57 protein-coding genes and 1 pseudogene (1 of these 58 cut by a window edge) are annotated in these 55,150 nt (G+C 65.0%); 24 read left to right on the top strand and 34 right to left on the bottom strand.

Annotated features, from left to right (window positions below; all coding sequences use genetic code 11):
* From exbD to P0R31_RS34830, 5 genes are all read right to left on the bottom strand, one after another.
* On the bottom strand, positions 1–38 hold the 5' end (the start) of the coding sequence (gene exbD, locus P0R31_RS34850) for a TonB system transport protein ExbD (protein ID WP_275519227.1). Its footprint begins 403 nt before the window's first position; only the first 38 of its 441 coding nucleotides appear in the window; it begins with the start codon at positions 36–38; its stop codon lies off the left edge, out of view.
* A 3-nt stretch (positions 39–41) separates the two neighbouring features.
* Positions 42–818, bottom strand: coding sequence for a tonB-system energizer ExbB (gene exbB / locus P0R31_RS34845; RefSeq protein WP_275519226.1), 777 nt, complete (start codon positions 816–818; stop codon positions 42–44).
* Between the two features lie 23 nt (positions 819–841).
* Complete coding sequence (hutX, locus tag P0R31_RS34840) at positions 842–1,357, bottom strand: heme utilization cystosolic carrier protein HutX (protein ID WP_275519225.1); 516 nt, start codon at positions 1,355–1,357, stop codon at positions 842–844.
* 29 nt (positions 1,358–1,386) lie between these two features.
* Positions 1,387–1,722 (bottom strand): antibiotic biosynthesis monooxygenase family protein, encoded by a 336-nt coding sequence (locus P0R31_RS34835; RefSeq protein WP_275519224.1) that lies wholly within the window; start codon positions 1,720–1,722, stop codon positions 1,387–1,389.
* Positions 1,723–1,848: 126 nt separating this feature from the next.
* Entirely contained in the window at positions 1,849–4,260 is a 2,412-nt protein-coding gene (locus tag P0R31_RS34830) for a TonB-dependent hemoglobin/transferrin/lactoferrin family receptor (RefSeq protein ID WP_275519223.1), read from the bottom strand.
* Between the two features lie 261 nt (positions 4,261–4,521).
* Here P0R31_RS34830 and P0R31_RS34825 point away from each other — a divergent pair, with 261 nt between their 5' ends.
* Genes P0R31_RS34825 through P0R31_RS34810 form a run of 4 tightly spaced genes read left to right on the top strand, consistent with a single transcriptional unit; the run spans position 4,522 to position 7,563 of the window.
* Positions 4,522–4,728, top strand: coding sequence for a hemin uptake protein HemP (locus P0R31_RS34825; RefSeq protein WP_036022033.1), 207 nt, complete (start codon positions 4,522–4,524; stop codon positions 4,726–4,728).
* 5 nt (positions 4,729–4,733) lie between these two features.
* Positions 4,734–5,684: a heme/hemin ABC transporter substrate-binding protein gene (locus P0R31_RS34820; RefSeq protein WP_275519222.1), complete on the top strand. Its 951-nt coding sequence runs from the start codon at positions 4,734–4,736 to the stop codon at positions 5,682–5,684.
* Positions 5,681–6,766: a FecCD family ABC transporter permease gene (locus tag P0R31_RS34815; protein ID WP_275519221.1), complete on the top strand. Its 1,086-nt coding sequence runs from the start codon at positions 5,681–5,683 to the stop codon at positions 6,764–6,766. Before P0R31_RS34820 ends, P0R31_RS34815 begins: the two co-directional genes overlap by 4 nt.
* Positions 6,763–7,563, top strand: coding sequence for a heme ABC transporter ATP-binding protein (locus P0R31_RS34810; protein ID WP_275519220.1), 801 nt, complete (start codon positions 6,763–6,765; stop codon positions 7,561–7,563). Before P0R31_RS34815 ends, P0R31_RS34810 begins: the two co-directional genes overlap by 4 nt.
* A 143-nt stretch (positions 7,564–7,706) precedes the next feature.
* Here the strand turns inward: P0R31_RS34810 and P0R31_RS34805 are convergent, their stop codons facing one another.
* Together P0R31_RS34805 and P0R31_RS34800 are read right to left on the bottom strand one after the other, a co-directional pair.
* On the bottom strand, positions 7,707–9,386 hold the full coding sequence (locus P0R31_RS34805; RefSeq protein ID WP_275519219.1) for a mucoidy inhibitor MuiA family protein: 1,680 nt from the start codon (positions 9,384–9,386) through the stop codon (positions 7,707–7,709).
* Positions 9,387–9,553: 167 nt separating this feature from the next.
* The gene (locus P0R31_RS34800; RefSeq protein ID WP_275519218.1) at positions 9,554–10,174 is read right to left on the bottom strand and encodes a response regulator transcription factor; all 621 of its coding nucleotides are present in this window, start codon (positions 10,172–10,174) and stop codon (positions 9,554–9,556) included.
* A gap of 199 nt (positions 10,175–10,373) precedes the next feature.
* On the opposite strand from P0R31_RS34800, the gene P0R31_RS34795 reads away from it, so the two are divergent.
* Positions 10,374–11,402, top strand: coding sequence for an AraC family transcriptional regulator (locus P0R31_RS34795; RefSeq protein WP_275519217.1), 1,029 nt, complete (start codon positions 10,374–10,376; stop codon positions 11,400–11,402).
* 2 nt (positions 11,403–11,404) lie between these two features.
* Here the strand turns inward: P0R31_RS34795 and P0R31_RS34790 are convergent, their stop codons facing one another.
* Entirely contained in the window at positions 11,405–12,616 is a 1,212-nt protein-coding gene (locus P0R31_RS34790; RefSeq protein WP_275519216.1) for an NnrS family protein, read from the bottom strand.
* Positions 12,617–12,757: 141 nt separating this feature from the next.
* On the opposite strand from P0R31_RS34790, the gene P0R31_RS34785 reads away from it, so the two are divergent.
* Positions 12,758–13,468, top strand: coding sequence for a Crp/Fnr family transcriptional regulator (locus P0R31_RS34785; protein WP_275519215.1), 711 nt, complete (start codon positions 12,758–12,760; stop codon positions 13,466–13,468).
* Positions 13,469–13,576: 108 nt separating this feature from the next.
* Here P0R31_RS34785 and P0R31_RS34780 read toward each other — a convergent pair whose 3' ends face one another.
* Entirely contained in the window at positions 13,577–13,774 is a 198-nt protein-coding gene (locus tag P0R31_RS34780) for a DUF1858 domain-containing protein (protein ID WP_275519214.1), read from the bottom strand.
* Between the two features lie 132 nt (positions 13,775–13,906).
* Complete coding sequence (hemN, locus tag P0R31_RS34775; RefSeq protein ID WP_275519213.1) at positions 13,907–15,259, bottom strand: oxygen-independent coproporphyrinogen III oxidase; 1,353 nt, start codon at positions 15,257–15,259, stop codon at positions 13,907–13,909.
* A gap of 164 nt (positions 15,260–15,423) precedes the next feature.
* On the opposite strand from hemN, the gene P0R31_RS34770 reads away from it, so the two are divergent.
* The 5 genes from P0R31_RS34770 to P0R31_RS34750 all read left to right on the top strand — a co-directional run bounded on the left by P0R31_RS34770 (position 15,424) and on the right by P0R31_RS34750 (position 20,849).
* Positions 15,424–15,624 carry a hypothetical protein gene (locus P0R31_RS34770; RefSeq protein WP_275519212.1) on the top strand — a complete coding sequence of 67 codons (201 nt, stop codon included), beginning with the start codon at positions 15,424–15,426 and terminating at the stop codon, positions 15,622–15,624.
* A gap of 299 nt (positions 15,625–15,923) precedes the next feature.
* Positions 15,924–17,021, top strand: a complete 1,098-nt coding sequence (gene nirK / locus P0R31_RS34765) for a copper-containing nitrite reductase (protein WP_275519211.1) — start codon at positions 15,924–15,926, stop codon at positions 17,019–17,021.
* Positions 17,022–17,078: 57 nt separating this feature from the next.
* Positions 17,079–17,957: an SUMF1/EgtB/PvdO family nonheme iron enzyme gene (locus P0R31_RS34760; protein WP_275519210.1), complete on the top strand. Its 879-nt coding sequence runs from the start codon at positions 17,079–17,081 to the stop codon at positions 17,955–17,957.
* A 164-nt stretch (positions 17,958–18,121) separates the two neighbouring features.
* A complete protein-coding gene (locus tag P0R31_RS34755; protein ID WP_035998784.1) occupies positions 18,122–19,147 on the top strand; it encodes a Fe(3+) ABC transporter substrate-binding protein in 1,026 nt (341 codons plus the stop codon).
* Between the two features lie 67 nt (positions 19,148–19,214).
* Positions 19,215–20,849, top strand: a complete 1,635-nt coding sequence (locus tag P0R31_RS34750; protein ID WP_036041149.1) for an ABC transporter permease — start codon at positions 19,215–19,217, stop codon at positions 20,847–20,849.
* Between the two features lie 81 nt (positions 20,850–20,930).
* Here the strand turns inward: P0R31_RS34750 and P0R31_RS34745 are convergent, their stop codons facing one another.
* From P0R31_RS34745 to P0R31_RS34735, 3 genes are all read right to left on the bottom strand, one after another.
* Positions 20,931–21,470 carry a GNAT family N-acetyltransferase gene (locus P0R31_RS34745; protein ID WP_275519209.1) on the bottom strand — a complete coding sequence of 180 codons (540 nt, stop codon included), beginning with the start codon at positions 21,468–21,470 and terminating at the stop codon, positions 20,931–20,933.
* Positions 21,471–21,587: 117 nt separating this feature from the next.
* Entirely contained in the window at positions 21,588–22,238 is a 651-nt protein-coding gene (locus P0R31_RS34740) for a CoA transferase subunit B (protein ID WP_035998776.1), read from the bottom strand.
* Between the two features lie 18 nt (positions 22,239–22,256).
* The gene (locus tag P0R31_RS34735) at positions 22,257–22,964 is read right to left on the bottom strand and encodes a CoA transferase subunit A (protein WP_035998773.1); all 708 of its coding nucleotides are present in this window, start codon (positions 22,962–22,964) and stop codon (positions 22,257–22,259) included.
* A 286-nt stretch (positions 22,965–23,250) separates the two neighbouring features.
* On the opposite strand from P0R31_RS34735, the gene P0R31_RS34730 reads away from it, so the two are divergent.
* From P0R31_RS34730 to P0R31_RS34715, 4 genes are all read left to right on the top strand, one after another.
* Positions 23,251–25,143, top strand: coding sequence for an AsmA family protein (locus tag P0R31_RS34730; RefSeq protein ID WP_275519208.1), 1,893 nt, complete (start codon positions 23,251–23,253; stop codon positions 25,141–25,143).
* Positions 25,144–25,346: 203 nt separating this feature from the next.
* Complete coding sequence (locus tag P0R31_RS34725; protein ID WP_275519207.1) at positions 25,347–26,732, top strand: ABC transporter substrate-binding protein; 1,386 nt, start codon at positions 25,347–25,349, stop codon at positions 26,730–26,732.
* Between the two features lie 93 nt (positions 26,733–26,825).
* Positions 26,826–27,698 (top strand): carbohydrate ABC transporter permease, encoded by an 873-nt coding sequence (locus tag P0R31_RS34720; RefSeq protein WP_035998764.1) that lies wholly within the window; start codon positions 26,826–26,828, stop codon positions 27,696–27,698.
* Entirely contained in the window at positions 27,695–28,546 is an 852-nt protein-coding gene (locus P0R31_RS34715) for a carbohydrate ABC transporter permease (RefSeq protein WP_275519206.1), read from the top strand. The genes P0R31_RS34720 and P0R31_RS34715 overlap by 4 nt, the downstream gene beginning before the upstream one ends.
* Before the next feature lie 20 nt (positions 28,547–28,566).
* Here the strand turns inward: P0R31_RS34715 and P0R31_RS34710 are convergent, their stop codons facing one another.
* From P0R31_RS34710 to P0R31_RS34690, 5 genes are all read right to left on the bottom strand, one after another.
* A complete protein-coding gene (locus tag P0R31_RS34710; RefSeq protein ID WP_275519205.1) occupies positions 28,567–29,379 on the bottom strand; it encodes an ABC transporter permease in 813 nt (270 codons plus the stop codon).
* A 4-nt stretch (positions 29,380–29,383) separates the two neighbouring features.
* A complete protein-coding gene (locus tag P0R31_RS34705; protein WP_275519204.1) occupies positions 29,384–30,298 on the bottom strand; it encodes an ABC transporter permease in 915 nt (304 codons plus the stop codon).
* Entirely contained in the window at positions 30,295–31,467 is a 1,173-nt protein-coding gene (locus P0R31_RS34700) for an ABC transporter ATP-binding protein (protein WP_275519240.1), read from the bottom strand. Before P0R31_RS34700 ends, P0R31_RS34705 begins: the two co-directional genes overlap by 4 nt.
* A gap of 52 nt (positions 31,468–31,519) precedes the next feature.
* Positions 31,520–32,998 carry a glycerol-3-phosphate dehydrogenase gene (locus P0R31_RS34695; RefSeq protein WP_275519203.1) on the bottom strand — a complete coding sequence of 493 codons (1,479 nt, stop codon included), beginning with the start codon at positions 32,996–32,998 and terminating at the stop codon, positions 31,520–31,522.
* A gap of 138 nt (positions 32,999–33,136) precedes the next feature.
* Positions 33,137–35,821 carry an EAL domain-containing protein gene (locus P0R31_RS34690; RefSeq protein WP_275519202.1) on the bottom strand — a complete coding sequence of 895 codons (2,685 nt, stop codon included), beginning with the start codon at positions 35,819–35,821 and terminating at the stop codon, positions 33,137–33,139.
* Between the two features lie 202 nt (positions 35,822–36,023).
* Here P0R31_RS34690 and P0R31_RS34685 point away from each other — a divergent pair, with 202 nt between their 5' ends.
* Complete coding sequence (locus P0R31_RS34685) at positions 36,024–37,148, top strand: NAD(P)/FAD-dependent oxidoreductase (protein ID WP_275519201.1); 1,125 nt, start codon at positions 36,024–36,026, stop codon at positions 37,146–37,148.
* A gap of 146 nt (positions 37,149–37,294) precedes the next feature.
* Here the strand turns inward: P0R31_RS34685 and P0R31_RS34680 are convergent, their stop codons facing one another.
* Complete coding sequence (locus P0R31_RS34680; protein ID WP_008546178.1) at positions 37,295–37,477, bottom strand: YdcH family protein; 183 nt, start codon at positions 37,475–37,477, stop codon at positions 37,295–37,297.
* Positions 37,478–37,806: 329 nt separating this feature from the next.
* On the opposite strand from P0R31_RS34680, the gene P0R31_RS34675 reads away from it, so the two are divergent.
* The 3 genes from P0R31_RS34675 (at position 37,807) to P0R31_RS34665 (ending at position 38,635) form a co-directional block, all read left to right on the top strand.
* Positions 37,807–38,013: a YdcH family protein gene (locus P0R31_RS34675; RefSeq protein ID WP_008546179.1), complete on the top strand. Its 207-nt coding sequence runs from the start codon at positions 37,807–37,809 to the stop codon at positions 38,011–38,013.
* 129 nt (positions 38,014–38,142) lie between these two features.
* Complete coding sequence (locus tag P0R31_RS34670; RefSeq protein WP_275519200.1) at positions 38,143–38,361, top strand: hypothetical protein; 219 nt, start codon at positions 38,143–38,145, stop codon at positions 38,359–38,361.
* Between the two features lie 22 nt (positions 38,362–38,383).
* Positions 38,384–38,635 carry a hypothetical protein gene (locus tag P0R31_RS34665; protein WP_036021965.1) on the top strand — a complete coding sequence of 84 codons (252 nt, stop codon included), beginning with the start codon at positions 38,384–38,386 and terminating at the stop codon, positions 38,633–38,635.
* A gap of 1 nt (position 38,636) precedes the next feature.
* Here the strand turns inward: P0R31_RS34665 and P0R31_RS34660 are convergent.
* Positions 38,637–39,345 (bottom strand): annotated as a pseudogene (locus P0R31_RS34660) (GGDEF domain-containing protein).
* Between the two features lie 142 nt (positions 39,346–39,487).
* On the opposite strand from P0R31_RS34660, the gene purE reads away from it, so the two are divergent.
* Positions 39,488–39,976, top strand: coding sequence for a 5-(carboxyamino)imidazole ribonucleotide mutase (gene purE / locus P0R31_RS34655; protein ID WP_275519198.1), 489 nt, complete (start codon positions 39,488–39,490; stop codon positions 39,974–39,976).
* Positions 39,973–41,079 (top strand): 5-(carboxyamino)imidazole ribonucleotide synthase, encoded by a 1,107-nt coding sequence (locus P0R31_RS34650; RefSeq protein ID WP_275519197.1) that lies wholly within the window; start codon positions 39,973–39,975, stop codon positions 41,077–41,079. The genes purE and P0R31_RS34650 overlap by 4 nt, the downstream gene beginning before the upstream one ends.
* A gap of 46 nt (positions 41,080–41,125) precedes the next feature.
* Here the strand turns inward: P0R31_RS34650 and aqpZ are convergent, their stop codons facing one another.
* On the bottom strand, positions 41,126–41,848 hold the full coding sequence (gene aqpZ, locus P0R31_RS34645; protein WP_275519196.1) for an aquaporin Z: 723 nt from the start codon (positions 41,846–41,848) through the stop codon (positions 41,126–41,128).
* 261 nt (positions 41,849–42,109) lie between these two features.
* Between aqpZ and rpsU the strand changes: the two genes are divergently transcribed.
* Positions 42,110–42,406, top strand: coding sequence for a 30S ribosomal protein S21 (gene rpsU / locus P0R31_RS34640; protein WP_008546194.1), 297 nt, complete (start codon positions 42,110–42,112; stop codon positions 42,404–42,406).
* Positions 42,407–42,507: 101 nt separating this feature from the next.
* Positions 42,508–43,158 carry a tetratricopeptide repeat protein gene (locus P0R31_RS34635; RefSeq protein WP_275519195.1) on the top strand — a complete coding sequence of 217 codons (651 nt, stop codon included), beginning with the start codon at positions 42,508–42,510 and terminating at the stop codon, positions 43,156–43,158.
* Positions 43,159–43,184: 26 nt separating this feature from the next.
* Here the strand turns inward: P0R31_RS34635 and P0R31_RS34630 are convergent, their stop codons facing one another.
* From P0R31_RS34630 to P0R31_RS34570, 13 genes are all read right to left on the bottom strand, one after another.
* Positions 43,185–44,090: a hypothetical protein gene (locus P0R31_RS34630; protein ID WP_275519194.1), complete on the bottom strand. Its 906-nt coding sequence runs from the start codon at positions 44,088–44,090 to the stop codon at positions 43,185–43,187.
* A gap of 93 nt (positions 44,091–44,183) precedes the next feature.
* Positions 44,184–44,468 (bottom strand): cupin domain-containing protein, encoded by a 285-nt coding sequence (locus P0R31_RS34625; RefSeq protein ID WP_275519193.1) that lies wholly within the window; start codon positions 44,466–44,468, stop codon positions 44,184–44,186.
* Positions 44,469–44,480: 12 nt separating this feature from the next.
* Complete coding sequence (locus P0R31_RS34620) at positions 44,481–45,578, bottom strand: calcium:proton antiporter (protein ID WP_275519192.1); 1,098 nt, start codon at positions 45,576–45,578, stop codon at positions 44,481–44,483.
* A 49-nt stretch (positions 45,579–45,627) separates the two neighbouring features.
* Positions 45,628–45,996, bottom strand: a complete 369-nt coding sequence (locus P0R31_RS34615) for a sodium:proton antiporter (RefSeq protein ID WP_275519191.1) — start codon at positions 45,994–45,996, stop codon at positions 45,628–45,630.
* Positions 45,956–46,753 carry an alpha/beta hydrolase gene (locus P0R31_RS34610; protein WP_275519239.1) on the bottom strand — a complete coding sequence of 266 codons (798 nt, stop codon included), beginning with the start codon at positions 46,751–46,753 and terminating at the stop codon, positions 45,956–45,958. The genes P0R31_RS34615 and P0R31_RS34610 overlap by 41 nt, the downstream gene beginning before the upstream one ends.
* Before the next feature lie 128 nt (positions 46,754–46,881).
* Positions 46,882–47,052 carry a hypothetical protein gene (locus P0R31_RS34605; protein WP_275519190.1) on the bottom strand — a complete coding sequence of 57 codons (171 nt, stop codon included), beginning with the start codon at positions 47,050–47,052 and terminating at the stop codon, positions 46,882–46,884.
* A 13-nt stretch (positions 47,053–47,065) separates the two neighbouring features.
* Positions 47,066–48,463, bottom strand: a complete 1,398-nt coding sequence (locus P0R31_RS34600) for an NAD(P)(+) transhydrogenase (Re/Si-specific) subunit beta (RefSeq protein ID WP_275519189.1) — start codon at positions 48,461–48,463, stop codon at positions 47,066–47,068.
* 39 nt (positions 48,464–48,502) lie between these two features.
* Positions 48,503–48,820 carry a proton-translocating transhydrogenase family protein gene (locus P0R31_RS34595; protein ID WP_035998681.1) on the bottom strand — a complete coding sequence of 106 codons (318 nt, stop codon included), beginning with the start codon at positions 48,818–48,820 and terminating at the stop codon, positions 48,503–48,505.
* A gap of 12 nt (positions 48,821–48,832) precedes the next feature.
* Positions 48,833–49,960, bottom strand: a complete 1,128-nt coding sequence (locus P0R31_RS34590) for a Re/Si-specific NAD(P)(+) transhydrogenase subunit alpha (RefSeq protein WP_275519188.1) — start codon at positions 49,958–49,960, stop codon at positions 48,833–48,835.
* A gap of 140 nt (positions 49,961–50,100) precedes the next feature.
* On the bottom strand, positions 50,101–50,253 hold the full coding sequence (locus tag P0R31_RS34585) for an aa3-type cytochrome c oxidase subunit IV (RefSeq protein WP_035998674.1): 153 nt from the start codon (positions 50,251–50,253) through the stop codon (positions 50,101–50,103).
* A 97-nt stretch (positions 50,254–50,350) separates the two neighbouring features.
* Positions 50,351–50,737 (bottom strand): type II toxin-antitoxin system death-on-curing family toxin, encoded by a 387-nt coding sequence (locus tag P0R31_RS34580; RefSeq protein WP_275519187.1) that lies wholly within the window; start codon positions 50,735–50,737, stop codon positions 50,351–50,353.
* Positions 50,734–51,000: an AbrB/MazE/SpoVT family DNA-binding domain-containing protein gene (locus P0R31_RS34575; protein WP_275519186.1), complete on the bottom strand. Its 267-nt coding sequence runs from the start codon at positions 50,998–51,000 to the stop codon at positions 50,734–50,736. The genes P0R31_RS34580 and P0R31_RS34575 overlap by 4 nt, the downstream gene beginning before the upstream one ends.
* A gap of 78 nt (positions 51,001–51,078) precedes the next feature.
* The gene (locus tag P0R31_RS34570) at positions 51,079–53,016 is read right to left on the bottom strand and encodes a M3 family oligoendopeptidase (protein WP_275519185.1); all 1,938 of its coding nucleotides are present in this window, start codon (positions 53,014–53,016) and stop codon (positions 51,079–51,081) included.
* A 127-nt stretch (positions 53,017–53,143) separates the two neighbouring features.
* Between P0R31_RS34570 and P0R31_RS34565 the strand changes: the two genes are divergently transcribed.
* A complete protein-coding gene (locus P0R31_RS34565; protein WP_275519184.1) occupies positions 53,144–54,640 on the top strand; it encodes a sigma-54-dependent transcriptional regulator in 1,497 nt (498 codons plus the stop codon).
* Positions 54,641–55,150: the final 510 nt, after the last annotated feature.

The following is a 55,150-nucleotide window of genomic DNA, read 5'->3' as shown; positions in this document are numbered from 1 at the left end:
CGGGAGCGGAGCTTCGATGTCCCGAGCCCGGCGGCCATGGCCTACTCCGCTGCCCGCGCCAGACGGAAATGGCCGTGGTCGCGCTGGCGGCTCACCAGCAGCATGAGCTGCGCCGAGGCGTCGCCGAGCAAAGCGCGGTAATTGGCGATGCCGCGGACGAGATGATTGTAGATCACGACCGCCGGAATCGCGGCGACGAGACCGAGCGCGGTGGCGAGCAGCGCCTCCGCAATGCCGGGCGCGACGACGGCAAGGCTGGTGGTGTGGCTCTCGGAGATGCCGATGAAGGAGTTCATGATGCCCCAGACGGTGCCGAACAGGCCGACGAACGGCGCGACGGCGCCGATGGTCGCGAGCACGCCTGTGCCGCGCGCGATCTGCCTGGACATCGCCGCCTCGACCCGCTCCAGCCGTAACGCGACGCGCTCCTGCAGGCCGTCGTCGACAATGCCGCCGGAGAGCTCGGCCTCCCTGGCGCAGGACTGGATCAGCTGCGCGACCGCATCGCGGGCGTCGCCGGTCCGCGCGGATGCATCGGCCAGCGTCATGTTGCCCTCGAGCGCGCGCGTCCGCTGCAACGCTAGCGAACTCTTGCGGCGGAGCTCGATGGTCTTGGCGAGCCACACCGTCCATGTCACCAGCGAGGCGATGGCGAGCCCGACCATCACGATCTTCACGACGATGTCGGCGCCGAGGAACATGCCCCAGGGCGACAGATTGCGCGGCAACAGCACCGCGTCGATCGCAAAGGCCGGCGCCGGCGCGAAGGCCAGCGCGATTGTGAGGATCACATGGCGAAGCGTGGAATTGCTCTGCATCCTGATCTCCCGGCAAATGGAAGTTACGCCGAAGGCTTCGGCGCGATCCGGTCCGCAAGCTGCCGGAACCGGGCCAGCTGATCCGCCCGCAGCGCCCTCGTCTCGTCGCGGCCGACGAAAACCTTGAACATGATGCCGCCGTCGGCGTTCACGAAGGCGACGAAGGCCGAGGACTTGCCCATGAAGGGCCGCTCGACGAAGGCAACTCCCGCGCAGCGCTCGTGGCGGAGATGGCCGTGCAGGCCCTTTGGCTGCATCAGGTTGAAATAGCCGCGGCCGATCTCGCCCGCGGGAACGGTCCCGGTGAACTCGAAGATCGCATCATCGGTGTGGACGATCAGCGTCACCTCGCCCCATTCCGCGATGTCCTGCATGGCGGCGGCAAAATGTTCGCCGCTCCCGATGCGCACCATTGACGGCGGCAACGCCTCGATCACCGCGCGCGGCGTGACGCTGCGCTCGCGCGCGACGTCCTCGATCACGGCACCCGGATTGTCGGCCATGTACGCCTTGAGATCGGCGAGATCGGTGCTCAGCATGTCCGGCTTCCTCTCATGATCGGCCGCGATCAGGCCGCCGCGCTCGCCTTGCGCTCGGTCATGATGACCTCGAAGCCTTCGAACTTGGGGTGACCGAGATAGAGGCTCTCGCCGGTCTTGTTGTCGGCGCGCGCATGAGCGCGGCGGAATTCCTCCGAGCGCGTCCAGGCCTCGAAAGCTGCCTTGTCGACCCACACGGTATGCGAGGAATACAGCGTGTGGTCCTCGGCGACCGGCCCCTTGAGCAGATGGAATTCGACGAAGCCCGCCATGCTGCTGAGATAGGACTCACGGGTCCGCCAGACGGTTTCGAACGCGGCTTCCGAGCCGGGCTTTACCTGGAAACGATTCATGGCGATGAACATTCGACTTTTCTCCTGTGACTTGTAAATCGGCAGTTGCCGATCGGATATTTCAGAACGGACCGAAAGCCACGCTGACGCATCAGCGTGACTTTCGAGATCAGCAAGGCAGAACCTCCGGTGTCTCCCTCAAGTGCCGCCAAAATGGTACTTGAGACCACCCTTGATCACGAGCCCGGCACCGGCGCTCGCCCACTTCACGTCGTTTTGCGTGTCGCCCGTGCTACCGACCGGAATGGCATACGGACGATAGTAGCGGTTGAAGAGGTTCTCGACGGAGAAGTTGAGCGTGAGATCGGGCGTCGGGTGGTACTGCGCGTAAAGATTGACGAGATCGTACGACGTCGCCGGCGTGTAGGTCCTGGGGATGTCGTAGTTGGCGATTGCCGACGTCCACATCATCGAAAGGATGAGGGTGCGGTCGAGCAGACGCACGCCGGCCGTCGTCGTGATCTTCTGCGGCGGAATGCTGTAGAGGCCGAAGCCGGTCTGGAGATTCTTTCCGCTCTGATAGGTCCCGGAGAGGCCGAAGAACCACAGGTTCGCGTCATACATCGCCTCGGCCTCGACGCCTTGAATGAGCGCGGACGCCACGTTCTGATACTGCAGGAATGGGAGCACCGTGATCGACGGTGCCGGAGGTGGCCCGGTCGGGACCACGAGCGGATTTCCGTAAGCGACCTGGTCGATGAAGTTGCTGATGTCGTTGCGGAACACGTTGATCTTGCCGCGCAGCGTGTCGCCTGCCGTGAACAGATCGTTCTTCTTGATGTTGAAGCCGATCTCCTTGTTCTTGCCGACCTCGGGGCGCAGGTTTGGATTGGGCACGAAGCAGAAGGTCGAATCCGCGCCCGGTCCCGGCGTGCCCGACGGACAGCGGAAGAACGAGTCGTTGACCGTCGCGCCGGCATGTGGCCCGCTCACCAGCGTCTCCGTGATCGAGGGCGCCCGATAGCCTTCCGCGTAGCTGGCATAGGGGGTCACGACCGCGGTCGGAACGAGAGCAATGGTGATCTTCGGCGAGAGGCGATCGCCGCCCGACGACGAGGACACCGAGGAAAGCTGATAATTATCGTAACGGAGAGCACCGATCACCTCGAGCATCGAGGTGTAGTTCGCCCTCCACTGCACGAAGCCGCCAGACACCGTGCGCTGGCCGCCGGGCGTTGTCACTTCGGCCGTACCTGTCCTATCCCGCGTAGATACCTTGTCCTGGAAGGCGTCCAGGCCGTACGTCACCGCGTGACGCCAGCTTCCAGTCTCGAACCGCGTCGTATTGTGCACGTCGATACCGATTGTATCCAGCAGATATCCGCGGTTGCTCCCGATGCACCCCGAAACGGCGTTGCCCGGCACGCCGCCACAATAAACGGACGGCGTCGTGGTGGTGTGCCTCGTCTTGATCTGGTCGTTCTCGGTGCGGTTCCAGTAGATCTTCGCATCCCAGTCGAACCACTGATCATCCGGCTGCGAGTATTTCCAGCCGAGCGTCGTGGTGTAATTCTTCACGTTGGAGGCGTAGATCGACGTGCCGTTCAGATTGTTCGTGCCGTTCGCATTGGTCGAATTGGGATCGCCCGCGCGTCGCGGCGGCTGGCCCAGGCTGTAGATGTCTTCCTGGAAAATGGCGCCGAGCTTGACCTCGTGGCCGTCCGCCGGCCGCACCGTCAGCTTGGCGATGCCGCTGCTGAGCCGATTGCCGGTATTGGCGACCTCGAAGCCGGTGCCGTCCTTGTAGCTCTCCTGCGTCGAATAGGTGCCGCCTGCGAACACGTCGACATTCGGATTGACGTGCACGCCGCCGAAGGCCGAGCCGAGCGCGCGACCATAATTGCTGCCAAGAATCGTCTTGACATCGACGCCCCAGCGCTCGCCCACACGGACGACATCCTCGATGTCCTTGGTGCGGAACGAGGCCACGCCGCCGATCGCACCGGAGCCGTAGATGTTCGCGGTCGGGCCGCGCACGATGTCGATGCCGCTGATCAGCTCGGGGTTGAGGAAAAAGGAGCCGTTGGCGAAGTGGCCGGTGCGCTGATAGTTCTGCCGCGCGCCATCGACGACGACGGCGACGCGGCCGAAATCCTGCAGGCCGCGAATGTTGATCGAGGTCGACGGCTCATCGCCGCGGTTCTGAACCCACACGCCGGGCACATTGTAGATGAGATCGCCGACGGTGCTGGCCTGCCGTGCTTCGATCTGCTGCGATGTCACGACGCTGACCGGAGCCAATGCATCGACGGCACGTTCCTCGGTCTTCGTCGCCGCGACCGTGATGGTGTCGAGCGTTTGCACGGGCGCGGCGCCGCCCGCTTGAGCGCGGGCGTTCATCAGCTCGGGCGTTGCCTGCTGCGCAACTTGCGGCGGCGCTTGCTTGCGCTTGGTCTGCTTGGCTCTTTCCGACGACGCCCTTTCCGACGACGCGTTTTCACTCTGCGGCGATGCGGTCTGCGCGAGACTGCCCTCCGCCGTCATTGCCGCAATTGAAACCACCGACGCGCCCAAAATCAGGGCGCGCGAATACCTAGCCCCGTCAGCCATATCAGCCCCAGCCTGCACTTCACTTTATTTTTGATGTCGTCTGGCTGGCGCGCGCCCGCAACGCGAGCGACTGGCTGGCTGATTGTATCAAGAGGCGGGCGAGTTCCCCGCTGTCAGAAATGGTTACGTGGCAACACTCTGACGGTCAATGACATCGGGTTACAGTTTATATCGATTGTAAACTGCGACGGTTGGAATGCGCTTGGCGCCGCCTGTACAAACGGGCGGTACTCCAGCTTTCGAAAGCGCATCACACCGACAATGTCAGCCACATCAGGAGACAGCAGCGGCAGCGCGGCAGGACCGGCGCAAAGCCCTTCTGCGGCAACGCGAACTCTCACCATGCGCGGCAGCCGGATCGACAGCCGCGAGCTGTTTGCCGCCGAGCGCGAGATCATCATTGCGCATGGCGAGGACAGCTATCGTCTCCGCCTGACCTCGCAGAACAAGCTGATCCTGACGAAGTAACTGCAATGACATGTTGCCGCACCCTCGCCCGTCTCCTGCTCTCCGGCGGACTCGCGTTCGCGTCTGCTGCGCACGCCGCGGGCATCATTGTGCATGACGCGCGCAATCGCGACGTCACTGTTACCGATTTTGCCCGCACGGTGTCGATCGGCGGCGCCATCACCGAGATCCTCTATGCACTGGGATTGGAAAGCCGGCTGGTCGGCGTCGACACAACGAGCCTCTATCCGGCGGCCGCACTGCAGGACAAGCCGAATGTCGGCTATGTGCGCCAGATCTCGGCCGAAGGCGTGCTCGGTCTCAACCCGACGCTGATCCTGGCGATCCAGGGCTCGGGGCCGCGCGAGACCATGGACATCCTGGAGACGGCGAAGGTGCCGCTGGTGCTGGTGCCCGAGACCTTTTCCGAGGAAGGCTTGATCGAGAAGATCAAGCTGGTCGGCCACGCCATGGGCGTCGATGCGCGTGCCGAATGTCTCAGCGCCGCGGTCGGCGCCGATCTTGCACAGCTCCGTGCCCTGCGCGCCAAGGTGACCAAGCCGGTGCGGGTGATGTTCGTGATGTCGCTCCAGAACGGGCGGGCGATGGTGGCGGGCCACAAGACCGCGGCGGATGAGATCATCCAGCTGGCGGGCGCGGCCAACGCGGTTGACGATTACGACGGCTACAAGGTCATCAGCGACGAGGCGATCGTGGCCGCAAAGCCCGATGTCGTGCTGTCGATCGAGCGCGGCAAGGATTCGCTGCAGGCCGATGCAGTCTACACGCATCCCGGCTTTGCGCTGACGCCGGTCGCGGCCAACAAAAGTTTCATTGCCATGGATGGGCTTTATCTGCTCGGTTTCGGGCCGCGCACCGCGGCGGCGGCGCGCGATCTCTCGGTCAAGCTCTATCCGGCCTTGGCCGAGGGCGGCGCGTTCGCATCGGCGCTGTCGACGGCGAATTGCCGGCAATGAGCGTGGCCGCCGGGATCGAAACACGGAGCCCGCGACACAGCGCGGGACGGCGGGCAGCATCGTTCGCGATTCCCCTCCTGCTCGTGGTGCTCCTGGTCAGCGCGATCGCCGCTCTGACGGTCGGCGCCGCCGGCATCCCGCTCTCCCGGCTGCCAGCCGCGCTGGGCTTGGCCGGCGAAAGCACGGCCATGACGGCCCGCGACCAGCTCGTGCTGTGGTCGATCCGCATTCCCCGGATCGCGGCGGCGGCGATGATCGGCGGCCTGCTTGCCGCGGCCGGTGCGATCATGCAGGGGCTGTTTCGCAACCCGCTCGCCGATCCCGCCCTGGTCGGCGTCTCCAGCGGCGGCGCGCTCGCAGCCGCGAGCGCGATCGTCTTCACCGATTCCCGCTTCGGCGAGGCGCTGCGCTTTCTCCAGACCGAGCTGTTGCCGCTCGCAGCCTTCGCGGGTTCGCTGGCGACCACCACAATCCTCTACGGCATCTCCAGCCGCTCGGGACGCACCTCGATCGCGATCTTCCTGCTCGCCGGCGTCGCCATCACCGCGATCGCCAATGCGGGCATCGGCCTCCTGGTATTCATCGCCGACGACCGCCAGCTGCGCGACATCACGTTCTGGATGCTAGGCTCGATGAGCGGCGCGACCTGGACCAAGGCCGCCGTGCTCGCGCCGGTGCTCATTGCCGGACTCGCAGGCTGCGCCTTCATCGCACGCGGCCTCGACCTGCTGGTGCTCGGCGAGGCCGACGCCTTTCACGGCGGCGTCGACGTCGAGCGCCTGAAGCGGATCTCGATCGTGATGGTCTCGGCCATGACCGGCGTCGCGGTGTCGATCAGCGGCGTGATCGGCTTCGTCGGCATCGTCGTGCCGCATCTGCTCCGTCTCGTGATCGGCCCGGCGCATCGCCTGCTGCTGCCGGCCTCGGTGCTATCAGGCGCGATCCTGATGGTCGGGGCCGACACGCTGGCGCGCACCATCGTGGCGCCCGCGGAGATGCCGATCGGCATCCTGACGGCGGCCGTCGGCGCACCCGTCTTTCTCTTCATCCTGCTGCGGCAGCGCGGGCTCGCCGCGCTATGACCGCAGTGCTCGAAGCACGACACTTAGGCAAGAGCGCCGGCCGCGCGACATTGCTTGACGGCGTCGGCCTGACGGTTGCGGCCGGCGAGATGATCGCCATCATCGGCCCGAACGGCGCCGGCAAGTCGACGCTGTTGCGGCTGCTCTCCGGCGATCTCCGCCCGAGCGCCGGCGAGGTACGACTCAAGCAGCGCGACATCGGCAGCTTCGCGCCGCGCGAGCTCGCCGCGCGCCGTGCGATGCTGTCTCAGCACATCAACGTCACCTTCCCCTTCACGGTCGAGGAGATCGTGCTGATGGGCGCGGGCGAGCGCAGCTTGCGCGAGGCCGGCCCACTCGTCGACGCCGCGCTGGACGAGGTCGGCCTGTCGCATTTCCGCGAGCGGCAGTTGCCGACGCTGTCGGGCGGCGAGCAGCAGCGCGCTCATTTCGCCCGCGTGCTGGTGCAGCTCGCCTGCGGCGAGGCCAAGCACGGCCCCGGGCTCTTGCTGCTGGACGAGCCGACATCGAGTCTCGATCTGCGCCACCAGATCGACCTCGTCGAAGCGGCCCGCCGCCGCGCGGCAGCCGGCACCGCCGTGATCGCGATCCTGCACGATCTCAACCTCGCGATCCGCTTTGCCGACCGGCTGGTCGTGCTGGCCGGCGGCAGGCTCGCCGCGGACGGTCCGCGCGCCGATGTCGTCACGCGCGAGAGGATCCGGGATATTTTCGAGATCGACGCGGACGTGCATCAGGTTGACGGCGTGCCGTACGTGCTGCCGCAGTCGATGCGGGCGGCTGTGCCGCCACGGTGAAGGTGGGCTCCCTCCCCCGCTTGCGGCGGAGGGTTGGGGAGAGGGTGTCTCCACAACGGGACAATCCCCCAGAGGTGAGAGCCCTCACCCCAGCCCTCTCCCGCAAGCGGGAGAGGGAGTGCACTTCCTTCGTGGCTAACAATCTACCCCGCCGGGACGATCACCATGCTCTTGTCCTTCGGCCAGCGGATGCGCCAGGCGAAGTTGATGTCGCGGGCCTCGCCGGGCTTGGCGTCGAACGACCATTCCAGCACGCCGCGCTTGTCGCGGATGTTGATGACGGTCGGCTGGGTGCTCGAGGGCAGCATCTCGACGACGATGTCCTCGTTCTCGCTGACCGGCAGCTGATCCTCGATCGCGACGCGAATCGGGAAATCATGCCCATTGCGGATCGTGGTCTTGAACGAACGCTCGTCCGTCTTCGACGTCGTGACCAAGAGGCCTGCCGAGCCTTCGTTGCGCTTGAGCACGGCGCGTTCGATCTTGACCTTGTCGTCGGCGCCGAACCCGAGCCGCACGATGTCGTCCTTGGCGGACGCCGTGATCTTGCCGCGGCCGACGAAGGTGCCGTCGCGGTAGATCGCGACCTTGCCCGGCAGCAGGGTCGTGTCGTCGGTCTGCTTGAAGCTGGCTTCCAGGAATGCGGTCGGATCCAGCACCGGCGCGGCGCGCACCGCGAGATCGGCGGGCACGTTCACCGAAGCGATACGGAGGCTCTTGGCGCCGTCGGCGGCGCCGAGGCTGACGCGGCCTGGAATCCTGAAGGTGGCCTGGAAGTCGCCGATCTCGGCGACGGCCTGTTGCTCGTCGGCGCGCTCGCGCAACTCGGTCGCTTCGGCAGCCTTGGACATGGGCTCGTACGAGCGCTGGCGAACAGTTGGCGCAGGCCGCGCTAGATCCGAGGCCGTGCCAAGGGCCATGGGCTTCGGCACTTGTGGATATTGCGCGATCAGCGAATGCAGCTCCGGAGCACTGCCGCTGCGGCTGATGCGCACGGTCGAGACGCCGAGCGTCACGTTCGACCAATCCTCGCCGGTCGACTGCGTCACCTCGGCGCGACGAACCAGTTCGAGCTGCGGCTTGCGATCCTTGGCGCCGGTGTCGAGCCGGGCGTCATAGAGCGGCACCCAGCGCGCGTTGCGCACGGCATAGGTCACGCGCAGCGTCGCCTTGGTCGCGGCGGCCGAGGCGACGTCGATCCGCACTTCCAGCTTGCTCGGCGGCTTGGCCGAGCGCTCGGCTTCCAACTCCGCGATCTGGCGGTCGAGCTCGCGCTGTTTTCGCGTGGCATCGCGAATTGCGCTGTCGGCGGTCGCGATCTCCTCGGCGACCGCGGCAAAGGCCGCGCGCCATTCGGCAATCGGGCGCGCCTCGCCCTTCTCGCCGAGGCCGGCCGGCGACGCCTCGGCAAAATGCTGCGCGAACTTGCGCCGGGCATTGGCGGAATCGATCGCGCCCTGCAGGTCGGCCCGTTGATCCCTCAAGGCTTCGATGCGTTTGTCGAGCTCGGGCAGGTTGACCGGCGGCGCGGCCTTCGGTGGGCGTGCATCGATCGTGCCGATGGTGAGCTTGGCGCCCGCCTCGCCTTCGACGCGGAGGGAAGACGGATCGAGCGAGAGCGGAAAATCCTTGGCCACCAACGTCGAATCGCCAGCGGCGAGATCCAGCGAAATGATGCGGGTGACGGTGGCACCGTCGGGATAGACGGTGACCGTGTCGATGGTCGAATTGGCGTCCACATTGGCCGCCCATGACGGCGATGCGAGCGCCGTGGTCACCAGGATCAGGCCCGTGGTTGCCAAATATCTTGCGGTGATGCGCATGAAGTCCCTCCTGCCGGTATCGCCGCGCCGCCAGCCGGACGCGCGCGATGAGATGCCTCGCCATCGTGGTTGGACGCGGCAGGGAAGGAACCGGTTCGATTGAGACTTCCGTGGGGCGCCGCCGCGGCGGCACCATGTCTGCGGAACGCGCGGTGGTCCGGGCGGCTTCAGGCCTGGGTCGGGGAGCCCTGGCCGAAAATGCGCCGGAGCAGATCGGTCACGTTCTTGGCGCCGGCCTTCTTCAGGACGCCGGCGCGGTAACCTTCGACGGTGCGCGCGCTCAGATGCATCCGCCGGGCGATCTCCTTGTTGGTAAGGCCGGCGGCAAGATGCTCGAGCACGTCGGCTTCGCGCGCCGTCAGAGGTTCGCAGCCCGGCAGCCAGCGTTGCCGGATCGCCCCGGGTTGCGCGAATTCATCGATGGCGGCATCGATCCGGCCGACGATGTCGTGGGTGCGGAACGGCTTTTCGATGAAGTCGGTCGCGCCGCTCTTGATGGCGTCGACCGCCATGGCGATGCTGCCGTTCGCCGACGTCACCAGCACCGGCGCCATGCAATTCTCCTCGCGCAGCTGCCTGAGTACCTCGAGAGCGGAGCGATCCGGCGGCATCTCCAGCAGCACACAGGCCGGCATCCGCGTCTTCGCCTCCGAGAGCAGGGACGCCCCGTCTGCGAAGCAGATCACGTCATAGGCGCTCTGTTCGAGCGCGGCGGAAAGTTGTTCGCGGGAGGCGGCATCAGTGTCGATGACGAATACCTCGCCCTTGGAAAGCATGTTCCCCGGCATAGTCCCGATCCAGCAATGTCTTGGTCAATGGCCCGAGACGGCCGGGGCCGCGTCGCGCCCGCCGTCATGCGCACGGCATTCACGCCAGTGCTTCGGTTTCCCTTTATGTATGTTCCATCCGGTTCCTGGATTTGACGGATCGGGACAGAAACTTTACATTTCGGGACATCTGCGGGAATGGCTGACAGGAACGGTTTGCATGACCGACCTCATTCGCAGCGCAGGCTTGAGCTGTTACCCCGAGGTCGCCCGGTCGCTCGGGCTCGACCCCAGCCAAATGATGCGCAGGGTCAGGCTGCCGCTGGCCTGCCTCGACCAGCCCGACATCCCCATCGCCGTCACCGGCCTGCGCCGCCTGCTCGAACTATCGGCAAAGGCCTCCGGCGCCGAGGATTTCGGCCTGCGTCTCGCCGAGCGCGGCGGCCTCACCAATTTCGGCGCGGTCGGCCTGATCGTGCGCGAGCAGGCGACCGTCGGCGAAGCGATCGAGGCGTTTTCGCGTTTCATCCATATCCATCATGACGGCATGCGGCTCGAGGTCACGCGTGACGAGCGGACCGTGACCATCACGCTGCACCTGCGCGGCCGGCGACCGCGCGCGCCGCGGCAGTCGATCGACATGGCCCTCGGCAGCGTCCACCGCATCATCCAGTCGCTGTTCGGCGGCAATTGGCGGCCGCTGGAAGTGCATCTGCATTATCCACCGCCGCTCGACCGCAAGCGCTACCGCGACTTCTTCGGCTGCCGGGTGACCTTCAATGCGGATGACGATGCGATCCTGTTGTCGGCGCGCGACATGGAGCGCCGGATCCCAAGCGCGCATCCCTTGATCGCGAATTACTTGCGCAAGCGGATCGAGGCGATCGAGAGCAGGCCGGCAAGCTGGGAGGCCAAGGTCGACGAGGTGGTGCGGACCCTGCTCGCCAGCGGCGATTGCACGGTCGAGCGCGTCGCCGAGCATCTGGCCTGCACCCGCCGCACCATCCACCGCCGCCTCGCCGCATCGGGCACCAGCTTCTCGGCCATCCTGGACGCGCAACGCGCCGATCTCGCGGTCCAGCTGATCGAGGATCCCGCCCGGCCGCTGGCCGACATCGCGGTGCAGCTCGGCTTCTCCGCACAGAGCGCCATGGCGCGCTGGTTTCGCGGCCGCTTCGGCTGCACCATCACCGAGTGGCGCAAGGGCGTGCGGCCTCCCTCAGCGACGCCCTCGGCGACTGCCGCCTGATTTCAGCGTGCCGGAGCGGGCACGCCCATCGTGGCGAGCGCCCGCCGCCCGCTGCCGGCGAGCAGCGGACCAAACGCGACGGCAAATCCCAGGAAGGCGAGAATCCAGCCGCAGGCGGCGATGTGCAGCAGCACGTCGCCATACGCGGGCAACACGACGGCACCGACCCGGGCCAGGGCCGCCATGATGATTGCAGCATAGATTCCCTGGATCGCCGGCGAAGCCGTCAGCGCCTGTCCGGTATGGCCGAGACTGGCGCGGGTCATCACCGCGAGCGTCATCGTTCCCGCAGCACCCGCCATCCAGGCATGGATGCCGGCGCTCGGCGGCAGCTCGCCGAAGGCGGCCACAGCGTTCAGGATGAAGCCGAGCGGCACGAAGACATAACCGACGTGCAGGATCAGCAGCAGCCGCTCGCGCCTGGTGCGGTCGCCGGCCCAGCGTGCAAGCCGAACCAGATGCAGCACGCCCACTGCCGCCATCGCGAGGCCGGTGATCATGTTCAGCGGTGCCGCGATCCACGCGATCAGCGCCAGCGCGCTCAAGCCGATCACCGCGCCGTCGAATCGTCCGAACGGTACCGGCAGGCGGCCCGGATTGAACTTGACCAGCCAGTTGCGGGTGAAGCTTGGAATGATGCGGCCGCCGATCAAGCCGATCAGCAGGATGACGACGCCGATGCCGATGCGGATGCTGACGTCGGCCGCGCCTTCGTAATGCGTCTCGACATGGAAGGCGACGTTGCCGGCGAGCAGAACCAGCACCAGCCCCACCACCGGCAGGTTGCGCCAATTGCCACCTGCGATGATCTCGCGCGTCGCGGCAGCGACGACCAATGCCAGGAACGCGGCATCAACGACCAGTGCAAACGCCCAGCCGGTATTCGCCGACACCGTCACGACGACGCGCCCGGCAAGCCAGACCGTCACCAAGGCCGCGAGCGGCGCGCCCTGGATCGGCAGGCGCCCCGTCCAGTTCGGGATGGCGGTGAACAGGAAGCCGGTGATGACGGCCGGCAGGAAACCATAGAGCATCTCATGGATGTGCCAGTCGCGCGGCGCGAACGCGGAGCTCACCGACAATTCGCCGTAGAACATCGGCAGCCAGACCAGGATCGACAGCGCCGCCTGGATTGCGGCGAGCAGGAAAAAGGGGCGAAAGCTGTTCGCAAACAGCGGCCAGCCCGCAAAATTGCGGGATCGGGCGCCAGCCATGGGGTCAACTCCAATCAATACAGATCGTTACACAGGTCGTTGTTTGGAAAAATACTGCCACTGGACCGCCTCGTTTTGCGCTAACGCAAACTACTCGGCGATTGCAGGTGCCATCACACGCCCCGATGCCACGGAGGCAGAATGGCCAAGGTCGACACATCGCTGGTTGCGCATTTGCCGCTGTTTGCGGGGATGACGCCGGACGCTCTCGACGAGATCCTGCGTGAGGCCCGCTCGGCGCGCTATCCCAGGAACAGTGCGATCTTCGAGCAGGGGGCGGACGCGCAGTGCTTCTTCCTGCTGCTGCACGGCCATGTCCGCGCGGCCAAGACCACGCCGGCCGGCGAGCAGATCGTGGTGCGCTATGTCGCGCCCGGCGAGACGTTCGGGCTCGCGATGGCGATCGGAGCTGCGCGTTATCCGGCGACGGCGATGGCGGTCGACGACAGCGTCGTGCTGATCTGGCCGAATTCGGCCTGGCCGCGGCTGGTCGAGCGGTTTCCGGCGCTCGCCGCCAACACGCTCCAGACCGTCGGAACGCGGCTGCAGGAAAGCCACACCCGCATCCTGGAAATGTCGACCCAGCAGGTCGAGCAACGCATCGCGCACGCGCTGCTGCGCCTCGCCAAGCAGTCCGGCAAGAAGCTCGACCACGGCATCGAGATCGACTTCCCGATCAGCCGCCAGGACATCGCGCAGATGACCGGTACCACGCTGCACACCGTCAGCCGCATCCTGAGCGGCTGGGAGAGCCAGGGCCTGGTCGAGAGCGGCCGCCAGCGCATCATCCTGCGCGAGCCGCACAAGATCGTGGTGCTGGCGGAGCGCAGCGCCGACAGCGGCGCGGCGTGAGAACTGACGCCTTCTCCCTGAAGATAGGGATGAGGCGCGCTTCCGCTTACGGCGAAAGCGCGCTCATCATCCGGGAATCCACGCACACCTGCGCGATTCCTGACCGCTTCACGCCGGCACGCATTCGCTCAATGCGGCGAGAAACTTGTCGCGGTCGATGCCATGCTCGCGGCAGGCGTCATCGACCGTGTGGAAGGTCGCGATCGGACAGCCGACACAAGCCATCCTGAAGGCGAGAAACACGCGGATCGTGTACGGCGCCGAATGCATGATGTCATCGACCAGATCGTCGGACCGGAAGGGCATGGACAACTCCGTTCCGAATTGACGATAGCGGCGCGGGACTGAGTTTCTTTGTCGGAGCGCAAGCTGTTGCCGGTTCCTCTGCCGTCATTCCGGGGCGCGCCGCTTGGCGCGAGCCCGGAATGACAAGAAGAGCTACACTGCCCTACTGTGCAACTGCCTGGCCGGATCCAGATGCGCGTCGAACGCGGCGGCGACGCTGCGGACCAGGAAGCGCGAATCTCCGGCGACGGCGAGCCGCTCGCCGTCCAGCCTCACGACGCCATCGGAAATCAGCGGCTTCAGACGAGAGGCCGATTTCAGCATGGCGCCGGCTTCCGCGCCGTGGCGCGCGCAGATGTCGCCGAGATCGGCACCGAACTCGCACATGATGCGTTCGATGATGTCGGCGCGCAGCCGGTCGTCATCGGTGAGGCCATAGCCCTTCACGGTGGCGAAGCGGCCGGCAGCGATGCTCTGCGCATAGGCGCCGATCTGCACCTCGTTCTGGACATAGCCCTGCGGCAGGTGCCCGATCGCGCTGGCGCCGAAGCCGAGCAGGATTTCACTCCGATCGGTGGTGTAGCCCTGAAAATTGCGCCGCAGCGTGCCCTGCTCGAACGCCACGGCCATGGCATCGTCGGGCCGAGCGAAATGATCGAGCCCGATCTGCACGTAACCGGCTTCCTTCAGCGCATTGGCGATGGCGCAGGCCTGGTCGTGGCGCGCAAGGCCGTCGGGCAACATGCCTTCGTTGATCATGCGCTGGTGCTTCTTGAAGTCCGGCACGTGAGCATAGCCGAACACCGAGAAGCGGCTGGGCGCGAGCGCGAGGCTGCGCCGCACAGTCTCCAGGCACGAAGCCATTGTCTGGTGCGGCAGCCCGTAGATCAGGTCGAAATTGATGCCCTCGATTCCGGCGCCGCGGAGCAGCTCGACCACGGACGCCGTCTGCGCGAAGCTCTGCAAGCGGTTGATCGCCCGCTGTACCACGGGATCGAAGCTCTGCACGCCGAGGCTCGCGCGATTGACGCCGGACAGCCGCATCGCCTCGACCATGTCCGCGGTCAACGTGCGGGGATCGATCTCGACCGCGATTTCGGCCGAAGGCAGAACGAAGAATTCCTGGCGCATCGTCGCCATCAATTCGGCAAAGGCGTCCGGCGCCATGATCGTCGGCGTACCGCCGCCGAAATGGATGTGCTCGACCTTGATGCGGTGGCCGATGGCTTCGGCGGTCAGCGCGATCTCGCCGCGCAGCGTCCGCTGGTAGCCGGCGACGAGATCGTCGCGGCGGACGATCTGGGTATGGCAGCCACAGTACCAGCACATCTCGCGGCAGAACGGCACGTGCAGATAGAGCGATGCACTGGCGGCCACCGGCAGCTCCGCCAGCCAGCGGGCATAGGTGTCCGGGCCGATCGCGGCCGTGAAATGCGGTGCGGTCGGATAGCTGGTGTAGCGTGGCAGGCGTTCCTCGCCGTAGATCGCCGCAAGATCAGCTCTCATAAATTACCCATTCGTAAATGTCCGCCGCGCGCAAGACATCGCGGCAAATCACGGAATGAATTCAAATAACCCGGATCGGCGGACACGGCTTTGCGCTCGCGCAAAGCGGGGCCGCCGGTTCCCGGCCATGGTGAGGAAAATCGCGGCCATCCGGAGCGTTTGCCATGAGGCTTTTCGCATTCGAACTCATTCTCTCCCTGCTCGACGTCCGTGGCCATATCCCTCGTTTCGACGACTTCCGGCCGGCCCCGGCCGCGCCGGCCCCCGTCGGCGTGGTGCGCGCCCTGGCCGCCGCGATCGCCGTCTTCGCCGTGCTGTCGCTGGCGATCTGGGGATTGGTCTGGCTTGCCGTGAACCTGCTCTGACCGGCCGCACCTTCGTCAAGGCTTGCCTTGCGATCTGAGCCGCATGAGCGGCGGCGGTCGAAATCGCCATCCAGCTTGAACGTCCAAACAACTTGCCGCGGAGCTGACGCTCCGCCTCGATCGGCGTCTCGCCTGCGGACGCGGTGAGTTGGCATCGCCGACCCCGCTTCTTCGAGAAATCTAGGTCATGTTGCCGAACGTGAATCCGGCGGAAGCTTGTCGCAGCACAAACACGCTTGCCGCAATCGGCGCACACTGCACTCCGTCATCAAAATCATTTCAGATGAAGGATGCTTCCGATGTTCACCCGCAGAGCCGCATTGATCAGCGCCACCGCGACCGCCCTGATGTTGGCGACCCCGGCTTTCGCCGCCGGCGATCTCAAGCTGCCGCGTCAGAAGGTGGAGCTGGTCGCTCCGCCCTTCGTGCACGCGCACGAGCAGGCCACGACACAGGGCCCCAAGGTCGTCGAGTTCAGGATGACGGTGGAGGAGAAGAAAGTCGTCGTCGACGACAAGGGCACCACCTTCCAGGCGATGACGTTCAACGGCTCGATGCCGGGCCCGCTCATGGTCGTGCACGAGGGTGACTATGTCGAGCTGACGCTGGTCAATCCCGCGACCAACACCATGCCGCACAACATCGACTTCCATTCCGCGACCGGCGCGCTCGGCGGCGGCGAGCTCACGCTCATCAATCCCGGCGAACAGGTCGTGCTGCGCTGGAAGGCGACCAAGACCGGCGTGTTCGTCTATCACTGCGCACCGGGCGGCCCGATGACCCCCTGGCACGTCGTCTCGGGCATGAACGGTGCCGTGATGGTGCTGCCGCGCGAGGGGCTGAACGACGGCAAGGGCCGCGCGCTGAAATACGACAAGGTCTACTATATCGGCGAGCAGGACATGTACGTGCCGCGCGACGAGAAGGGCAATTTCAAGTCCTACGAATCGCCGGGCGAAGCCTTCACCGAGACCGAAGAGGTGATGAAGAAGCTGACCCCGACCCATGTCGTGTTCAACGGCAAGGTTGGCGCACTCACCGGCAAGAACGCGCTCACCGCGAAGGTCGGCGAGAACGTGCTGATCGTGCACTCGCAGGCCAATCGCGACAGCCGTCCGCATCTGATCGGTGGCCACGGCGACTATGTCTGGGAGACCGGCAAGTTCGGCAACGCGCCCGAGGTCGGGCTCGAGACCTGGTTCATCCGCGGCGGCTCGGCGGGAGCTGCGCTGTACAAGTTCCAGCAGCCCGGCATCTACGCCTATGTCACGCATAACCTGATCGAGGCGGCTAGTCTCGGCGCCACCGCGCACTTCAAGGTCGAAGGCAAGTGGAACGACGATCTGATGATGCAAGTGAAGGCGCCTGCCGAAATACCTCCTGCCAGCACCAACTAGACGCGACGAAGGGGCCGGTCATCGCCGGCCCCTTCGTCTTTCTTCGGAGGAATGATTGTGCTGATCGCATTCAAGCTCAAGCTGGCACTTGCCTGCGCGGCCGGGCTTGCGGGGCCGCTGGCCGTTGCGCCTCTGGTCTCGGAGCCGACGATGCGCCATGCCGTCGGCGAGCCGGCCTTGGTCGAGGTCGCCCCGGGCAGCTTCGCCTATCGCGAGGCCGGCGATTTCACCCGCGGCGGACAGCAGGCGGAAGCGCCGATGCGCACCATCCGGATGAACCGGCCGCTGCGCATCATGCGGAATCAGGTGGCCTCATCCGACTATCAGCTTTGCGTCCAGGATGGCGCCTGCCGCGCACTCGATCGCGAGGTCGGGATCGCCCCCGATCGTCCCGCAGTGCAGGTTAGCTGGCACGACGCTGAGGCCTATGCAGGCTGGCTGTCGCGCAAGACCGGCCACCATTACCGCCTGCCGAGCGACGAGGAATGGGCCTTTGCCGCCGGCTCCAGATTCCGGGATGACGGGGGACCGGTCGATGCAAGCGACCCTTCGAAGCGCTGGATCAGCCGCTACGAGCGCGAATCCGAACGCGAGTTCTCCGACACCACGGCCCATCGCTTCGGCAAGTTCGGCCCGAACGAGCATGGCGTCGAGGACCTCGCCGGCAACGTCTGGGAGTGGACTGCAACGTGCTTCGTCCGCTCGCGTGTCGATGACGCCGGCAATGCGGGCCGCGCGACCGTGAATTGCGGCGTACGGGTCGCCGAGGGCGCGCACCGCGCCTATGTCACCGACTTCATCCGCGACGCCCGTGCCGGCGGCTGCGCCCAGGGCGTGCCGCCCGCCAATCTCGGCTTCCGCCTGGTGCGCGAGGAGACGTCGTGGCTGGCCAGCGTCTCGCAGCGCCTGAGCAAGACGAGGCCGGCAAGATCATAGGGCGCCAATCGTTTCCCAGGACGTCGCCCCAGGTATTAGAATGAGTCTAAAACGTACTTTGGAATTACTCTAAGCTTATGCCCTCGCGACATCGCGTCGCTGACGTTGGCCCCCCGCCTGCGCTACTCAATCGGCGTTCAATCTCGCGCCTGGGAGCAGCCCTTATGATCTATCTTCGCGTCCTCGCCGCGTCTGCGGCGGTGTTGAGCCTGACCACGTCTTTCGTGTCGGAGGCCGCCGCCAATGGCGAGGTCAACGTCTATACCTACCGCGAGACCAAGCTGATCCAGCCGCTGTTCGATGCGTTCACCAAGGACACGGGCATCAAGGTCAACGTCGTCTCCGCAAGCTCCGGTCTGGAGCAGCGTATGAAGGCGGAAGGGGCCAACAGTCCGGCCGACGTGCTGCTGACGGTGGACATCGGCCGCATCGACGAGGCCGTGCAGGCCGGCGTCACCCAGCCGATCAAGTCGGAGGCGGTCGACAAGGTCGTGCCGGCGCAATATCGCGATCCGGACGGACACTGGGCCGGCATCTCCATGCGCGCGCGCGTGATCTATGCCTCGAAGGATCGCGTCAAGCAGGACAAGATCACCTATGAGGAGCTCGCCGATCCCAAGTGGAAGGGCAAGATCTGCATTCGCTCGGGCCAGCACATCTATAACAACGCGCTGTTCGCGGCCTACGCGGCCAAGTACGGCGAGGCCAAGGCCGAGGAATGGCTGCGCGGCCTGAAGGCCAATCTCGCGCAAAAGCCGTCGGGCGGCGATCGCGAAGCCGCGCGTGACGTCGCCGCCGGCAAATGCGATATCGGCATCGGCAACACCTATTACTGGGCGCTGATGATGAACAACGATCCCGAGAAGAAGCCGTGGGCGGAGGCGACCCGCGTCATCCTGCCGACCTTCGAGGGCGGCGGCACCCACGTCAACCTCTCCGGCGTGCTGCTCGCCAAGAACGCGCCCAACAAGGCCAACGGTACCAAGCTGATCGAGTGGCTCGTCAGCGAGCAGGCGCAGCAGATGTATGCCGACCAGAACTACGAATATCCGGTTCGGAGCGGTGTCGCCGTCAATGCGACGATCGCCGGCTACGGCAAGCTCGTCCCGGATCCGTTGCCGATCGCAAAGATCGCCGCCAACCGCAAGGCTGCGGCCTCGCTGGTGGACAAGGTCGGCTTTGACAACTGATCTCTGGCGGCCCACGTCTATCGAACTGCTGGAAGCTACGAGCACACGGCCTCGATCGAGGGGCCGTGTGCACGCCGGTCGCGCCGCAACCGCCATCGCGATCGCAACCGCGGTCCTGGTCGCGGCGCCCGTGATCTCGATCGTTTCGCTGGCTCTGCAGCCGGCATCCGATGTGTGGCACGACCTGATCAACTACGTGCTGCCGGCCGCCCTTCTCGACACTGCCCTTCTGCTCGTCGGGGTCGGCGCAGTCACACTTTTGATCGGCGCCGGCACTGCGTGGGTGATGTCGCGCCACGATTTTGCCGGCCGGGGCATGCTGCTGTGGCTGATGCCGCTGCCGCTGGCGATTCCGACCTACCTTGCGGCGTACGTCTATGCCGATCTGTTCGAACCGCTGGGCCTGGTGCATCGCACCCTGGCGACCTGGCTGCCGTTGGGCGATGCCCTCGGCCTTCTGCCCAACCTCCGCTCGCTGCCGGGCGCCATCTTCGTGATCGGGCTCGTGCTCTACCCTTACGTCTATCTCTCGGCGCGTGCGACGTTCCAGGTTCAGTCAGCCGAATTCGCGGAAGCGGCCACGACGCTGGGCGCCGGCCGATGGACCATCTTGTGGCGCGTTTCACTGCCGATGGCGCGGCCGGCGCTGGCGGTCGGCGTGGCGCTGGTCGCGCTGGAAACGCTCAACGACATCGGAGCCAGCGAATATCTCGGCATCCGCACGCTGACGGTCTCGATCTTCACCACCTGGCTCAACCGCGGCAGCCTTGCCGGTGCAGCGCAGCTCGCATGCCTGATGCTTGCGATCGTCGCCGGCCTGATCGCGATGGAGCGTTACGGCCGTCGCAACGCCAGCATCGAATTCTCGGCCGAAAGCCCGCATGTGAGGCGGCGAACCCCGCTGTCGGGCGCAAGAGCGTCGATCGCGTTCGCGGTCTGCGTGCTGCCGGTGCTGATCGGCTTCGTGGTCCCGCTGCTCTATCTGGCGCATCAGGCTCTCGGGCGCGGCCTGCTTGCAAATTTCGACCCGCTGCTGTGGCGCCACACCTTCCATTCGTTTGCCTTTGCAGGGCTCGCAACGCTCATGGCCTTGATGCTTGCGCTCGCCACGACGATCGCGCATCGCCTGCGGCCGGATCCTCTGCGATATGTCGCGCTGAGCATCGCGCAGGCCGGATACGCGCTGCCGGGTCTCGTCATCGCTCTCGGCCTGCTCACCCCGGTCCTGGCGGTCGACAATGCGCTGAGCGCGGTCGCGACCTGGACCGGACGTTCGCTTCCCGGGCTGGTCCTGGTCGGCTCCGGGATGGCCGTCGTGATCGCCTACACGATTCGTTTTCTGGCTGTGCCGGTCGGCATGATCAAGGCCGGGTTCGACAGCATTCCGAGCGACTATGACGAGAGTGCGCGCGCGGTCGGCGCAGGCCAGGGGGTCATGTTGAGGCAGATCTATCTGCCGTTGCTCCGGCCCGCGATGCTTGGCGCCGTCATCATCATGTTCGTCGACTGCCTGAAGGAGCTGCCGGCAACGCTGCTCCTGCGGCCCCTCAACGTCGAAACACTGTCCACGTCGATCTACCAGTACGCAAGCCGCGGCAATTTCGAGGACGGCGCGCTCGCGGCCCTCCTGATCATCGCGGCCAGCATTGGCCCGGTTGCCTGGCTGACCCGGTTCTCTGAAGTGCCGAGCGGCCCCGCTTGAAGGAGCACATCGTCCGCACATTCATGGCGCTTCGACCAATTGATAGCAAACGCTTGGTTGTCGCCGGCGCCTGCAACCTGCTCAAATCTTCCGCGCGAACATGCGAAAACCGGGCGCGCCGATGATTGCCTCGAAATTCGGGTCGCGCTTCTCTTCCGCGAAGACAAAACCCGCCTTCGCGTAGGCGCGCTCGGCCGGCCCGTTGCCGATCAGGAACGATATCGTCGCCCGGGCAAATCCAGCTGCCCGCCCTTTGTCCAGCGCATGCGCGATCAACGCCTGCATCAAGCCGCGACGACGATAGGCAAGGTCGGTCGCGACATGCTCGATCATCCAGTCGCCCTCGCCGCCCTGGACCCAGCAGGCTCGCGAATAGGCACCGCGCTGGCGGATGGCGTCGAGCTCTGACGCCGTGAGCCCAATTGAGAGACCGACCTCTTCGACCGCGCGCCATGCCGCCGGTCCGGTCCCGGCTGCCGGCACGGCGCAAAGTGCAGCAGCGGGCTTGCCATCAATCTCGGCGACCAGGAACTGCGAAAAATGCCACATCGACACCGCCTGTGCGACGGCAACGCGCGTGACGAAAGCGAGGCACTCCGCTTCCGGCCAGCCGAGCGCCACGTCGAATTAGCCGCGCGGCCGGTGGCCGCGCATCGAATTCAGGATGGTTTGTGCGATGAATTCGACATCTTCGGGACGCGCGGACCGTATCGTCATGCGCGCCCCTTTACGACGACCCTACGTGTTCTTCAGCGCGACGCGGAATTCGGCTTCGGTCTTGGACTTGATCTCGTCGAGCGTGACGCCGTCGGCGAGCTCGATCAGCGCCATGCCGCCATCGCCGTGCTTGTCGATGGTGAAGACGGCAAGATCAGTGACGACCATGTCGACGACGCGCTCGCCGGTCAGCGGCAGATTGCACCTCTTCAGGAGCTTCGGGCCGTCCTTGGCCGAATGCTCCATCACCACGACGACGCGCTTGACGCCGGCGACGAGATCCATCGCGCCGCCCATGCCCTTGACCATCTTGCCGGGGATCATCCAGTTGGCGAGATCGCCGTTCTGGGCCACCTGCATGGCGCCGAGGATCGACAGATCCATGTGGCCGCCGCGGATCATGCCGAAGGAATCCGCGCTCGAGAAATACGAGGTCGACGGCAGCTCGCTCACCGTCTGCTTGCCGGCGTTGATGAGATCGGCGTCTTCCTCGCCCTCATAGGGGAACGGCCCCATGCCGAGCATGCCGTTCTCGCTCTGCAAGGAGACGTCCATGCCATCGGGGATGTAGTTCGAGACCAGCGTCGGGATGCCGATGCCGAGATTGACGTAGTAGCCGTCGCGCAATTCCTTCGCGGCGCGCGCGGCCATCTGTTCACGGGTCCAGGCCATGTGAGTCTCCTGTTGCGCTTAAGCGGCGGTACGCGGGCGGGTGTTGCGGAATTCGATGCGCTTCTTGGCCGTGCCGACCTCGACGATGCGCTTCACGAAGATGCCGGGCGTGTGGATGTGGTCGGGATTGAGTTCACCGGCGGGAACCAGATGCTCGACCTCGGCCACCGTGATCTTCGCGGCGGTCGCCATCATCGGATTGAAGTTGCGCGCGGTCTTGCGGTAGATGAGGTTGCCGGCGGTGTCGCCCTTCCAGGCATGCACGATGGCGAGGTCGGCGAACAGGCCGCGCTCCATCAGGTACTTCTCGCCGTCAAATTCCTTCACTTCCTTGCCTTCGGCGATCAGCGTGCCGACGCCGGTCTTGGTGTAGAAGGCCGGGATGCCGGCGCCGCCGGCGCGGATGCGCTCGGCCAGCGTGCCCTGCGGATTGAACTCGAGTTCCAGCTCGCCGGCGAGGTATTGCTGGGCGAACAGCTTGTTCTCGCCGACATAGGACGAGATCATCTTCTTGATCTGGCGGGTTTCGAGCAGGCGGCTGAGGCCGATGCCGTCGACGCCGGCATTGTTGGAGACCACGGTCAGGCCCTTGACGCCGGAATCCCGGATCGCGTCCGACAGCTCCTCGGCAATGCCGCAGAGGCCGAAGCCGCCCGACATGATCATCATGTTGTCTTTTAGAATGCCTGACAGCGCCGACTTGGCGTCGGGATAGACCTTGTTCATGCAAAAACCTCGACTGAACCTTGGGCTGGCGGGCGTCGCGCCTCATTGGCGGCGATTATTAGGCGAAATCGTCCGAAGCCGTCAATGATACGGGGTTCTCCGCTCCGCCCCCGGGTGATAGAAGCTGCCCATGCCGTGGGCATAACCGAGCAGCGGCCTTGAAAGCGTCAAGAAAACCCATCAAGTTGCGGTACTTAACACCATAGGATCTGGGCGTCGGCACACACGTTTCGCGGCCCGCCCTTCTGGCTCCAACGACCAACCCGATCAGGACATGCCATTGACCATGGCCCAAGGAATGAAGCGCCTCGGGACGCCGATCGCGGCGCTGCTCGGCCTCGCGCTGATCGCCCTGATCGCGACCTCCTGGCTCATCAACCGCGACGCGTTGCGCAAGGCGGTCGAAGCGCAGATCCGCGACGTCACCGGGCTCGAGCTCAATGTCGCAGGCAGCATCGAGATCTCGGTGCTTCCGGCGAGCTACATCTCCTTCCGCGACGTCGGCCTCAAGGGCGGCGGCACCAGCGCTCCCGCGCTCCAGGTCGACGTGCTCACCGCGAATTTGCGGCTGCTGCCGCTCTTGCTGCAACGTTTCGAGATCGCCGACCTGACGCTGCTGCGGCCGCGCATCCACGTCAGCCTGAAGCCGGACGGCGAGAGCAACTGGACGCCCTTCATCCAGACCATCGCACGCACCATGAAGCCCGGGGCCGAGAACCAGGTCTCGTTCTCCGAAATCCGCATCCAGGACGGCGTGCTCGACTACGAGGACGTTGCCACGCATGCCACCGAGAAGCTCGAGGACATCGACCTGTCGCTGGCCTGGCCTTCGATCTCGCGCTCTTTTGCCGCGACCGGGCAGTTCGACTGGCGCGGCGAGCGCGTCGACGGCTCGATCAGCTTTTCCGATTTCGTCGCCGCCCTCTCCGGCGACCGCTCCGGCCTGAAGGCGCGCATCGCCAGCGCGCCGCTCAAGCTCGCCTTCGACGGCAGCGTCGCCAACCGCACCAGCCCGATGATGGAGGGCACGCTCACGGTGGACAGCCCGTCCTTGCGCAACGCGCTGCGCTGGACCGGACAGCCGCAGCCCGGCAGCGGCGGCTTCGGCCGCTTCGTGCTGAAGGCGCGCGCCAACGTCGTCGGCGCCTCGATCGCGCTCACCAATGTCAACGTCGAGCTCGACGGCAATGCCGCCGAAGGCGTCATGACCTACGCCAATAACGGCCGGCAGACGCTGCAGGCCACGCTCGCCGCCGACGCGCTCGACTTCACACCCTATATCTCGACGTTCCGCCTGCTCGCGAGCGGGGCGCGCGATTGGAACAGGCAGCTGTTCGACCTTCAGGGATTGTCGACCACCGACCTCGACATGCGCCTGTCGGCGGCCAAGCTGACGGTCGGGCCCACGAGGCTCGGCCGCACCGCGATCGGCGCCAATTTGCGCAACGGCACGCTGGCGCTCTCGGTCGGTGAGGCGCAGGTCTATGGCGGTATCGCCAAGGGCTCGTTCGGCATCGCGCGGTCCGATACGGTCGCCGACATCAAGGCACAATTCCAGTTCACCGACGTGGATCTGCAGGCCTGCGCCACCGAGCTGTTCGGCCTCAACAAGCTGTCCGGCCGCGGCAATATCAACGTCTCGCTCTTCGCCTCGGGCTCGAGCCCGTTCGGCCTCGTGCAGTCGCTTGACGGCAGCGCCACCGTGACCGGGCATAACGGCGCGATCGCGGGCTTCAATGCCGAGCAGCTGCTGAAGCGGCTGGAGCGGCGGCCGCTGTCGGGCGGCGGCAATTTCCGCAGCGGCTCGACGCCATACGACAAGCTCACGATCTCGGTGAAATTCTCCGACGGCATCGCCACCGCCGAAGACATCCGCATCGAGGGCCCGGCGGCCAAGATCACGCTGACCGGCACCGCCTCGGTGCCGACCCGCGAATACGACATGAAGGGCGTGGCGAGCCTCAACACGGCGTCCGGCTTTCAATTGCCGTTCATGGTGCAGGGCCCCTGGGACGATCCCCTGATTTTTCCCGATCCCGAAAGCCTGATCCGGCAGTCGCCGGCGGCGTCTCCCTTCCTCGATCTCCTCAAGCAGCGCATCACGGGCGGCGGAAAGCGCCCGGCGCAGGACGGATCGCCGACGGCCGAGAACGCCAAGGAGAATGCAAAGTCCAACTGAGATCGCGTTCCTCTGCCGCTGCCCGATGATCGCGAATTGATCGTAGTGAATTGATGCGGCGATTGGATCGATGCGCGCATGATGCATCTCCGCAGCCCGACACGCCACGATCTTGGTCCGACAAGATGCGTTGATTGCGCTACCACCATGCGCTAGTGTTTTATACGACCGGTTAAAACACCGGCCGTTTGAGGGAGAAAAACGTGAAATCCAAGGTTATTGGCGCAGTTTCATTGGCGGTCGCTGCGGTTGGGCTGTTTGCCGCCACTGCGCCCGCATTTGCGCAACAGAAGACGATCACGGTCTGGTGGGTCAAGGGCTTTTACAAGTCCGAGGACGAAGCGCTCGCCGAGACGATCAAGAAGTTTGAAGCCAAGACCGGCATCAAGGTCGAATTGTCGCAATACGCGATCCAGGACATGATTCCGAAGACCGTCGCAGCACTCGATGCGGGCACCGTGCCCGACGTCGCCTATTCCGACAGCTACGACGTGCAGGTACAGGGCAAGTGGGCCTATGAGGGCAAGCTCGAGGACCTCACCGACGTCATGGACCCGATCAAGAGCCGGTTCGTGCAGAACACGCTGGACGCCTCGATCCTCTACAACGACGTCGCCAAGAAGAAGGCCTATTACGGCTTCCCGCTGAAGCAGCAGAGCATGCACGTCCAGATCTGGAACGACATGCTGGAGAAGGCCGGCTTCAAGCAGAGTGACATCCCGAACGACTGGACCGGCTACTGGAGCTTCTGGTGCGACAAGGTGCAGCCGGCGATCCGTAAGGCCACAGGCCAGCGCATCTATGCCGTCGGCCAGCCGATGGGCGTGGAATCCACCGACTCGTTCCAATCGTTCTACACCTTCATGGACGCCTACCACGTCAAGCTCGTCGACGACGACGGCAAGCTGCTGGTCGACGACCCCAAGGTCCGCGACGGCCTGATCAAAGCGCTGAAGGACTACACCGACACCTACAGCAAGGGCTGCGCCCCGCCCTCCGCGACCACCTGGAAGGACCCTGACAACAATGTCGCCTTCCACAACAAGACGATCGTGATGACCCACAACTTCACGATCTCGATCGCAGCAAAATGGTACGAGGAATCGCAGAATCAGAACCTCACGCCGGAACAGCGCGAGGCCGGCAAGAAGGCTTATGAGCAGGACATCGTCACGGCGTCCTTCCCCAAGGCTCCCGACGGTTCGACCATCAGGTATCGCTCCGACGTCAAGACGGGTCTGATCTTCACCGCGGCCAAGAACAAGGCCGAGGGCAAGCAGTTCCTCAACTTCCTGCTGCAGGAAGAGAACATCCGTCCCTACATCGAGGGCGCGCTCGGCCGCTGGTTCCCGGTGACGAAGGAAAGCCAGGAAAGCCCGTTCTGGCAGGCCGACAAGCACCGCAAGGCCGTCTACACTCAGTTCAAGGGCGGCACCTCTCAGTTCGACTTTACCAGGAACTGGAAGTTCACGATCTTGAACAACGAGAACGTGTGGGCGAAGGCGATGAACCGCGTCGTCAGCGAGAAGGTTCCGGTCGACAAGGCGGTCGACGAACTGATCGCCCGCATCAAGCAGGTCGCGGGCTGAGTCGCCCCCCCTGCTCTCCGCGTTGCGGGGGAGAGTGCAACAACAACACCGGCCGCGTCTCGCGGCCGGCTTCTCTTTGAAGAGTCCGAAAGAATGGCGATCACGCTCTCTGGCGATCAGGCAATACCCGGCCCGCCCCTGTCGTCGCGGCTGACCCCGGCGCAGGTCTGGGGCATCCTCCTGCTAACACCCTATCTGCTCGTCTTCCTTGCCTTTGTCGTCTATCCCGTCTGCTACGGGCTCTGGCTGGCACGCGATCCGGCGAACTATGTGGCGCTGTATCACGACCCGATCTTCGCGCGCGCTGCAATCAACACGCTGATCTTCCTGGTCGTCGGCATCAACATCAAGATGATGATTGCGCTGTTCCTGTCCGGCTTCTTCGCGCAGCAGCGCACCTGGATCAGATGGCTGTCGGTGATCTTCATCCTGCCCTGGGCGGTGCCGTCGATCCCGACCATCCTGTCGGTGCGCTTCATGCTCAATCCCGAATGGGGCATGGTCAACCACTTCATCTTCTCCCTGACCGGCGATGACGGCCCGAACTGGCTGAACGACCCGACCGTCGCGCTGTGCATGGCGATCGCCGTGCACATCTGGAAGTCGCTGCCGTTCTGGACGCTGATCCTGATCACCGGGCGCCTTGCGATCTCGCACGATCTGTTCGAGGCCGCCGAGGTCGACGGTGCCAGCTGGTGGCAGAAATTCCGCTACATCACCTGGCCGTCGATGCAGACGCTCTACGTCACCTGCACGCTGCTCTCGATGATCTGGACGCTGGGCGATTTCAACAGCGTCTACCTGCTCACCGGCGGCGGACCTGCCGACCTCACGCACGTGCTGGCGACGCTCGGCATCCGCTATCTTCGGCTCGACCAGCTCTCGCTCGCGATGGCATCCATCGTCTGCGCGATGCCGTTCGTCCTGCCACTGGTTTACTTCATGATGAAACGGTTGTCGCGATGAAGCTTCCCTCCCTCCGTGACGTCGCGACGGAAGCGCGGCTGCTGCTGATCGGCATTCCCGTCTTCCTGTGGACGATGATCCCGATCTACCACATGTTCCTGTTCGCGATCTCTCCGAAGGAGGACGCGTTCTCGGGCAAGCTGTGGCCAGACCATCCGACGCTGCACAACTTCGAAATCGTGTTCAAGCAGCAGCACTACTTCCTGCGCGACTTCTACGCCCAGTTCTGGAATTCGACGCTGATCGCGGTCTCCGTGGGCGTGTTGACGCTGTTCATCGCCACCTCAGCCGCGTTCGCGATCTCGCGGCTGAAGGTGCCGGGCGGGCGCGCGGTGCTGAACCTCGCGCTGTTCACCTATTTCATTCCGGCGGCGTTCCTCGCGGTGCCGATGTATCGCACCATGGGCAATTACGGCCTGCTCAACAATCACTGGTCATTGATCCTGGCCATGGTGACGATCGCGAGCCCCTACGCGATCTGGGTGCTGAAGCAGGCTTCGGACAAGCTGCCGGTGGAGCTGGACGAAGCCGCGGTAATGGACGGCGCCACCACGCTGCAGATCTTCCGCCTGGTCTACCTGCCGCTGATGATGCCCTCGCTGGTCGCGATCGGCACCTATGCGGTGCTGCTGGCCTGGAACGAATATCTCTACGCGTTCCTGCTGCTCTCGAACGACCGCGATATCACGCTCCCCGTCGCGCTCGGCAACTTCCTCGCCGCCGACGATTCACCGTGGGAGCTGCTGATGACCACCGGCTTCATCTACGCGCTGCCGCCGGCCGCGGTCTATTACGCCTTCCGCCGCTACATGGTGGGCGGGCTCACGGCGGGTGCGGTGAAGTCGTAGGCGCGTCCCCGTGGCCCGCCCTATAGCGGCGCCGCGCTCTCGCCCTGCGAGCTCGACAGCTTCGAAGCCAGCGAGGCGATGACGATGACAACCGCGATCAGCGCAATCACCAGCGTGCAGATCGCGTTGATCTCGGGCTTCACGCCGAGCCGCACCTCCGAATAGATGCGGATCGGCAGCGTCGCCGAGCCTGGGCCGGTGGTGAAGCTCGCGATCACGAGATCGTCGAGCGACAGCGTGAACGCCAGCATCCAGCCGGCGACGATCGCCGGCGCAATCAGCGGCAGCGTCACGGCAACGAACGCGCGCACCGGGTCGCAGCCGAGGTCCATGGCCGCCTCCTCGAGCGAGCGATCGAGCGAGCCGAGGCGCGACTGCACGACCACCGCGACGAAGCACATGGTCAGCGTGGTGTGAGCGATCGTCACCGTCCAGAAGCCGCGCTCGGCGTTCAGCGCGACGAACAGCAAGAGCAGCGACAATCCGGTGATCACCTCCGGCATCACCAGTGGCGCGTAGAGCATGCCGGAGAACAGGGTGCGTCCGCGAAAGCGCTCACCGCGCGACAGCGCCACCGCCGCGAGCGTGCCGAGCAGCGTCGCAATGGTCGCGGAGGCGACCGCAACCCGCAGGCTCATCCAGGCCGCCTCGATCATGGCGCGGTCGTTGAAGAACTCATGATACCAGCGCAGCGACCAGCCGCCCCACACCGTCACCAGGCGCGAGGCGTTGAAGGAGTAGAGGACGAGGATCAGGATCGGCAAATAGAGGAATGCCAGCCCCAGTGCGAGCGAGGCGATGTTGAAGCGGGATAGGCGGGAGACCTTGCGCATCGCGCTACCTTCCCCGTTCGAGCTGCCGCTTCTGCAGCCGCTCGTACAGCAGGAGCGGCACTAGTAGCACGACCAGCAGCACGATCGCCGCAGCGGAGGCAACCGGCCAGTCCTTGTTGGTGAAGAATTCGAGCCACAGGGTCTGGCCGATCATCAGCGCGTTGGAGCCGGCCAGAAGGTCGGGAATGACGAACTCGCCGACGATCGGGATGAAGCACAAGAGCACGCCGGCGCCGACACCGGGCAGCGACAGCGGGAAGGTGACGAGCCAGAACACCTGCCAGGGCGGCGCGCCGAGATCGGCGGCCGCTTCCTCCAGCGCCGGCTCCATTTTGGCGAGGGTGGCATAGAGCGGCAGGATCATGAACGGCAGATAGGAATAGACGATGCCGATATACATCGCGGTGTCGGTGGAGAGCCACACCACGGGCTGGCTGACCAGATGCAGCGCCAGCAGGACCTGGTTCAGCAGGCCGTCGTGCTGGAGGATGTTGATCCAGGCGTAGATGCGGATCAGGAACGAGGTCCAGAACGGCACGATCACCAGCACCATCGCCACCGCCTGCCAGCGCTGCGGCAGCCGCGCCATGCCGTAGGCGATGGGATAGCCGATCAGGAGCAGCAGCGAGGTGGCCGTGAGGGCGACGGTGAGGCTGCGGACATAGGCGAAGACATAGATGTCGTCGGAGACGAGCAGCTTGAAATTGTCGACCGAGAGCGCAGCGAACGCCGCCTTCAGCGCGTCCCATCCCGCCGTCAGGTCGAACACCGGCTCGTAAGGCGGCTGCGCGATCGCAGTCTGCGACAGGCTGATCTTGAGCACGAAAGCGAACGGCACCAGGAAGAACAGCACCATCCAGACATAGGGCGCGATGGCGGCGAAGCGCGCCGGCCTTGCGAAGATACGTCGCGAGCTCATGATTGCAGCACCACGCAATCGTCAGGCGTGAACCAGGCGACGACATGCTGGTTCAGGCTGTAGGCATCGACGTCGAGCCGCGCGCTGTTGGCGACCGACGCCTGCAGCATCCCACCGGTGTCGAGCTTCACCTTGTAGGTGGTGGTGCCGCCGAGATAGCAGATGTCGGCAATCACGCCGTCGAGGGTGTTGATCGCCGTCTCGCGACCGGCCTCGTTGACCGGGCCACGGCGCGACAGCTTGACCTTCTCGGGGCGGATCGCGACCGCCAGTTTTCCGGTGCCGACCGCCTCGCGCGGCTCGGCCACCACCAGCGCCCCCGCATCAGGCGTGCCGATCACCAGACGATGGCCGTCGCGCAATTTTGACTCGCCGTCGAACAGGTTGATGTCGCCGACGAACTCGGCGATCCAGCGCGAGCGCGGCGCCTCGTAGAGCTCGCGGGGGCTCGCGACCTGGGCGAGCTTGCCTGATTTCATCACGCCGATTCTATCAGCCATCGTCATCGCCTCCTCCTGGTCGTGGGTGACGATGATGAAGGTCATGCCGAGCCGCCGCTGCAGCTCCATCAGCTCGGCTTGCGTGTTTTCGCGAAGCTTCTTGTCGAGGGCTGCGAGCGGCTCGTCGAGCAGCAGGAGCTGCGGGCGGCGCGCCAATGCGCGGGCGAGCGCCACGCGCTGGCGCTGACCGCCGGACAACTGGTCCGGCTTGCGCTTCTCCAATCCCTCGAGCTTGACCAGCGCCACCATCTCCGCCACGCGCGTGGCGATGTCGGCACGCGGCATTCGAGCGCGCTTCAGGCCGAAGGCGATGTTGTCGCGCACCGACAGATGCGGGAACAGCGCGTAGTTCTGGAACATCATGTTGATCGGGCGCTCATGCGGCAGCGCCTGCGCGATGTCCTTGCCGCCGAGCAGGATGCGCCCCTCGTCCGGCGCCTCGAAGCCCGCGAGCATGCGCAAGAGCGTGGTCTTGCCGCAGCCGCTCGGGCCGAGCAGCGCGAAGAACTCGCCGGCCTTGATATCGAGCGACACGCCGTCGACGGCGCGGAACGTGCCGAAGGTCTTGGCGACGCCCTCGATGCGCAGCAGCGGCTGGCCGGCCGCCGGAGATGCATCTCCGCCAGCCGGTTCGGCCGCAACCTTCGCTCCGGGCAATTCTTCCGCCATGGTCCCTGCCAACCCCGATTCCGCCGCACGCTAGCGGCGGATCGTGTTTAGCTCAACCGGCTCGGGGTGAATCGTTCACACCCGCCATGAACGCCGCTAGCGCCTCACAGTCCGCCCCGGGCATGGTCAGGCCCAGCTTGGAACGGCGCCACAGAACGTCATCCGGAAACCGCGCCCATTCGTGGGCCATGAGATAGCGCACCTCGGCGCCGGTCAACTCGGGGCCGAAGGCAGGGCCGAGCTCTTCGCGTGTCGTTGCTTCACCGAGCACGGCCGTCAATCGCGAGCCATAAGCCGCGACCAGGCGCTGGGCTTCCGGCTCGGACAGAAAACGCCAGCGCTCGCGTGCGAGGTCGACCTCGGTGTCGAAACGATCCCAGGCGAAATCTCCACCGGGCAGCACAGCGCCCGCGGTCCAGGGCGGCGACATCGGGTAGAACGGCGTCAGCTTCGTCACCGCACGCTCGGCGCGCCGGCGCGCGGTGGTGACGTCGCCGCCGAACATCGTGATCAGCGGCGCCTTGCGCCGACGCGCGTGGAACAGGGTCGTGCCGTCACCTCCTCGCGCCGCCGCCGGCCTCAAATTGACGCCAGAGACCGTCCGGACCACGTCGACCGGGGCGATGCGCTCGCGGAAATAGCGGCTGGCCGCTTCGCAGAGATAGCTGACGTCGGATCCGGCCATCGCCACGATCGCGGGATCTCCGGTGAAATCGTGCGTGACCGTGCCGATCAGCGTGAACGCGCGTTCGAACGGGCTCGCGAAGATCAGCCGGCCGTCGCTGTTCTGGAACACGTAGACGTTGTCCGAGTCGAACAGCCTGGGCACGACGATCTGGCTCATCTGCATGGCCGTCGCGGCAGGCTGCGGCTGGCGCAGGACCGTCTCCGCGACGATCGATGTCCAGGCGCCACTGGTATTGGCCAGCGCCCTTGCTGTAACGGAGCGGCGGTGGCCGCGATCGACCACGGCGAGCCGCCAGATGTCGGTTCGGTCGGCACGCACGCAGCGCGCCCCGGTCCGGATCGTCGCACCACGCTCGGCGGCGTCCAGCGCCGTGAGCACGACAAGGCGGGAATCGTCGACGATACAGTCCGAATATTCGAACGCCGTGCCGAACGGGCGCTTCAGCGCGTTGCCGACCGGGTGATGGGTGATGTCGAGGGTCGTCGATCCGGGCAGGCCGCTCCGGCCGGAGAGGACGTCATAAAGAAACAGGCCGGCCCGCAGCAGCCACGGCGGACGCTCGTCCACATGCGCGGGAATCACGAAACGCATCGGCCGCACCAGATGCGGCGCGATGGCGAGCCAGGTCCGGCGCTCGGCCAGTGCCCGGCGCACCCGCCAAAAACCGCGGCGCTCCAGCACCGAGAGATCGCCGTGGATCAGCCGCGGTGTGGCCGACGACGCCGCGCCGCCGAGATCGCCCTGCTCGAACAGGATCACCCGCAGGCCGCGGCCCGCCGCATCGCGGGCGAGGCTGACGCCGTTCAGGCCGCCGCCGATGATCGCGAGGTCGTAATCCGCCATAAAGCCGTCGAATGGGAGCGAAGCACTCCCATCACTAGAGCCATTTCCGTTCCGATGAAATCGGAACGGTGGCTCTAGATTCATATTCTGACGCGTTTTCTTGACGCGAGCCGGTGTCCACTTCGCTGGAAAACGGCTCTAACCGGTCTTCAGCGCAAGCTCCATGGCTTCGACGCGGCCGACGAGCCCGGCATATTTGCCGATCGGCAAAGGCTTGCCGAGCAGATAGCCCTGCACCCCGTCACAGCCTTCTTTGGCGAGGAAGGCGAGCTGGTCGAGCGTCTCGACGCCCTCGGCGATGATCGACATTTCGAGGCCGTGGCCGAGGTCGATGACGGCGCGCACGATCGCCGCCGATTGCGGATTGCGGCCGAGATTGATGATGAAGGCGCGGTCGATCTTGATCTTGTCGAACGGGAACGCCTGGAGATAGCTCAGCGAGGAATAGCCGCTGCCGAAATCGTCCATGGAGATGCGCACGCCGAGCGCCTTCAGGCGGCGCAGCAGCGCAAGGCCGCGATCGAAATCCTCGATCAGAACCCCCTCGGTGATCTCGAGCTCGAGCCGGCCGGGTGCAAGGCCCGTCTCGATCAGGATCGAATGGACGAGGCCGACCACGTCGCCGTGCATGAACTGCGCCGGCGACAGATTGACCGCGACCTGCAGCGGCTTCGGCCAGGACGCCGCCTCGCGGCAGGCCTCGCGCAGGATCCACTCGCCCATCTCGACGATGAGGCCGCTCTCCTCGGCGATGGGAATGAATTCGGCCGGCGAAACCTGGCCGCGCACGGGATGCTGCCAGCGCGCCAGCGCCTCGAAGCCGATGATCTCGCTCTCGGCGACGCTGTGGCCCGCGGCCCCCTGCGGCTGGAAGGCGAGCGAGAGCTCGCCGTTCTTGACCGCCATGGACAGGTCCTGGTGCAGCACGCGGCGGTCGCGGATCTGCTGGTCCATCTCGGGCTGGTAGAGGCTGATCGTGCCGCGCGACTTCTGCTTGGCGCGGAACAGCGCCGCGCCGGCATTGGCGAGCAGCGAGGCGCCATCGGTGCCATTGTGGGGGAAGACCGACATGCCCGTAGTGATGCCGGCGCGGACCGGCCGGCCGTCGATCTGAAAATCCTTCGCGACGGCTTCGCCGATCTGCTGCGCCAGCGCGAGGCCGCCCTGGGGCTGCTTGCCGTCGATGATCAGGCCGAACTCGTCCCCGGACAGGCGCGCCACCACGCCGCCGCGTGCGGAATCCTGGAGCCGATGGGCGACCTCGATCAGGAGCTTGTCGCCGAGCGCATGGCCGAAGACGTCGTTGACCTCCTTAAGGCCGTCGAGGTCGACGCAGAGCACGGCGAACTCCTCGCCGGTGCCCTCGCAAGCCTCGATCATCTGGGTCAGAGCCTGCAGGAAGGCGGCGCGATTCGGCAGATCGGTGAGGCCGTCGTGATAGGCCATGTGCGCCATGCGCGACTCGGTCTGCCGGCGGTCGGTGACGTCCTCGTGGGTCTTGATCAGATATTGCGGCTCGCCGGCATCATTGACCACGGTGGCGCGGCGAGTCAGGAACAGCCGCAGGCCGCCCTTGGTGGAGATCGGATGCTCCTCGGTGATCATCCCGCGCTTCTTGATCGCGGCCTCGTCGCGCGCGACGATCAGCTTGGCTTCCTTGGCGTTGAAGATGTCGGACGCGGTCAGGCCGGTGGCTTCCTCGCGCCTGCGGTTGAGGATCGTCTCCGCGCTGCGGTTGGCGAGCAGATAGCGGCCGTCCTTGACCTGCTCCACGATCAGCGCAACCGGGATGTTGTCGACCACGAGCTCGAGGAACTTCTTGGTGCTCTCCAGCTCCTGCGACAGCGAGCGGCGGTCGGTGATGTCCTCGAACAGGATGAGCAGAAATTCGGGCTTGTTGCTCTCGTTGCGGACCACGATCCGGATCGAGGCGACCATGCGCCGCGCACCGGCACGATCCACCTCGAACTCATTGCGGTGCTGGCCATCCGGTGAATTGAGCGCCGCCTGGTCAGCGGCCTCGATGCTGGCCGCCGAGGCCGACGCAAACAGCTCCCGTGCATTCCTGCCGACGGCGAAGTCCCGCGACAATCCCCAGAACTTCTCATAGGCGCTGTTGGCGAAGATGTAGCAGCCGTCCTCGATGTTCTTGGCCGCCACGCAGGCCGGCACATGATCGAGCACCGATTCCAGGAATTGCTTGGTGGAGGCGAGCTGCCGCGACAGGTTGCGCTGCTCGGTGACGTCGAGGTGGGTCGCCACCGAGCCGCCGTTCGGCAACACGAAATACTTCACCAGGATGGCCCGTCCGTCCGGCAGTTCCGTGGTCAGGCCATTGGCGCTCGATGCCTTCGCGTAAAATTCGTCATCGGTGACGCCGAGCACTCCGCGCTCGCGGCGCAGCCTCAGAATGTCGTAGCCGGTCATGTTGGGCCGGAGGTCGGATCGCGCCAGGCCATAGATCTCGAGATAGCGGTCGTTGCAGAAGATGACGCGGCGCTGCGCATCCGTCATCACCACGCCCTGGTTGAGGTTGTTCATGGCGGAGGAGATGAAGGCGTTGCGCCGCAGCTGCAAACGCCTGGAGCGGCGCAGCGAGGAATGGATCCACAGCCCGATCGCGGCGAGGAACGAGCAGACCACGATGCCCGCGATCAGGGCTTCCCAGATCACGCCGGGATCAAGCGTGGTGAGATCGCCCGGAACGGCAAGGCTGTCCGATGCCGCAAAGGCGCGCGCAGGCGCGCCCGCACCGGCCAGGCATAGGAGGGCCCGCACAGCAATCGAAAGCGTGCTGCCCACGTGCCAGTTCTTCTCAGCCATCAGCCACCCGCGATTTCAACGTCGGATTGTCTGGCCTAGCGGGTTTGGATCGGGTAAACGCCTGTGGGCACAACAGAATAATGTGACGTGAAATACGGCAATTGCCCTGACATGATAAACGACTTCTTAACGGAAGCCCCGCCTGCGTCGCCGCATCCGGACCATGCGCCACCCGTGCTTCCAACTGGAATCCTGCACAACCATGGATAGGGTCGATTGCGTCGTTATCGGAGCTGGGGTGGTCGGGCTCGCGGTGGCCCGGAAGCTCGCCCAGGCCGGGCGCGAGGTGATCGTGCTCGAGGAAGCCGAGGCGATCGGCACCGTCACCTCGTCGCGCAACAGCGAGGTGATCCATGCCGGCATCTACTACCGGGCCGGGAGCTGGATGGCGCGCATGTGCGTGGCAGGCAAGCACGCGCTGTACCGCTACTGCGCCGAGCGCGGCATCCCGCACAAAAATTGCGGCAAGCTGATCGTCGCGACCAGCCCGAAGGAGACCGAGAAGCTGCAATCGATCAAGGCGCATGCCGAGGCCAACGGCGTGCTCGACATGCAGCTGCTCTCGGGCGAGGCCGCACGCGCGCTGGAGCCGGCGCTCGCCTGCGACGCCGCGCTGCTGTCACCGTCGACGGGCATCATCGACAGCCACGCCTACATGCTCTCGCTGCGCGGCGAAGCCGAGGACGCCGGCGCAGCTTTCGCGTTTCACACCCCGCTGATCCGTGCCAAGGCGGCGGCCGGCCTCATCGAGATCGATGCCGGCGGCGAGGCACCGATGACGCTGCAATGCAGCCTCCTCGTCAACGCCGCGGGGCTGTCGGCAACGCATGTGGCGCGCAGCATCGACGGCATGCCGCTGGACCGGATTCCGCCGGCCTATCTCGCCAAGGGAAACTACTTCAGCTGCAACGCCAAGGCGCCGTTCTCGCGCCTGATCTATCCGGTGCCCGAGCCCGGCGGCCTGGGCGTGCACCTGACGCTGGACATGGCAGGACAGGCGCGCTTCGGGCCTGACGTCGAATGGATCGAGACGATCGACTACGAGGTCGATCCGTCACGCGCCGAGCGCTTCTATCCCGCGATCCGCAAATACTGGCCGACGCTGCCTGACGGCGCGCTGATGCCGAGCTATTCGGGCATCCGCCCGAAGATCGTGCCGCCGGCCGTGGCCACCCAGGATTTCTTGATGCAGGGCCCGCGCGATCACGGCGTTGCAGGCCTGATCAATCTGTTCGGCATCGAATCGCCGGGACTGACGTCCTCGCTCGCGATCGCCGATCACGTCGCCGAGCTCGCAGAGATCGAGAGCGTTTCGAGAAGCGGATAAGTGGGCGCGTCGAGAACCACGGGTCAAAGCAAGAGTGAGCGCCGCACAACTGTGTTGCACGGTGCACACCTTGCAGCAGGGATGAGCACGGATGCTCTCATCCCTGCGTGAAGGACGTGATCAACTCTACACTGTCACGGGGGTTACTAGTGGAGCGTGTCGCCAGATTGCTTCAGACGCTCGATCTGGTCCTTGACCATCAACTTCCGGCGCTTCAACTCAACAATTTGCAGGTCGTCTGTTGAAAGGTGCACGAGAGCTTCGTGCAATTCGTTTTCGAGAAGTTTGTGCTTCCGTTCCAATTCAACGAGATGTGCCTGAATTGTCATTCGAAACCTCCTCGGTAGGGTTGAACCTTTAGGATTCGATCCGGACGACCAAGTCTACATCACCGATTCGTCCTGTCGATGGGTATCCGTCGTCGCAGCGTCATTTTTGAAAGTTCATATGTAACGAAGCGTGACTAAGGAACCACGCCGGAAAAATCCATGATATCAATACGCCGGCGCACCGCCGCAGCTCCTTGCAGAAATATGTTGCGGGAGATCGGCGACGGGGGATCGCAGATCGCTTGCGATCACGCGGCGCAAGGACGATAATTTCCACAGGGCATCCACAGCCCGGATCTCACGCCTATCGGTTTTCGGCCACCGCAGACATGACCAATGAAGATGAGCGTGAGCTCGAAGCCGAGCTCACCCGGTTGCAGCAGGAACACCGAGATCTTGATGCGGCGATCGATGCGTTGCATCAATCGCCCGCCCCCGACCTGTTGCGGTTACAGCGCCTGAAGAAGCGCAAGCTGTTGTTGCGCGACCGCATCGCGTTCATTGAAGACCAGATTACCCCCGACATCATCGCCTGAGCGTGAGCCGGTCTTGAGCGCGTCCGCCGCTTCCGAATCCGCTTGACTCGATAAGAACAAAAGAGGAACATTCATAGGCGCCCCAACACCTCAGAGAACGCCCGAGCACGAGACACGAGGACAACGCAGATGTCAGCAACCGCCCTTTTCGACAACAGCCATTACGAACAGGCCTGCGATCAGGCGATCGCGATGTGCGACGGCAATCTGCGCAGCACCATCAAAGCGCTGATCATGGCCAACGAATATCTGGAAGCCGAGCTGGAGGAATTGCAGGCGGCGATTTCCGCCGGCTGCATTCCGGAGATCTCGTGCAGCAAGATGCGGAGCAAGAGCAGCGCCGCATAATCTTCAACATTGGAGCAACGCCATGTCGGATGTGACCTATTACGTTGCAATGCCCTTCTTGATCGATGACGACGGATCACCCGTCGCAGGCGCGGCAGAGGAGTGTCAGTCCTCGACGGCGGCGCTGCGACGCGCAGAGATGCTGGCGCGCGGCGCCGGACATATCGGCGCAATCGCGTTCAGCCGCAGCGGCGATCCCATGACGGGCGAATTCGGCGACGCGACGCTGCTGCGCAAGTTCGGCAACGTGCCGGAAGATCTTGCCACCCTCTAGACTAGCGCTCGCCGCCGACCAGCCTGATCCGCCACCTCGTGCCGGCGGCTCGCCTTGCGCACATACATGGCCGCATCCGCCTCCTCCAGGGCGCGGCCTGCAGCGGATTGCGGACCGAGCAGCGCGACGCCGGCCGAGGCGCCCGCGGTCACGTGCTGGCCGCGAAAAACGAATGACAATTCGTCGATCGCCTGCTCCAAGGCCGCGGCCTTCGCCTTGGCATCGGTCTCGCTGAGATTCCAGAGCAGCAGCGCGAACTCGTCGCCCCCGAGCCGGCCGACCACGTCGGAGGCGCGCACCTGTCGCGTCAGCGTGGCGACGATCGCCCTGAGCACCTCATCGCCGGCGGCATGACCGAAGGAATCGTTGATCGGCTTCAGCCGATCGACGTCGAGCACGATCAGCGCCCCGCTGGCACGATAGCGCTTCATATAGGCGATGGCGCGCGCGAGCTCGCGCTCGAAACCGCGCCGGTTGGGAATCCCGAGCAGGAAATCGGTATCGGCGGCCGCCTCGAGCTCCGAGATCCGCAGCAGTGCCGCCTTGAGCTTGCTCCTGAGGCCGCGGATGATCGCCTTGCCGTCATCGGCAGCCGGCGCTCTGCGCAAGGCCGGTTTGGCCGCGCGGCTCGAAACGGCTTTGGATCGGGCGGCGCTCATGTTCCGGCCCTTTCTGGCCTTCGCAGGGCTCGCCCTTTTCGGTTTCTTCATGGGCATCCTGCTCAATGAAGGCTTGCGGGGATTCACCAAGACAGGATAGTGGATTCCCTTCTCCTTGCCACCGCCTTGCGAGCCGCCGGCCGGAATCATTAATCTGGCCTATCTCTCTGTTTTTCTGGGCACAATTGACGTCATGACCGCGCCGATCGCCATCATCATGGGAAGCCAATCGGACTGGGACACGATGCGGCACGCCGCCGACACGCTTGACGCGCTCGGCATTGCTGCCGACAGCCGCATCGTCTCGGCCCACCGCACGCCCGACCGGCTGTTCGCATTCGCCAAGGGTGCCAAGGCCGCAGGTTACAAGATTATCATCGCCGGCGCCGGTGGCGCGGCCCATCTGCCCGGCATGACGGCGGCCCTGACGGAACTCCCGGTGTTTGGCGTTCCCGTCGAATCCAAGACACTCAAGGGCGTCGATTCGCTCTATTCGATCGTCCAGATGCCCGCGGGCATTCCGGTCGGCACCCTCGCCATCGGCAAGGCCGGCGCGATCAATGCCGCGCTGCTGGCAGCCGCTGTGCTGGCATTGTCCGACCCGGCCCTGTCGGATCGCCTCGCCGCCTGGCGCAAGGCCCAGACCGAGGCGGTCGCCGAGCGGCCGGAGGACAAGGCGTGACTGACACCAGGCACGTGAAGCTGAAGCCCGGTGACACCATCGGAATCCTCGGCGGCGGACAATTGGGCCGGATGCTTGCCATGGCCGCGGCGCGACTCGGCCTGCGCTGCCAGGTGTTCTCGCCCGATCCGGATTCGCCGGCCTTCGACGTCGTGCTGAACGCGACCTGCGCCGAATATGCCGACGTCGAGGCGCTCGAATTGTTCGCGCATGATGTCGACGTCATCACCTACGAATTCGAGAACGTGCCGGCGGCAGCCGCGCTGGTATTGGACGCGCGCCGCCCGGTGCTGCCCAACCGCAAGATCCTCGAAACGACCCAGGACCGGCTCGCCGAGAAGGATTTCGTGACGAAGCTCGGGATCGGCACTGCCGCCTACGCCGACGTCACCTCCGTCTCCTCGCTGCGCGAGGCGATCGCCAGGATCGGCCTTCCGGCGGTGCTGAAGACCCGCCGCTTCGGCTATGACGGCAAGGGCCAGGCCATCATCCGCGAGGGCGACGACATCGCGAAAGTGTGGACCAGCCTCGCCACCAAATCGGCGATCCTGGAGGCCTTCGTGCCCTACGAGCGCGAGATCTCCGTGATCGCCGCGCGCGCGGCCACGGGCGAGGTCGAGTGCTTCGACGTCACCGAGAACGAGCACCGCGACCACATCCTGAAGATATCGCGTGCGCCCGCGCCGATCCCTGACGCGCTCGCCGAGGAGGCGCGCAGCATCGCGAGCAAAATCGCAAGCGCGCTCGACTATGTCGGCGTGCTCGCGGTCGAAATGTTCGTGCTGGCAGGCGGCAACGGACCGAAGGTGCTGGTCAACGAGATCGCGCCGCGCGTGCACAATTCCGGGCACTGGACGCTCGACGGCGCCTCCGTCTCGCAGTTCGAGCAGCACATCCGTGCCATCGCCGGCTGGCCGCTCGGCAAGCCGGTGCGCCACGGCGAGGTCGTCACCATGACCAATTTGATCGGCGACGAGATCAACGATTACGAAAAGTGGCTGAGCGTGCCGGGCGCGACCGTGCACATCTACGGCAAGGGCGCGCCGCGCCCCGGGCGCAAGATGGGCCACGTGACCGAAGTCAGGCCGCCCCGGGACAAGTGACGGGATCGCAGCAAGAGCTGCAATCCCGCCGGGTGATTGTGATTAGTTACGCCGTCTTCACGCCCGCAACGATGCCGGTGGGCTCCTCGCTGAGCCAGCGATAGATCACCCCGCCGAGCGCGCCGCCGATCAGCGGCGCGACCCAGAACAGCCACAGCTGCGACACCGCCCAGCCGCCGACGAACAACGCCGGGCCGGTGCTGCGCGCCGGGTTCACCGAGGTGTTGGTGACGGGAATGCTGACGAGGTGGATCATCACCAGCGCGAGCCCGATCGCCAGCGGTGCAAATCCCGCCGGCGCGCGCCCATGGGTCGCCCCCATGATGATGAACAGGAACATCATGGTCATCACCACCTCGGTGAGGAAGCACACGATCATGCTGTACTGGCCGGGCGAATGCGCGCCATAGCCGTTGGAGGCAAAGCCCTTGCCGACGTCGAAGCCGGGCGCTCCGCTCGCAATGACATAGAGCAGCCAGGCGGCAATGATCGCGCCCGCCACCTGAGCGACGATGTAAGGCAGAACCTGCCCCGCCGGAAAACGGCCACCGGCGGCAAGACCGACCGTGACGGCCGGGTTGAGATGGCAGCCGGAGATATGGCCGATCGCGTAGGCCATGGTGACGACGCTCAATCCAAAGGCCAGGGACACGCCGACCAGCCCGATCCCGACCTGCGGGAAGCCGGCGGCGATCACCGCGCTTCCGCAGCCCGCGAATGTGAGCCAGAAGGTGCCGATGGCTTCGGCAGCATATTTTTTGACGTCCATTGTGGTCCCCTCATTGCAAAAGATTCCAGAACGAAGTTCCGGCGCGGCCCCGTTCTCGGCGCCAAACCGCCCAAATCGGGGCCGCATGGAGGTGTTTTCGCCGCATTTAATGGCCGAACTTGGCCCAAAAACCCGCTGGGCCGGTGGACATCTGCGGTTTTGTCTGATACATCCGCGCGCTCAAGGTTAAGGGCTTGCGCGTTTCGCCATCCCCTTTGACTTACCAGAATTCAAATCCGATCCACCTGAAGAGGATGCCGCGTGCAGGTTCTCGTTCGCGATAACAATGTTGATCAAGCCCTCAAGGCGCTGAAGAAGAAGATGCAGCGCGAGGGAATTTTCCGCGAGATGAAGCTCCGCGGTCACTACGAGAAGCCCTCCGAGAAGAAGGCCCGCGAAAAGGCCGAGGCCGTGCGCCGCGCGCGCAAGCTGGCCCGCAAGAAGCTGCAGCGCGAAGGCCTGCTGCCGATGAAGCCGAAGCCGGTGTTCGGCGCCGGCCCGGGCGGTGATCGCGGCGGTCGTGGCGGTCCCGGCGCAGGTCCGCGCGGACCGCGCTGAGCCGATTCAGCGAGACTCTAGTTTTCGATGACGCGGGCCCCAGGCCCGCGTTATTGTTTTGAGGACTTGTCGGATCAAGCTCTAGCGCGAGCCAACCGTAGATGGCCTCCCCTTTCTCCCAGCGCGGCCTTCCGCGACGGCGCCGGATCTGGCAGCCGCCGCTCGCGGCGGCCCTGACGGGGATCGTGCTGGGCGGCTGCTCGTTCGATCTGGGATCGCTGATGCCGGAGAAGGACAAGCCGCAGGAGGCCCCCAAGGCCGCCGCGCCGGCCGAGAGCGCAGTGAGCGCCGGCAACGTCACCGAAGCCCAGGCCCATACGGCGAAGGCTCAGTCCCTGGCGAGGTCGGGCGAGACCGCGGCAGCGCTCGACGAGTTCAATCGCGCGGTTGGCCTCGATCCCTACAATGCGCAGGCGCTCTATGGCCGCGCCCTGATCTACCAGGGCAACAACCAGCACGACTTCGCGATCGCCGATTTCAGTGCCGCCAGCGGACTCAACCCGCAAAAGGCCGAGCCGCTGCTCGGCCGCGCCAACAGCTATCTCGCGCTCGGCAAGGTCAAGGAGGCCGCAGCCGATCTCGATGAAGCCTCCGAGGCCGATCCGAACAACGCCCAGGTCTGGACCGCGCGCGGTCAGGCCTATGAGCGGCTGGGCGACAAGGCCAAGGCGGCGGCGTCCTACACCAAGGCGGTTGCGCTTCGTCCACGCGACGAACCCGCCCGCAGCGGTCTCGCTCGCGTCGGCGGCTGACGGTTTGGCGGAGGCTGAGCGGAGCTCTAGTCGGGCGTGGCGTTCTTGGGCAGAACGGCGTTAAACATCGACTTCATGCCCGACAGCATCTCGTCGGCGACATTGGTCTTCTTCGGCCGCGGCAGGGCGGCGCCCGCATCGGCACGCAGGTCGAGCGGCGGCGCGATGATCGGCACGGGAATGTCGGCCGGCGGCGTCACCCGATTCGGATCGTCATTGCCGATCGAGGCCGTGTAGGGCGGATTGGAGCCCCCATTGCCATAGGCCTCGGGTGAGGGCGTCGAGACATTGATCGGCGGCGGCAGCGGACGGACCGGGGACGGCTCCACATTCACGACCCGCGGGGCCTCCGGCGTGCGGGCGGCGTCCCGCACCGCAGGCTCAGCCGGCTTGGTCTCCGACGCGCGAGCCTCGGCAGGCTTGGTTTCCGACGACCTGGCCTCGGCAGCCTTGCCCTCGGGCGACTTGCGCAGGCGCTCGATCGCAGCACGCGCCAGATCGTTGGCGTCGGGAGCCGGGGAAGCCGCCGTCGGGGCCGAATTGGCCTCAACCACGGGAGCAGAAGCAGCCGGTGCGGATTTCGCCGCGGCCTTGTCGCGGGCAGAGGGACGGCCGCGCGGGCCGGTCTCAGCGGGAGCCACGTCTGCGGCCTTGGTCTCGGCGGCCGGCGGATGATCGGCCGGCTTCTCGACCGCCGCCTTGTCCGTCACGCTCTTCTCGGGGATGCCCTTGGCCTTGACGCCGGGGGCGGGAAGGTTGGCGGTATCGGTGGGTTTGCCGTCGCTGCCGGTCTGGGCAGGCGCGGTCACGGCGGCTGGGGTGTCGGCGGCCGGCTTGGCGTTGATGTAATGATTGACGATGTAGGCCCCGATGATCGTCGCGAGCACCGAGGGGAAAATATCCATCGAAATTTTTGCGAGGTATTTCAGCATTCCGACCACACTCCCCGCGCGACCTGATGCGGGAACTTTAGGGCATTGTGAGGGATCAACTGCGACGGATCGATGGCAAACGGTGGTGAGACCCTAGCGTTTCAGCTCAATTTCAAGGAACACGATCTCAGTTGAGGTTTCGTTAAGTACGTCATGCTGGACGCCGGCCTTGCGGAAATAGGATTTCCCGGCGGCAAGCTGCGCCTTGGACCTTTCGCCATTGGGCGCGACGATGGTCATCTCGCCGGCGGCGACCGGAACGATCACATAGTCCATGCCATGGGTGTGATGGCCGGTGGCGCTGCCGGGCGCAAGCCGCCATTCGGTCACCCGGACCTCTTCGTTGTCGATCTGAACCTCGGACTTGGCGGCAAGCACTGGGAGCTCCTTCTAGGGTACGAAAACCATGAACACGTAGACGGCAAATACCACCATGTGCACCAGGCCGAACAGGACATTGGTCCTGCCCGTACCGAAGGTCAGCATGCTCAGGAAGAAGGTCAGCAGCAGGAGCACGCTGCCCTGGGCGCCGAGGCCGAGCTCGAGCTCCTTGTCGAGCGCATAGGTGGCGACGCCGACGGCAGGAATGGTCAGGCCGATGGTCGCCAGCGACGATCCCAGAGCGAGGTTGATGCTCTTCTGGAGGTCGTTTTTGCGCGCCGCCGCGACGGCCGCAACGCCCTCGGGCATCAGGATCAGCAGCGCGACCAGGAGGCCGGCGAAGGCCGGTGGCGCGCCGATCCTGGCGCCCACGGCATCGACCACCAGCGAGAACTTCTTGGAAAGCAGCACGACCGCCAGCAGCGAGACCAGGAGCAGCAGCACGGTGAGCACGAGTGCCCCTGCCGACCCGTGCGCCGCCCCGCCCTCGCCGACGGCACGGTCATGCACGAAGTAGTCCTTGTGCAGGACGGTCTGGGTATAGAGGAACACGCCGTACAGCGCCAGCGTGACCACGTCGACGAAGCCGAGCTGGACCGCCGAATAGACCGGCCCCGGCGTGGTGGTGGTGTAGTTCGGCAGGATCAGCGTGATGGTCGCGAGCGCGAACAGGACGCTGAGATAGACGTTGGCGCCGGAGAGCTGAAAACCCTGCTCGCGATAGCGCAGGCCGCCGATGAAGATGCAGAGTCCGACGAGGCCGTTGCAGACGATCATGACCACGGCGAACACGGTGTCGCGGGCCAGTGCCGGGACGGGCTTTTCGCCCAGCATGATTGTGGTGATCAGCGCGACCTCGATGATGGTCACCGAAAGCGTCAGCACCAGCGTGCCATAGGGTTCGCCGACCCGTTCCGCGATCACCTCGGCATGATGAACCGCGGCGAACACCGTGCCGAACAGGATGACCAGGAGCACGACGGCGAAGGCGAGCCCGCCGAGCGACAGCGTGAACACATAGTCCGTCGCGCTGACGGCTGCGAACAGCAGCACGGCCAGCCCCGGGAAGATCCAGGCCGATCGGGGCATCGGACTATGCGCGCTCATCCACCACTTCCATTTGCTTGAATGAGCAGTAGCAAATCAGGCGCGAGATTCAATGCCAGTGCAGGATCGGCGCCACCGGCAGCAGCGTCAGCAACAGGAACAGCGGGATCAGCACGGCGCCGGCGCGCAGGAGATAACCGAAGAAGCTCGGCATCGCGACGCCGTTCTCGCGGGCGATGCTGCTCACCATGAAGTTCGGCGCGTTGCCGATATAGGTGAGCGCTCCCATGTAGACGGCCCCCATGGAGATCGAGACGAGCGTGCCCGGGAGCTGATGCATCGCCGCACCGTCGAGGCCGGTCGCCGCAAGCGCGTTCTGCGGCAGAAACGTCAAGCAGGAGACGACGAGCGCGGGGATGTAACGTTGAGCCAAGCGGTCAGCCGCCAATGAAGCCTCTCGCCGTTTCGATCGCGCCATATTGATCGAGATCGTCGTGCCCGCCGCCCTCCATGCGAACGAACCGCTTGGGTTCGCCGGCGAGTGCGAACAGACGCTCTCCGAAGACGATCGAAATGACATGGTCATTGGTGCCATGCATGACGAGCAGCGGCACTGTGACGCGCGACATGCGCTGGTCCGAATGGAAGGGGTCGCGCATCAGGAGGCGGACCGGAACGAACCAGAACGATGCCCCCGCAATGTCGGCCGTCGACGTATAGGGCGTCTCCAGGATGAGTTTTCCAATCCGATGCTCCGAGGCGAGCGCGACCGCGACGCCCGTCCCGAGCGAAAAGCCCCAGGCGACGATTCGTTCCGCCGCATAGCGCGCGGTGGTGAATACGTAGGCGGCTGCAGCGTCGCGCAGCAGGCCCTGTTCGCTCGGCATCCCGCTCGAGCCGCCATAACCGCGATAGGACAGCGCAACGAGGCCGGTGCCGTCAGCGGTCATCGCCTTGAAACGGCCGACGCGGCCGGCGAGAAAATCGCCATTGCCGTGGAAGTAGAGGATCACGGAACGACCGGGCTTGGCCGGCACGTGCCAGACGATGACCTGCTCGCCATCAGACGTGGTCAGGACATGCTCTTCGGCCTCGGGAAGGCCCGCAGCATCGGGGGCGGTGCGGCCGACGGGCGGGATCGGAAACAGCATCTCGCGCTGGCGGACATACAGCACGAGAAGACCGGCGAGATAGACGGTCACGAGCAGGATGGCGATCCACTTGACGATGGTCATCATGTGCGCGGCCGCCCCCGATCCAGACTAAAGCGCGACGGGATTTAGATGAATCGCCGTAGCGCTTTAGCTTGTTGTTTGCGCATGATCTTTCCGGAAAACCGCTTCGCACTTTTCCGGATCATGCTTTAGGGCTTGCGCTGGCTCCGCAGCAATTTCATGACGTCGGCGCGGATGCTGGCGGGGACGTCCCGACAGCCGCACGCCGCCTTGTGGGCTGCGTGCAAGGCGATGCGCTGCTCGCGCGTCGCCTTGGGCGGCATGCGATGGGACCGGTGCCATTCCTTGTTGATGGCCACAGTCCCTCCCGCGTTACATCGCCTTGACGATGTTCTCGGTGACCTTCTTGGCGTCGCCGAGCAGCATCATGGTGTTGTCGCGGTAGAACAGCGGATTGTCGATGCCGGCATAGCCAGAGGCGAGCGAGCGCTTGATGAACATCACCGTGCCGGCCTTCCAGACCTGGAGCACCGGCATGCCGTAGATCGGCGAGGACTTGTCCTCTTCGGCCGCCGGGTTGGTGACGTCGTTGGCGCCGATCACGAAGGCGATGTCGGCCTGCGCGAATTCGCTGTTGATGTCCTCGAGCTCGAACACCTCGTCATAGGGCACATTGGCTTCCGCGAGCAGAACGTTCATGTGACCGGGCATGCGCCCCGCCACCGGGTGAATGGCGTATTTCACCTCGACGCCTTCCTTCTTCAGGATGTCCGCCATCTCGCGCAGCGCGTGCTGGGCCTGCGCCACCGCCATGCCGTAGCCGGGCACGATGATGACCTTGGAGGCGTTCTTCATGATGAAGGCGGCATCGTCCGCCGAGCCGAGCTTGGCGGGCTTCTGCTCGCCCGTAGCGCCGCCAGCCGCAGCGGTCTCGCCGCCGAAGCCGCCGAGGATGACCGAGATGAAGGACCGGTTCATCGCGTGGCACATGATGTAGGACAGGATCGCGCCGCTCGATCCGACCAGCGCGCCGGTGATGATCAGCGCGGAATTGCCGAGCGTGAAGCCGATGCCGGCGGCCGCCCAACCCGAATAGGAGTTCAGCATCGAGATCACGACCGGCATGTCGGCGCCGCCGATCGGGATGATCATGAGCACGCCGAGCACCAGCGCGATGATGGTGATCAGCCAGAAATCGACCGCGCTGCCGGAGCGGACCAGGCCGACGACGAAGAACACCAGCGCGAGCGCCAGTGCGATGTTGATGGCGTGGCGGAACGGCAGGATGATCGGCGCACCGCTCATGCGGGCGGACAGCTTGAGGAACGCGATCACCGAGCCGGTGAAGGTCAGCGCGCCGATGGCGACGCCGAGCGACATCTCGACCAGGCTGGAGGCATGGATGTTGCCGGGCGTGCCGATGTCGAAGGCCTCCGGCGCGTAGAACGCGCCGGCAGCGACCAGCACCGCGGCCATGCCGACCAGCGAGTGGAAGGCGGCGACCAGTTCCGGCATCGAGGTCATCGGCACGCGGCGGGCGATCACCGCGCCGATGCCGCCGCCGATCGCGACCGCGAGGATCACGAGGACCCAGGCCACGCCATCCGCCGGCGGATGGCTCGCCAGCGTGGTGGCGACCGCGATCGCCATGCCGATCATGCCGAACAGATTGCCCTGGCGCGAGGTTGCCGGGCTCGACAGCCCGCGCAGCGACAGGATGAACAGCACCCCCGCCACGAGATACAAGAATGCAGAGAGATTGGCGCTCATCTCAGGTCCCCATTGATCCCTTCAGCCCGAGGTGGCCGCTTACTTCGACTTCTTCTTGTACATCGCCAGCATGCGCTGGGTGACAAGGAAGCCGCCGAAAATGTTCACGCAAGCGAAGACGAGCGCGACGAAGCCGAAGCCGCGCGCCCAGCCCGAGCCGCTCGAAACCATGCCGACGCCGACGGCGAGCAGCGCCCCGACCACGATCACCGAGGAGATCGCGTTGGTCACGCTCATCAGCGGCGTATGCAGCGCCGGCGTCACCGACCACACCACGAAATAACCGACGAAGACGGCGAGGACGAAGATCGACAGCCGGAAGATGAAGGGGTCGACGACCTGTGCAGCGTGCTCCATGGCGATCTCTCCTTAAGCTTTCGGCTGGAAGTTCGGGTGGATCACGGCGCCGTCCTTGGTCAGCGCGGTGGCCTTGACGAGCTCGTCGTCCCAGTTCACGGCGAGCTTCTTCTCCTTCTTGTCGACCATGGTCTCGATGAAGGAGAACAGATTGCGGGCATAGAGGCTGGAGGCCGAGGCCGCGACGCGGCCGGCGACGTTGGTGTAGCCGACGATCTTGATGCCATCGAGGTCGACCACTTCGCCGGGCTTGGCGCCCTCGACATTGCCGCCGCGTTCGACGGCGAGGTCGACCAGCACCGAGCCGGGCTTCATCGACTTGACCATGTCGGCACTGACGAGCTTCGGCGCCGGGCGGCCCGGAATCAGCGCAGTGGTGATGACGATGTCCTGCTTCTTGATGTGCTCGGCGGTGAGCGCGGCCTGCTTGGCCTGGTATTCTTTCGACATTTCCTTGGCGTAGCCGCCCGCGGTCTGCGCGTTCTTGAACTCTTCGTCCTCGACGGCGAGGAATTTCGCGCCGAGGGATTCCACCTGCTCCTTGGTGGCGGGCCGCACGTCGGTCGCGGTCACGACGGCGCCGAGACGGCGCGCGGTCGCGATCGCCTGGAGGCCGGCGACGCCGACGCCCATCACGAACACCTTTGCGGCTGGCACGGTGCCGGCTGCGGTCATCATCATCGGAAAGGCGCGGCCGAAGGCTTCGGCGCCCTCGATCACGGCGCGGTAGCCGGCGAGGTTGGCCTGCGAGGACAGCACGTCCATCACCTGCGCTCGGGTGATGCGCGGCATCAATTCCATCGCGAAGGCGGCGATGCCGGCATCGGCCATCGTCTTCAGCGCGGCATCGTTGCCGTAGGGGTCCATGATGGCGATGACGAGGGCGCCGCGCTTGTACTGCGCCAGCTCGGATGCCTCAGGGCGCTTCACCTTGATGATGATGTCGGCGTCCTTGAGCGCGTCAGCGCTGACGGTGGCGCCGGCCGCGGTGAATTCGGAATCCGGAAGCCCCGATTTGATGCCGGCACCCGGCTCGACGGCGATCTCGGCGCCCAACGCCTTGAACTTCTTCACCGTATCAGGCGAAGCGGCGACCCGCGGCTCCGACGGATCTATTTCTTTGGCAACGGCGATCTTCATAGGCCCTCCGGCGACGCGGACAAAAACGCGCACGCGAACTTAGCGTTACTCCCGCAACGTTTGGATACCGGTTTTGAAACCGGCTTGTATGCAAATTTAATGAGCAGCCGCCGGCGTTGGCGGATGCAGCCGACGATGGATCAGGTCAGAAAGACCGCCATCAGGATCACGATGAGCGCGACCGAGACCGTGCCGTACTTCACCAGCTTGATGAAGCCCTCATAGGTCTGCTCGTGGGCAACGTAGTCGTTGCCGTCGGCGGTGGTGTACGCCACTTCGCTATGGTCAGCCATGGAATGTCCCCAGTCGAACGTCGAATTCTCGGGCTGGGATACCTGAAAGATTTAGACAGGGCAACGGCACCGAGGCGGGGTTTTCCCGCAAATCGGGTCATTTGGAATTCCAATTGTCCCGGATCCATCGCGTCAGACTCTCCTCACTGACTTCGCCGGCGGCGAGAGAGAGGATGATCGCCGCGGCTTCTGCCTCGGGCACAACGAAGTCGATGCCGTTCACGCCGAGAAACGTGTACAGCGCCAACAGAGACGTGCGTTTGTTGCCGTCGACGAACGGACGGTTGCGGGCAATACCGAAGGCGTACGCTGCGGCCAATTCAGGAAGATCGGCGTTCTCGTAAGACCATTTGTTTCTTGGCCGATCAAGCGCGGATTCGAGCATGCCTTCGTCCCGAAGGCCGCTTGCACCGCCATGGATCGCCAGCTGTTCGTCGTGGATCGCAATGATGATCCGACGCGTCAGCCAGAACGGCTCGCTCATTTGGCAAGTTCGGCGAGGGCGTTGTGATAACGCTTCATTCCTCGCCGCGCGATTTCCATCGCTTTTTCGAAGTCAGGATCATGCGGCGTCAACAAGACGCCACCGTCCGATTGCTCGACCGGAAACAGCTTGTCGCCCTCTTTAAGATTCAGGCGAGCTGCGAGCTCCTTCGGCAGGATAACGCCGATGGAATTGCCGATCTTGCGCACCTGAAGCACGGTGGAGTCGCTCTTCAGGTCCTTGGGGTCCGCGTTCTCGTTCATGGCCGCACCTCGTTATACATCTGTATAACATCCATTCCGGAAATGTTCAACAAATGTATTACGGGCCGGCCGGCGCGCTCACCCCATCGCCTCCAGCTCGTCGATCATGCCCGCGATGACGCTCAAGCCGCCGTCCCAGAACTTCGGGTCCTTGGCATCGAGCCCGAACGGGCGCAGCAGCTCGGAATAGTGCTTGGTGCCGCCGGCGGCGAGCATGTCGAGATAGCGCTCGGCGAAACCCTCGGCCGCGTTCTCATAGACCGCATAGAGCGAGTTCACGAGACAGTCGCCGAAGGCGTAGGCGTAGACGTAGAACGGCGAATGGATGAAGTGCGGGATGTACATCCAGTAGTTCTCGTAGCCCGCCTTGATCTCGATCGCTGGTCCCAGGCTCTCGCCCTGCACCGACAACCAGATCTCGCCGAGCCGCGTCGCGGTGAGCTCGCCGTTCTTGCGCTCGGTGTGGACCGCGCGCTCGAAGGAATAGAATGCGATCTGCCGCACCACGGTGTTGATCATGTCCTCGACCTTGCCGGCGAGCAGCGCCTGGCGCTGCTTCGCGTTTTTGGTCTGGGCCAGCAGCCGCTTGAAGGTGAGCATCTCGCCGAACACGCTCGCAGTCTCCGCCAGAGTCAGCGGCGTCGGCGCCATCAGCGCGCCGTTCCTTGCCGCGAGCACCTGATGGACGCCATGGCCGAGCTCATGCGCGAGCGTCATCACGTCGCGCGGCTTGCCCTGGTAGTTCATGAGCACGTAAGGGTGCGCCGACGGCGTGGTCGGATGCGAGAACGCACCGGGCGCCTTGCCCGGCCGCACCGGCGCGTCGATCCAGCGGTCGGTGAAGAAGCGCTCGGCGATATCGGCCATTTTGGGCGAGAAGCCGCGATAGGCCGTCAGCACCATGCTGCGCGCCTCCGGCCAGGCGATGACATCGGTCGCCGCAAAAGGCAGCGGCGCGTTGCGGTCCCAATAGGCCAGCCGCTTCTTGCCGAACCATTTCGCCTTCAGCGCATAATAGCGATGCGACAGTTTCGGATAGGCTGCGCGAACCGAGGCGACCAGCGCATCGACGACCTCGCGCTCGACGCGGTTGTTCAGATGGCGGGAATCGGCCACGTCCTTGAAGCCGCGCCAGCGGTCGGAGATGTCCTTGTCCTTGGCGAGCGTGTTGGTGATCAGCGCAAAGGTGCGCTCATTGGCCTTGAAGGTCTTCGCCAGCGCCTCCGCCGCGCTCTTGCGCTTGGAGCCGTCCCGGTCCTGCAACAGGTTGAGCGTCGGCTCGATCGCGAGCTCCTTGGTGCCGACCTTGAAGCGCAGGCCGGAGATGGTCTGGTCGAACAGCCGGTTGAAGGCGGAATAGCTGGTCTGCGCCTTCTCCAGGAAAAGCTGCTCGAGCTTGTCCTCGAGCTGGTACGGCTTCTCCTTGCGCAGATCCTCGATCCAGGGACGGTAGTGCGCGAGCTCGGCGGCCTGCATCGCGCGATTCAAAATATCGTCATCGATCCGGTTGAGCTCGAGCGCGAAGAACAACAGATGCGTGGACGCCGCCGTCAGCCGCTCCGACAGGTCGCCGTAAAACTTTGAAATCGCAGGGTCCACGCTGTCGCCGGCATGGACGAGGCCGGCATAGGAGCCGAGACGGCCGGCGAGATCGTCGATCGCCTCATAGCGTCGCACCGCCTCGGCGAGCCACTTTCCGCCATCTTCGTTTGCTGTCCCTGTCGCCAGCTTGCCCTTGTAGTCCGTCTCGAAGGCGACGCAGTCGGCATCCAGCTTTTCGAGATCGCGCGCCACCTCCGGCGCCGCGATCCCGGAATAGAGGTCGGCCAGGTTCCACTCCGGAAGCTTGCCGGTCTTGCTCGCAGCTTTGGAGGATGCAGCTTTGGAGGGTCTTGCCTTGGCGGCGGATTTTTTGGTGCTTGGCTTGCGGAGAGCGGGCTTGCTGGGGGCGGACTTCTTGAGAGCGGTCTTGTTCAAGGCAGACTTGTTCGAGGCAGATTTGGAGCGCGAATTCATTGTGTGGGAAACCTGTGTTCAACAATCGCGGCGGCAGGCGGGGGCATCAAGGTTTAAGCGTGCGTTAATCGGCTTCGGCCAGAGTGCCCCGATTCGAGACAGATAGTAGTAGCGTGCGGGGAACACCATGGCTGCCAGTATTTTGATCGCCGACGACGACGCTGTAGCCCGCCGGCTGGTCGAGAACATGGTGCAGAAATGCGGCTATGAGACGGTCGTCGTGGACTCCGGTGACGCCGCAATTGCCGCCCTCACCATCCCCGACGGACCGGCCATCGACGCCGTCATCCTCGACCTCGTCATGCCCGGCCTCGACGGCATGGGCGTATTGGCGAAGATCCGCGAAGCCGGCCTGAGCGTCCCCGTCATCGTGCAGACCGCCCATGGCGGCATCGACAACGTGATCTCCGCGATGCGCGCGGGCGCGGCCGATTTCGTCGTCAAGCCGGTCGGCGTCGAGCGGCTCCAGGTCTCGCTTCGCAACGCGCTCAACACGTCCGCGCTCAAGGGCGAATTGCAGCGCATCCGTCACAGCCGCGAAGGACGGCTCACCTTCTCCGACATCATCACCCGCTCCGAAGCGATGACGGGCGTGATGCGCGCCGCCCAGAAGGCGGCAAACTCCGCGATCCCCGTGCTGATCGAGGGCGAGTCCGGCGTCGGCAAGGAGATGTTCGCGCGCGCCATCCATGGCACCGGCGAGCGCAAGGCCAAGCCGTTCGTTGCGGTCAATTGCGGCGCAATTCCCGATAACCTCGTCGAGTCCATCCTGTTCGGCCATGAGAAGGGCGCCTTCACCGGGGCCACCGAGCGGCACACGGGCAAGTTCGTCGAGGCTCATGGCGGCACGCTGTTTCTGGACGAGGTCAGCGAGCTGCCGCTGACGGCGCAGGTGAAGCTGCTGCGCGCGCTCCAGGAAGGAGCTGTGGAATCGGTCGGCGGCCGCAAGCCGCTCAAGGTCGACGTCCGCATCATCTCGGCCACCAATCGCAAGCTGCTGGAGCGGGTCAAGCAGGGACATTTCCGGGAAGACCTGTTCTACCGGCTGCACGTGCTGCCGCTGACGATCCCCTCGCTCCGCGCGCGGCGTGAGGACATCCCGCACCTGCTCAGGCATTTCATCGCGCGCTTTGCCGCCGAGGAGAACCGCCCGATCACCGGGATCAGCGGCGAGGCGGTGGCCCATCTTGCCCAGCTCGACTGGCCCGGCAACATCCGCCAGCTCGAGAACGCGGTCTATCGCGCCGTGGTGATGAGCGACGGGGACCAGCTTGGTCTCGGTGACTTCCCCCTGCTCGCCTCGCAGGCGCATCCCATCACGGATATTCCGACCGCCCCGCTGTTGCTCGAGCCGGCGGCGACGCCCTCCTTGGTGTCGGGTAATGAAATACCAATCGCCCCGCTCCCCGCGGTGGGAACGCTCTCCATGCTCACTACGACCGGGGATGTCCGCCCGCTGGAGGACATGGAGAACGAGATCATCCGTTTCGCGATCTCGCATTATCGCGGCCAGATGTCCGAAGTAGCTCGCCGCCTCAAGATCGGCCGCTCGACGCTCTACCGCAAACTCGACGAGGCTGGGGTTCCCGGGCATGGCGGCAAAAGCGGCGAGGAGACGCACTGAGCCCAGTGCGAACGAAGCTTCGCGCGGCGGTGCGAGACCGGTTCTAAGCCGTTCGCGTGACGACGGAATTCGTCTGCGATTGAACCGTGACTTGGAAGTGACAGACAGAGGGAAAAGCGCGTGGCAGAACCGTACAATCCGTTGCCAAGAGGCTCCCTTGAAGTCAGTTTGTCGTGAGTTGTCCCGGGTAGCGCTGGCTGCAAAATCGGGGCCTGTATATCGTCTGCGTCAGAATCGTTGCGTGCAGGCGTGCAACTTTCGAGAGGCCGGCGCGGTTTAGCCGAAACTCATCATAGGCGATAACGAAGCTGTTCCGCGAAGGAACAGTTCACCCGAGGGGTGCGACACAATGCTTGACTGTTTGAACCATCGTGTGGGCTTTGACCGTGTCTTGATGACGGTCGCGGCGACCTTCCTCACGGTGTCGGCCAGCTCGGCCCTGGCGCAGGATCTGCCGCGCAGCAGCGCCGCGGAACTCGCGATCGAAGCCGCGATCCCGCGCCCCGAGCC

Origin of the sequence: Bradyrhizobium yuanmingense (assembly GCF_029167105.1) — a bacterium.
GTDB classification, from domain to species: Bacteria; Pseudomonadota; Alphaproteobacteria; order Rhizobiales; family Xanthobacteraceae; genus Bradyrhizobium; species Bradyrhizobium yuanmingense_A.
The sequence above is the reverse complement of the archived record's forward strand: the minus strand, read 5'-3'. Positions and strand labels throughout refer to the sequence as shown.

What these genes read in the sequence shown, in the direction of transcription:
- P0R31_RS34580 (WP_275519187.1), bottom strand. Translation starts at nt 50,737, where the DNA reads ATGAGCGAGCCGTTCTGGCTGACGCGTCGGATCATCATTGCGATCCAC.
- P0R31_RS34730 (WP_275519208.1), top strand. Translation starts at nt 23,251, where the DNA reads ATGGCCCAAGGAATGAAGCGCCTCGGGACGCCGATCGCGGCGCTGCTC.
- P0R31_RS34690 (WP_275519202.1), bottom strand. Translation starts at nt 35,821, where the DNA reads ATGGCTGAGAAGAACTGGCACGTGGGCAGCACGCTTTCGATTGCTGTG.
- P0R31_RS34800 (WP_275519218.1), bottom strand. Translation starts at nt 10,174, where the DNA reads ATGCCGGGGAACATGCTTTCCAAGGGCGAGGTATTCGTCATCGACACT.
- P0R31_RS34780 (WP_275519214.1), bottom strand. Translation starts at nt 13,774, where the DNA reads ATGCCCTTCCGGTCCGACGATCTGGTCGATGACATCATGCATTCGGCG.
- P0R31_RS34720 (WP_035998764.1), top strand. Translation starts at nt 26,826, where the DNA reads ATGGCGATCACGCTCTCTGGCGATCAGGCAATACCCGGCCCGCCCCTG.
- P0R31_RS34630 (WP_275519194.1), bottom strand. Translation starts at nt 44,090, where the DNA reads ATGCTGAAATACCTCGCAAAAATTTCGATGGATATTTTCCCCTCGGTG.
- purE (WP_275519198.1), top strand. Translation starts at nt 39,488, where the DNA reads ATGACCGCGCCGATCGCCATCATCATGGGAAGCCAATCGGACTGGGAC.
- P0R31_RS34835 (WP_275519224.1), bottom strand. Translation starts at nt 1,722, where the DNA reads ATGTTCATCGCCATGAATCGTTTCCAGGTAAAGCCCGGCTCGGAAGCC.
- P0R31_RS34600 (WP_275519189.1), bottom strand. Translation starts at nt 48,463, where the DNA reads ATGAGCGCCAATCTCTCTGCATTCTTGTATCTCGTGGCGGGGGTGCTG.
- P0R31_RS34665 (WP_036021965.1), top strand. Translation starts at nt 38,384, where the DNA reads ATGTCGGATGTGACCTATTACGTTGCAATGCCCTTCTTGATCGATGAC.
- aqpZ (WP_275519196.1), bottom strand. Translation starts at nt 41,848, where the DNA reads ATGGACGTCAAAAAATATGCTGCCGAAGCCATCGGCACCTTCTGGCTC.
- P0R31_RS34575 (WP_275519186.1), bottom strand. Translation starts at nt 51,000, where the DNA reads ATGAACGAGAACGCGGACCCCAAGGACCTGAAGAGCGACTCCACCGTG.
- P0R31_RS34740 (WP_035998776.1), bottom strand. Translation starts at nt 22,238, where the DNA reads ATGGCCTGGACCCGTGAACAGATGGCCGCGCGCGCCGCGAAGGAATTG.
- hutX (WP_275519225.1), bottom strand. Translation starts at nt 1,357, where the DNA reads ATGCTGAGCACCGATCTCGCCGATCTCAAGGCGTACATGGCCGACAAT.
- P0R31_RS34810 (WP_275519220.1), top strand. Translation starts at nt 6,763, where the DNA reads ATGACCGCAGTGCTCGAAGCACGACACTTAGGCAAGAGCGCCGGCCGC.
- P0R31_RS34755 (WP_035998784.1), top strand. Translation starts at nt 18,122, where the DNA reads ATGATCTATCTTCGCGTCCTCGCCGCGTCTGCGGCGGTGTTGAGCCTG.
- P0R31_RS34595 (WP_035998681.1), bottom strand. Translation starts at nt 48,820, where the DNA reads ATGGAGCACGCTGCACAGGTCGTCGACCCCTTCATCTTCCGGCTGTCG.
- P0R31_RS34620 (WP_275519192.1), bottom strand. Translation starts at nt 45,578, where the DNA reads ATGAGCGCGCATAGTCCGATGCCCCGATCGGCCTGGATCTTCCCGGGG.
- P0R31_RS34705 (WP_275519204.1), bottom strand. Translation starts at nt 30,298, where the DNA reads ATGAGCTCGCGACGTATCTTCGCAAGGCCGGCGCGCTTCGCCGCCATC.
- nirK (WP_275519211.1), top strand. Translation starts at nt 15,924, where the DNA reads ATGTTCACCCGCAGAGCCGCATTGATCAGCGCCACCGCGACCGCCCTG.
- P0R31_RS34590 (WP_275519188.1), bottom strand. Translation starts at nt 49,960, where the DNA reads ATGAAGATCGCCGTTGCCAAAGAAATAGATCCGTCGGAGCCGCGGGTC.
- P0R31_RS34770 (WP_275519212.1), top strand. Translation starts at nt 15,424, where the DNA reads ATGAGGCTTTTCGCATTCGAACTCATTCTCTCCCTGCTCGACGTCCGT.
- P0R31_RS34675 (WP_008546179.1), top strand. Translation starts at nt 37,807, where the DNA reads ATGACCAATGAAGATGAGCGTGAGCTCGAAGCCGAGCTCACCCGGTTG.
- hemN (WP_275519213.1), bottom strand. Translation starts at nt 15,259, where the DNA reads ATGAGAGCTGATCTTGCGGCGATCTACGGCGAGGAACGCCTGCCACGC.
- P0R31_RS34790 (WP_275519216.1), bottom strand. Translation starts at nt 12,616, where the DNA reads ATGGCTGGCGCCCGATCCCGCAATTTTGCGGGCTGGCCGCTGTTTGCG.
- P0R31_RS34785 (WP_275519215.1), top strand. Translation starts at nt 12,758, where the DNA reads ATGGCCAAGGTCGACACATCGCTGGTTGCGCATTTGCCGCTGTTTGCG.
- P0R31_RS34805 (WP_275519219.1), bottom strand. Translation starts at nt 9,386, where the DNA reads ATGCGCATCACCGCAAGATATTTGGCAACCACGGGCCTGATCCTGGTG.
- P0R31_RS34735 (WP_035998773.1), bottom strand. Translation starts at nt 22,964, where the DNA reads ATGAACAAGGTCTATCCCGACGCCAAGTCGGCGCTGTCAGGCATTCTA.
- P0R31_RS34565 (WP_275519184.1), top strand. Translation starts at nt 53,144, where the DNA reads ATGGCTGCCAGTATTTTGATCGCCGACGACGACGCTGTAGCCCGCCGG.
- P0R31_RS34695 (WP_275519203.1), bottom strand. Translation starts at nt 32,998, where the DNA reads ATGGCGGATTACGACCTCGCGATCATCGGCGGCGGCCTGAACGGCGTC.
- P0R31_RS34615 (WP_275519191.1), bottom strand. Translation starts at nt 45,996, where the DNA reads ATGGCGCGATCGAAACGGCGAGAGGCTTCATTGGCGGCTGACCGCTTG.
- P0R31_RS34715 (WP_275519206.1), top strand. Translation starts at nt 27,695, where the DNA reads ATGAAGCTTCCCTCCCTCCGTGACGTCGCGACGGAAGCGCGGCTGCTG.
- P0R31_RS34685 (WP_275519201.1), top strand. Translation starts at nt 36,024, where the DNA reads ATGGATAGGGTCGATTGCGTCGTTATCGGAGCTGGGGTGGTCGGGCTC.
- P0R31_RS34635 (WP_275519195.1), top strand. Translation starts at nt 42,508, where the DNA reads ATGGCCTCCCCTTTCTCCCAGCGCGGCCTTCCGCGACGGCGCCGGATC.
- P0R31_RS34680 (WP_008546178.1), bottom strand. Translation starts at nt 37,477, where the DNA reads ATGACAATTCAGGCACATCTCGTTGAATTGGAACGGAAGCACAAACTT.
- P0R31_RS34795 (WP_275519217.1), top strand. Translation starts at nt 10,374, where the DNA reads ATGACCGACCTCATTCGCAGCGCAGGCTTGAGCTGTTACCCCGAGGTC.
- P0R31_RS34670 (WP_275519200.1), top strand. Translation starts at nt 38,143, where the DNA reads ATGTCAGCAACCGCCCTTTTCGACAACAGCCATTACGAACAGGCCTGC.
- P0R31_RS34570 (WP_275519185.1), bottom strand. Translation starts at nt 53,016, where the DNA reads ATGAATTCGCGCTCCAAATCTGCCTCGAACAAGTCTGCCTTGAACAAG.
- exbB (WP_275519226.1), bottom strand. Translation starts at nt 818, where the DNA reads ATGCAGAGCAATTCCACGCTTCGCCATGTGATCCTCACAATCGCGCTG.
- P0R31_RS34710 (WP_275519205.1), bottom strand. Translation starts at nt 29,379, where the DNA reads ATGCGCAAGGTCTCCCGCCTATCCCGCTTCAACATCGCCTCGCTCGCA.
- P0R31_RS34820 (WP_275519222.1), top strand. Translation starts at nt 4,734, where the DNA reads ATGACATGTTGCCGCACCCTCGCCCGTCTCCTGCTCTCCGGCGGACTC.
- P0R31_RS34700 (WP_275519240.1), bottom strand. Translation starts at nt 31,467, where the DNA reads ATGGCGGAAGAATTGCCCGGAGCGAAGGTTGCGGCCGAACCGGCTGGC.
- P0R31_RS34610 (WP_275519239.1), bottom strand. Translation starts at nt 46,753, where the DNA reads ATGACCATCGTCAAGTGGATCGCCATCCTGCTCGTGACCGTCTATCTC.
- P0R31_RS34830 (WP_275519223.1), bottom strand. Translation starts at nt 4,260, where the DNA reads ATGGCTGACGGGGCTAGGTATTCGCGCGCCCTGATTTTGGGCGCGTCG.
- P0R31_RS34825 (WP_036022033.1), top strand. Translation starts at nt 4,522, where the DNA reads ATGTCAGCCACATCAGGAGACAGCAGCGGCAGCGCGGCAGGACCGGCG.
- P0R31_RS34815 (WP_275519221.1), top strand. Translation starts at nt 5,681, where the DNA reads ATGAGCGTGGCCGCCGGGATCGAAACACGGAGCCCGCGACACAGCGCG.
- P0R31_RS34585 (WP_035998674.1), bottom strand. Translation starts at nt 50,253, where the DNA reads ATGGCTGACCATAGCGAAGTGGCGTACACCACCGCCGACGGCAACGAC.